Origin of the sequence: Couchioplanes azureus (assembly GCF_014648355.1) — a bacterium.
Lineage (GTDB): Bacteria > Actinomycetota > Actinomycetes > Mycobacteriales > Micromonosporaceae > Actinoplanes > Actinoplanes azureus.
In genome coordinates this window covers 1,547,753-1,591,226 of record NZ_BMQY01000001.1, presented here as the reverse complement: position 1 = coordinate 1,591,226, position 43,474 = coordinate 1,547,753, and the positions used below count along the sequence as shown (strand labels likewise).

The window sequence follows — 43,474 nt, the reverse complement described above, 5'->3', positions numbered from 1 at the left end:
CATTCTTGGCACTGGCTTATCAAGCACCCTGTTGAGTTCTCAAAGAACAACCACACACCGAGAAACTTGCCGCCTTGCTCGGCGACCCGCCCTCGGGGCACTCGTTCAACTTTACTAGGTCCTTCAGGCCCTGTCAACCGGTATCTCCCGGTTCGTGCCGTTCGTTCCTAGCGCACCCTTCGTCTCGGGCCCGGGGCGACCCTGCACAAGGCAGCACCGCTACGATCCCGAAGTTCGAAGGATTTGGCAGGACGGCCGGTAGCCGATCTTCCTGATCTCTCAGGTCGTTCCGCTTGCCTCGCCCGTTTCCCTGCCGGCTCGCAAAACATTACCCGGTCGTTCCCGCAGCGCCAAATCGGCCCCCCGTGTCGCCGGACACAGCGGGCCTGACCTGGGCAAATGAAGATCAGGGAGTGGCGATCGACAGAACGCCGCCGCTGATGCGGGTACGGAGCGTGGGCTGGTCCCCCGCCGCCGGCCCGTGCTGGACCACTCCGTCGGCGAGCCGGAAGGTGCTTCCGTGCCAGGGGCAGACGACGCAGGCGTCCGCGCCCGAGCCCTCGACCTTGCCCTCGCCCAGCGGCCCACCCTGGTGCCCGCACTGCTCCACCATCGCCGTCACGTCGTCGCCGACGCGGTACAGCAGGACCCGGACGCCGTCGATGGTCCGTACCGTCGGACGGCCCTCGGGAAGCGAGGCGACCTCACCCACCTCGGCCCAGTCCGCGGGCAGGCGCAGCTTGTCGGGTGAGGCCACGTTCATGCCGGCGCCCTGCTCGTACGAGAGGTGACCACCGAGATACGCCCCGCCGCCGGCCACGCTCAACCCGGCGTACGCGAGAAGGCGGCCCCATCCCCGCCGGCCGGCGAAACGGGCGGCGAGCGACCCGGCATAGAGACCGAGGGCGACGGCGTTGGCCGTCGCGTGGACGAGGCCGATCCGGCGCTGGTCCCGGGAGAGGGAGGACCAGTCGACCCAGCCGGCCGCGATGGCCGGAGCCGCGGCGGCGGTTCCCACGGCGATCAGCGTGGTCGCCGCCTTCCGCTGGCCGGGTAGCGCGTCCAGCACCGCGGCGCTCATGAACGCACCGACCGGCACCTGCACGAGGACGGGATGCAGCGGGTGACCGAGCCAGGTGCCGTGCAACAGGTCGCGGAGCCGCTGCGGCCTGGTCACGGCCTGGACGGCGCTCTGAAGGCGATCGCTGACCGCGTCCAGGGCGGTGGCCTTCTCGAGCCGGGAGATCATCTGCCGCACCATGCCAGGGTGTTACCCCGCGCGGGGCGCGGCCATTCCTCGATGCGCCACGCCGATCCGCACACCACCCCGACGAGGACCGGCCACGCCGATCCGCACATCACCCCGACGAGGACGGGACACAGCGATCCGCACACCGCCCGGCGAGCATGCGGGCCGGAGCTCCGGGTACGTAGGGAGTCCGAGATGGGAGGACACATGGCCCGCACGACACCGGTGGACCGGCTTCAGCCCGGCGACCATGCCTGCCTGACGTTCTCCGACCCCGAGGAGCGGCTCGACATCCTGGCCGCGTTCGTCGCCGCGGGCCAGGACCTGGGCGACCGCGTCATCTGCTTCACGACCGCGGTGAGCGCCGACGACCTCCGCGCCGACCTGCTGCACCGCGGCCTCGACGCGGGAGCGGACGTACGCGTGGCGCCCGGCGACCGGCTCTGGGGCGATGCCGCCGCGCCGGCCGCGACGAGCATGGTCGAGCTGCTCGCCCGCGAGCTCCGGCAGGCTCTGGCCGACGGCCGCCGGGGGCTGCGGATCACGGCGGACATGTGCTGGGCGGCGCGCCCGCAGGCGAACGCGGAGCAGCTGCTCGTGTTCGAGTCCGAGGTGGGACGGCTCTTCCAGGACGGCCGGCTCACGGCCATCTGCGAGTACGACCGCGAGAGCTTCGACCCGGTCACGCTGGGATACGCGTCCCGGGTCCATCCGCGTACGGTGGCGGCCACGGTCTATCACGAGGACCCGGTGCTGCGGATCTGCCGCCAGCACGTGCCGCCGGGCGTACGGGTGGCGGGCGAGCTCGACCACACCCGCGCGGACGCCCTCAGCGACGCCCTGGCCGAGGCCGTCCGGCTGGATCCGGACGTCCATCTCAACCTGAACCAGCTGCGCCTGCTCGACGCGGGCGCCGCCGCGGTCATCCTGCGGACGGCGGCCAGCCTGCCGAGCCGGCGCCGGATGGTGGTGGTGTGCACCGAGGCGGTCGAGCGGACGCTGACCCTGGCGGGCGCCGCCGACGTCCCGGCCCTGCGCATGCTGGTGCGGCATGGCGAGCACTGAACCGTCCGGCCCACCGGGTCCTAGAGCTGCCGCATCGCGTCGCCGATCGCCCGGTGGAACGTCGGGTAGGCCCAGATGGTGGCACGCAGGGCGGCGATCGGCACCGCCGCCGTGACCGCCACCGACAGCGCGCCCAGCACCTCGCCGCCGCACGGTCCGGCGCTGGTGGCACCGACGAGGACGCCGCGGGACCGGTCGGCGACGAGTTTGACGAACCCCGCGTTGCCCGGGCCGTGGATGAAGCCGCGCGACGACGACGGCAGGCTGGAGTGGCCGACCGCGACGTCGATGCCCGCCTCCCGCGCCTGCCTCTCGGTCAGCCCGACCGCACCGATCTCCGGATCGGTGAAGGTCACCCGCGGCCGGGCGCGGTAGTCCGCCGGCGGGCCGCCCTGGCCGAGGATGTCGCGGACGGCGACGTCCGCCTCGTACATCGCCATGTGGGTGAAGGCGCCGTTGCCGGTCACGTCGCCGACGGCCCAGATCTTGTCGCCCGCGCGCATCCACTCGTCGGTGGTGAGGAAGCGGGCCGACGGGTCGGCCCCCACGGTGTCCAGGCCCAGGCCGTCGAGTCGGGCGGCCCGGCCGGTGGCGACGAGCAGGCGCTCGCCGGTGACCGTCGACCCGTCGGAGAGGGTGAGCGAGAACAGGTCGCCGGAGTGGTCGACGTGCTGTGCTCGTACGCCGGTGCGGATCGTGATGTGGTCCTCGGCGAGGGCGGCGGCCACCGTCTCGGAGCTCTCCGGCTCCTCCATCGCCAGGAGGCGGTCGCTGCCCTCGATGATCGTGACGTGCACGCCGAACCGGGCCATGGCCTGCGCCAGCTCGACGCCGATCGCGCCGCCGCCGAGGACCGGCAGGGTGGTGGGCAGGGTCTCGGCCTCGACGGCCTCGCGGTTCGTCCAGAAGGGCGTGCCGGCCAGCCCGGCGATCGGTGGGATGACCGCCGCGGTGCCGGTCGCGACCACGATGCCCCGGCGGGCGTGGAACTCCTGGTCACCGACGCGGACCCGGCCGGGACCGGCGATCGCGGCGCGGCCGCGGACGAACCGCCCGCCCTTGCCGGTGAAGCGATCGACGGCGACCTTGTCGTCCCACGTGTCGGTCGCCTCCTCGCGGATCCGGCGGGCGACCGGCGCCCAGTCCGGCCGGACCTGCGCGGTGCCGGCGAGACCCGGGACCCGCCGGGCCTCGGCGAGCGCGTGGCCGGCGCGGGTCATCATCTTGGTCGGGATGCATCCCCAGTAGGGACACTCGCCGCCCACGAGTGTGTGCTCGATGCCGACCACCGAGAGCCCGGCCTCGGCGAGCCGGCCGGCGGCCTCCTCGCCGCCGACGCCGAGACCGATGACGACGATGTCGACCTGCTCCGCTTCACCCATGGGGCCAGCTTTCCACCGATCGCGGGTACGGTGCGCGACGTGCCTGAAGAGCTGTGGACAACGGGATGGGTGGCCCCCGGCTACGAGCCCGTACGGGAGGCGTTCGCCCAGCATGCGAGCGGCGGTTCGGCGTTGTGCGTGCTGCGCGGCGACACCGTGGTGGTGGACCTGCGGGAGGGCTGGCGCGATCCCGGGCGCACCCGGCGGTGGGATGCGCGGACGCTGGTCAACGTCTACTCGGTGGGCAAGCCCGTCATCGCCGCCGCGGTGCTCCTGCTGGCCGAGCGGGGGCTGCTCGATCTCGACGATCCGGTGGCGCGGCACTGGCCGCAGTTCCGGACCGGCGCTTCCGTACGGCAGGTGCTGACGCACACCTCCGGCCTGGCGGTCTTCCCGGTGCCGCGAGGACCGGGGGCGTGGAGCGACTGGGACCTGCTCTGCGGCGATCTGGCGGCCGCCAGCCCGGAGTGGCCCCCCGGCACCGTCGCGGCCGAGCACGCACTCACCTACGGGCACCTGCTGGGTGAGATCGTGCGGCGCATCACCGGCCGCGCACCGGGTGCCTTCGTCGCCGAGGAGATCGCCGGGCCGTGGCGGCTCGACCTCGCGTTCGGCGTGGCCGCCGCGGACCTCGACCGGTGCGCCGACCTGGAGTACGGCGGCCCCGGCTGGCCGGAGCGCATGGAGCCGGGCTCGGTGCGCGCCCGGGCGCTGGCGAACCCCGGTGGCTCGCGGGAACCGGCCGTGGTCAACGGCGAGGCGTGGCGCCGCGCGGTCGTGCCGGCGGTGAACCTGCACGCGACCGCCGAGGCGGTGGCCCGCTTCTACGCCGGGCTGCTGAACGGCGGTGAGCTCGACGGGCACCGGCTGCTCAGCCGCGCGTCGGTGGACGAGATGACCAGGGCCCAGTTCACCGGCTTCGACCACTTCATCGGCGCCGAGACCACATGGGGGCTGGGTGTGCAACGGGAGAGCGACGGCACCTGGGGCATGGGCGGCCTCGGCGGCAACGCCGGCTGGGCGGACCCGGCCCGGGGGCACGCCATCGCGTACGTCACGCGGCGGCTCGGCGACTTCGACCGGGTCACCGCGATCGACGCCGCGATCTCGTCGGTGGATTAGCTCAGCTGGCCCCGGCCGCGTCCGATTCTGAACCCCCGCGGAAGAGGAACACCGAGTAGGGGGCGGTCATGAGGGGGCGATGGCGGGCAGGGCTGGTGTCCGGCATCCTCGTGGCCGCCGCCTTGGCGCTGCCCGCGGCTTCGTCCGCGGGCAGCGCCGGGCTCACTCCCGCGCCGGCCGGCACCCGGGCCATGTGGCTCTGGGGCGACCCCCCGGCCGCCGAGGTCGTCGACTGGGCGTACCAGAAGAACGTCTCGGAGATCTTCGTCCACGTCTCGCCGGCCGTGCTGACCAACGGTGACCTGGCCCGGATCCAGGAGATGAAGGCTCGGGCCACGCCGCTGAACATCAAGCTGCGCGCGCTCGGCGGAGACCCCGCCTGGGTCGCCGACCACGCGGCCGCGCTCCGCTGGCAGCGTACGGTCGTCGCCACGGGCGTCTTCTCCGGAATCCACCTCGACGTCGAGCCGTACCTGCTCCCGGGGTGGACGACGAACCTGGTCGGCACGCAGACCGCCTTCCTCGACCTGCTGGACAAGCTCCGCGTCGGCAGCACGCTCCCCCTGGAAGCGGACGTGCCGTTCTGGTACGGCGAGTACCGGATCGGACGCAAGAACTTCGCCGACGAGGTGCTGCGGCGGGTCGGCGCCGTGACGGTCATGAGCTACCGCGACACCGGCACGGGCCCGAACTCCATCCTCGGGATCAGCCAGGACTGGCTGGCCCGCGGCAAGGCGGCGGGCAAGCGGGTGCGGCTCGGCGCGGAGACGGTGCCGCTGGCGGACTGCCCGCACTGCACCTTCGCCGAGGAGGGCGCGACCCGGCTGCAGGAGGAACTGGCCGAAGTGGACGCGGCGACGCGCACGACGGCGGCCTTCGCCGGCATCGCGGTGCACCGTTACGGCACGTGGCGGGCGCTGCCGGACTGAGGTTTCGCCGGCGCCCCGGTGGGCAGGTTGTCGCGGGTCCTGCCGGCTCTAACGGACGAACGCAACGGGTCGGCAGGACCCGCTTTCCGTCCGGCACGCCGGGCGGAAACCCTCATGGCCGCAACCAGACCGCCTCGTCGCGGTGCGACTCGAGCGGCTCCGGATAGTCGAGCCGTGCCCGCACCGTATCCGGCAGGCGCCAGGGCTGGTGTACGGCCTTGCCCGGAATCGAGGCTAACTCCGGCACGTAACGACGAACGTACACGCCGTCAGGGTCGAAGCGCTCGGCCTGCCGGACCGGGTTGAAGCGCCGATAGGGCTTCGTGTCGTTGCCGGTGCCGGCGACCCACTGCCAGTTGCCCGAGTTGCTGGCGACATCGCCGTCGTCGAGCCAGCGGAAGAACCACTTCACGCCGTCGCGCCAGTCGAGGCCGAGATGCTTGGTCAGGAACGAGGCGGTGATCAGCCGGGCCCGGTTGTGCATCCAACCCTCGGCCCGCAGCTGCCGCATGCCGGCGTCCACGACGGGAACGCCGGTGAGCCCGTCCTGCCAGTGCGCGAGGGCATCCTGATCGCCACGCCACTGCCCGTCGCCGGACTTGCGGTAGGCCTCCGTCGAGATCTTCGGGAAGGCGTGGGTGACCTGGTAGTAGAAGTCGCGCCAGCCGAGCTGGCGGACGAACGCCGCCGGTCCGGCACCGTCGGCGTCGCGCGCCGCGTGCGCCACGGCCAACGGCGAGAGACAACCGAAGCGAAGGTACGCGCTCAGCCGCGAAGTGCCGTCGGCCGCCAGATCGTCGTGCAGATCGTCGTACGGCCCCAGGTGCCGCAGCCAGGCCTTCAGCCGCCGCAGCCCCTCGGTCTCGCCGCCCGTCGACGCATCGGGCGACTCTCCATCGGGCAGGTCGGGCAGCTCGCCGGCGACGAGCCCGTCCGGGAGCAGGATCCGGGCCGGCGTGGCCACCTCGTCGCGCCACTTCGCCGACCCCCAGGCGCGGTAGTACGGCGAGAAGACCTTGTAGTGCCCCTCGCCCCCGGCCGGACGGATCTCGCCGGGCGGGACCACCGTGGTCCCCGGAAAGAGCCGCAGGGAGATGCGGTGCCGCTCGCATTCGCGCGCCAGCCCGCGTTCCCGGCGGCGGGCGTAGCCGCTGACATCCTGAGCGAGTGCGATGCCGTCCGCTCCCACCTGACGGGCGAGCCCGACAGTCTCGGCCACCGGGTCGCCCTCGCGGACGACCAGGTCGGCGCCGCGCGACCGCAGGCTCGCGCGCAGGTCGGCCAGGCACTGGTGCAGGAATCGGGCGCGGTTGGGCGAGACCGCTTGCAGCCGCGGGTCGAGCACGAAGAGCGGCACGACCCGTTCCGCGTTGGCGCAGGCCGCGGCGAGCGCCGGGTTGTCGTGCACCCGCAGGTCGCGGGTGAAGAGCACGATCGCCGTACGCATGTCAGGCCCGCGCCAGAGCGGGCATCGGGCTGCCCGGCCGGGTCAGCAGGGACCGCACCGCCACCCCGGCCCGGCGCCGGCCGGCCACCGTGGCCCGGCGGCGGAAGACGTCGTAGTCGGCGGCGACCACCTCGTCGAGGATGCCGGCGTAGAGCTGGAAGGCGGTTCTCATGCACGCCTGCGAGCCGGGGAGCAGCAGCGGGATGCCCGGCGCGGCCGCGGCGTAGTGCTCGTCGGCGCGGGCCACCTCCGCCCGTATCAGTGCCTTGATGGCCGGCGTCGCCCGGCCCGCGGCCCGCGCCGACCGCAGGTCGTCCCGGGTGACCCCGAACTCGGCCAGGTGGGCGTCCGGCAGGTAGGTGCGGCCGCGGTCGAGATCCTCGCCGACGTCGCGGATGAAGTTGGTCAGCTGGAACGCGAGCCCGAGCTGGCGGGCCGGTTCCCGGGCGGCGGCCGGATCGCTCGACCCGAGGATCGGCAACATCATCGTGCCGATGACCGCGGCCGAACCCTCCATGTACGCGAGGAGGTCGTCGTAGGTGGCGTACGAGGTGACGGTCAGGTCCATCGCCATGCTGCGGAGGAACGCGTCGAAATCGTCGACGCTCAGGTCGAAGACCGCGATCGTGTGCAGCACCGCCGGCAGCAGCGGGTCGTCGACCGGCTCGCCGCGCAGGCCGGCGACGAAGCCGTCCGACCACTCCCGCAGGCGGGCGGCGCGCTCGGCCGGCGGCAGCTCCCCGGTGCTGTCGACGATCTCGTCGGCGTAGCGGGTGAAGCCGTAGAGGGCGTGCACATGCCGGCGCTTCCAGGTGGGCAGCAGCCGAGTGGCGAGGTAATAGGTGCGGCCATGGCTCCGATGCAGCTCACGGCAGCGTTCGTAGGCCGCCGCCAGATCGGTGTCCACCGGACCTCCCCGAAATAATCGACTCAGCAATCGACGCAACACGTAGCCTACGGTACTGTCCTCGTCGTGGCCAACGACATCCTCGTGGGAAGCCGCCGAGGCGGGATCCCCTGTCAGCCGAGCACCCCGGACGCCGTGGTGACCGCCGTCGAGGGGACCCTGGCCGAGTTCCTGAGCAGCCAGATCGCCACCCTCGACGCCGTCGACCCGGCGCTCGGCCGGTTCGCCCGCACCAGCCGCGACCTGGTGCTCGCGGGCGGCAAGCGGCTCCGGCCGACGTTCGCGCACTGGGGGTGGCGCGGGGTCGTCGGCGTGCGCGAGCCGATCGACCCGGTGCTGCCGGCCCTGGCCGCGCTCGAGCTCATGCACACGTTCGCACTGGTGCACGACGACGTGATGGACGGCTCGGCCACCCGCCGCGGCCGCCCGACGGCACATCGCCTGTTCGCCGCCGAGCACCGCCAGGGCGGCCGGGTGGGCGACCCCGACCACTTCGGCGCCACCTCGGCGATCCTGGTCGGCGACCTCTGCCTCGTCTGGGCCGACCAGTTGCTGGCCCAGGCGGCGCTGACGACGGCCACCGTCTTCGCGGTGCGCGCATGTTACGACCGCATGCGCGTGGAGGCGGTCGCCGGCCAATACCTCGACGTGCTGGGCGAGACGCAGCCGCAGGAGTGGTCACTCGACCGGGCGCTGGTCGTCGCCCGGCACAAGACCGCGAGCTACACCGTGCAGCGCCCGCTGCTGTTCGGGCTCGCGCTCGCCGGACCGGCGCGGCCGGGGACGACCGCGGTCACCGAGGCGTACCAGCAGTACGGACTGGCGATCGGCGAGGCGTTCCAGCTCTGCGACGACCTGCTCGGCGTCTACGGCGATCCCGCCGTGACCGGCAAGCCCGCCGGGGACGACCTGCGCACCGGAAAGCCGACCGCGCTGCTGATGCTGGCCCGGCAGCTCGCCACCCCCGCCCAGCTCGCCGAGCTGGCCCATACTCCCGCCGGAGCCGTCAACCCCGCCGACGGCTCCGGCGGGTCCCACCCCGGTGGCGCCGCCCCGGCGGCGCATCACCTGACGGACCAGCAGATCGCCCGGCAGGCGGAGATCATCGCGGAGACCGGCGCCGTCGCCCGGGTCGAGGCGATGATCCGGCAACGGGTGAACCACGCCGTCCGGACCATCCGCGACGCGCCCGTCCACGACGACGCCCGCGCCGCCCTGACCGAGCTGGCCATCACCGCCACCCACCGGCCAGCATGATGGTCTGCGCTGCAACCACTTCCCCTCGACCGTTCGGGAGCTGCTGACGTGCGACGAGTGACAGGGCCGACCGACCGGGTGGTCGTCGTCGGGGCCGGGCTCGCAGGCCTGGCGTGCGCGCTGCACCTCGCCGGGGCCGGACGGCAGGTGACGGTCGTCGAGCGCGAGCCGCTGCCCGGTGGGCGGGCCGGCCGGCTCTCGGTCGACGGGTACGAGTTCGACACCGGTCCCACCGTGCTGACCATGCCGGAGCTGATCGCCGAGCCCCTGGGCGCCGTCGGTGAGCAGCTGTCCGACTGGCTCGAGCTGACTCCCCTCGATCCGGCCTACCGGGCGTACTACCCGGACGGGTCCACCCTGGACGTGCTCACCGACACCGTCCGGATGGCGGCCGAGATCTCCCGGGTGTGCGGGCCGCGCGAGGCCGACGGCTACCTGCGGTTCGTGGACTTCGCCCGCAAACTGTGGCGGCTCGAACGCGACGACTTCATCGACCGCAATCTCGACACACCGCTCGACCTGCTCAACCTCGGCCTCGTCAAGCTGATCGGGATGGGCGGCTTCCGCCGGCTCCAGCCGAAGATCGACCGGTACTTCCGCGATCCCCGTACCCGGCGGATCTTCTCCTTCCAGGCGATGTACGCGGGCCTGGCGCCGCACGACGCCCTCGCGATCTACGCGGTGATCGCGTATCTCGACGCGGTGGCCGGGGTCTACTTCCCCCGGGGCGGCATGCACGCCGTGCCCAGGGCACTGGCCGGGGCCGCGGAGAAGCACGGCGTCGAGTTCCGCTACGCGACCACGGTGACCCGCGTCGAGACGTCCGGCGGACGCGCCACGGGAGTCGTCACCGACACGGGCGAGCGCATCGCCGCCGATGTCGTCGTCCTCAATCCCGACCTGCCGGTGGCCCTGCGCGACCTGCTGCCGGCGTCCGCGCGGCCGCGCAAGCTGCGGTATTCCCCCTCGTGCGTCGTGCTCCACCTCGGCTCCGACCGGGCCTATTCCAAGATCGCGCACCACAACATCCACTTCGGCGCGGCCTGGAAGGGCACGTTCGACGAGGTCATCCGGCAGGGTCTGCTGATGAGCGACCCGTCGCTGCTGGTCACCAACCCCAGCCGCACGGACCCGGGCGTCGCCCCGGCCGGACGGCACAGCTACTACGTGCTCGCTCCGGCGCCCCACCTCGACCTGGCGCCCCTCGCCTGGCGGGACGGTCTCGGCCGGCGCTATGCGGACGAGTTGCTCCGCGTGCTGGAGCAGCGCGGATACGTCGGCTTCCGGGACGGCGTGGAGGTCGAACGGATCATCACGCCGGCCGACTGGGCGGAGCAGGGGATGGCCGCCGGCACGCCGTTCGCGGCCGCGCACACGTTCACCCAGACCGGTCCCTTCCGGCCCGGCAATCTGCATCCCGCGCTGCCCAACGTGGTGTTCACGGGTTCCGGGACGCAGCCGGGTGTCGGCGTGCCGATGGTGTTGATCTCCGGGAAGCTGGCGGCCTCGCGGATAACCGGCTCCACGCGGAGCCACGGGCAGATGGTGGGGAGGCCGGCATGAGGGAGCCGCGGACCGGGGAGATCGGCGGGGCGGGGTCACGCGAATCCCATCTCGTCGAGCTCGTCGACAAGGAAGGGTCGGCCACCGGCGAGATCACCGTCGAGGAGGCCCACCGCGCCCCCGGGCTGCTGCACCGCGCCTTCTCCGTGTTCCTGCGGGACGCCTCGGGCCGGGTGCTCCTGCAGCAGCGGGCGGCCACCAAGACCCGGTTCCCGCTGCGCTGGGCCAACACCTGCTGCGGGCATCCCGCACCCGGCGAATCGCTCGACGTCGCCGCCAAGCGCCGCCTCGTCGAGGAGGTGGGGGTCGAGGACGTCGACCTGACCGAGGTGGGGGTGTACTCGTACTACGCGGAGGACCCCGCCACCGGACGGGTCGAGTACGAGTACGACCACGTCCTGCTCGGCCGCCTGGACGACGACGCGCCGCTGCTCGTCGATCCCGGGGAGGTCGCCGGGGTGCGGTGGATGCCGCTCGACGAGCTGGAGCTGGCCCTCGCCCGCGAGCCGCGGGCGTACGCCCCCTGGCTGTCCGGCGTCACCGACCGGCTCCGGCGGCACCTCGACGACGACGCGGGGCGGTCGGGTGGCCGATGAGGCGCTGACGGCCGGGGCGGTGGCGCGCCGTCTGGGGGTCGCCGTCACGACGCTACGGACCTGGCACCAGCGGTACGGACTGGGGCCGAGCCAGCACACGCCCGGGCAGCACCGGCGGTACACCCCCGAGGACCTGGAACGGCTGCAGGTCATGCGGCGGCTCACCGGCCAGGGCGTGGCACCGGCCGAGGCGGCGGCATGGGCCCGGCGCGTGCCCGTCGACGGGGTCCGGCCCGGCACGGCCGGCGGGCTGCCCTGCACGACCCGCGACGGCGGCGGGCACACCATCCGTACGGGACGAGCCGGCCCCGCCGCCCGCGGCCTGGCCCGTGCCGCCATGCGTCTCGACGCGCCCGCCCTGCGCGACATCCTCGCGACGGCCGTGGCGGACCGAGGCGTCATCGGCGCATGGCAGGACGTGATCATGCCGGTCCTGATCGGCATCGGGGACCGCTACGCGGCCACCCGCCGCTTCATCGAGGTGGAACACCTGATCTCGCGCTCCGTCACCGAGGTCCTGAGCTCCGTGGCCCGGCCACCCAGCAGCCGGGCCCCCCGGGTCATGCTGGCCGCGGCGGACGAGGAGCAGCACACCCTCCCGCTGGAGGCCCTCGCCGCGGCGCTGGCCGAGGCGGGCGTCCCGAGCCGGCTGCTGGGCGCCCGCGTACCCCCGCAGGCGCTGGCCGACGCGGTCGCGCGCACCGGACCGGCGGCGATCGTGCTGTGGTCGCAGTTCGCCGAGACGGGCGACCCGGCCCAGTGGACCCGGCTGTTGTCGGCCGGTCACGGCCCGCTGCTGGCCGCGGCGGCCGGTCCGGGATGGCCGGCGGATCGCCTGCCGCCGGGCGTCGTGCGACTGGACAGCCTCGGCGAGGCGGTCCGGCGGGTGGCGGCAACCGTCCGCGAATGTCCCGCCCCCGGCTGACATCCGCCGACCCGATCACCGTCTGCCCTGGTCAGAGGGCCCGACGCGGCGAAGGGCATACCGGTTTGGATGATGGGCGGGCCATCACGTATGCTTTCCAAGCCTCAAGCGGGGCCGGTTGGGGCCCACACCGCAGGAATTGTGAATGTGCAATGATGGCGGAGTTGCCCTCATCGTCTAGTGGCCTAGGACGCCGCCCTTTCAAGGCGGTAGCACGGGTTCGAATCCCGTTGGGGGTACGGACCTGACTTAGGTCAGTGCAACGGCAAGTGGTAAGAATAAGCAACACCAGCAAGGTCCTGTGGAGCAGTTGGAGTGCTCGCCGCCCTGTCAAGGCGGAGGTCGCGGGTTCAAGTCCCGTCAGGACCGCCAGTGCCCAGCCGAGCGGATTCATCGCACGGCACGGCCAGGTAGCTCAGTTGGTACGAGCGTCCGACTGAAAATCGGAAGGTCGGCGGTTCGACCCCGCCCCTGGCCACCACAGCCCGACCCGGGCGCGATGCCCTCACCAGCGGAAACGCTCGTGAGGGCTTCTTCTTTCCCCGGCGCGGCCGCGGCGACCACCATTTCCAGGGGACCTCCAGGTGTGGTGGAGTGCCCTCATCCCAGAAGCCCGTGGCAGCTCCGGCCGGGATACCACGGGCTTCGTCGTGCGCCTTGCGGCCCGGCACCGACCGGGTCGCGCCCTGGTGCGCCGTTCGATGCCGGCCGCCAGCCGGGGGCCGCGAGCGCGCAAGGTGAGCCGCCCCAATGGCGCCTACAGCTCCGAGGACGTCGAGCTTGCCGTAGCCGTCGGATGCCGGGCCGGCCGCGAGCCGTATGTCCTGGCCGCCTTCCGAGGTCGAGGGCGCTTCGCGTCGCAGGCGACGGCGGCAAGCGGTCACCCTCGACCTCGCAGCCGCGGCGTCCAGGCGGTCAGGGGCTGAGCGGCAGGCCCGCACGGGAGCGCCCCGCCGGCCTATTACCCGCCGGCTTCGTCGCTATCAAGGAACGAACGTCCGGGCGATGTGGGTCCACCCCGGGGAGAAGAAGCCGGCCGAGAAGGAGTGGGTGGTCGTGTGCTGGTTGCTGTGCGGATCGATGGAACCGCTGGCTCCGGCGCCCGTGGCGGCGTTGTAGGAGAAGACTCCGCCGGAGCGGGGCACCACGTGGGTCCATCCTGTCGCGAGGGAGCCGGCCGGGTAGGAACGTTTGGTCTCGTGGTGCTTGCTGGTGGGATCGACGTAACCGATGGCTCCGGCACCCGTGGAGGAGTTGTAGAACCACAGCCGGCTGGAGGCGGACACGATGTGGGTCCACCCCGTCGCGAAGGAGCCGGCCGGGTACGACTGCGTGGTGGTGTGTTCGCCTTCCCAACCGACGATGCCGGTAGCGGCGGCACCCGTGGAGGAGTTGTAGTAGAACAGCCCTCCGGCGAAGGCGCCCGCGATGTGGGTCCAGCCCGTCGAGAAGAAGCCGGCCGGGTAATTCCGCACGACCGAGTGATTGCGGCCGTCGTCGACCTTGCCGATCATGACGGCGCCGGTGCGGGAGTTGTAGTACAGCAGCCGCTGGAAATCGAATTGCTCGATGTGGGTCCACCCCGTCGCGAAGGAGCCGGCCGGGTACGAACGCACGGCGATGTGATTGCTGGCCGAATCGAGGTAGCCGGTGGCGGCGGCGCCCGTGCGGGAGTTGTAGTACAGCAACCCGTCCCCCACGTTCACGATGTGGGTCCACCCCGTGGAGAAGGAGCCGGCTGAATAACTGCGCAGGGTCACGTGGTCGATGGAGTCGACATAGCCGATGGCGCCGGCGCCCGTCGACTGCACGTAGTACATCAACCGATCCCTGGTGCCGGCCTGGGCGGGACTTCCCGTCGAGGCCAGCAGGGCGAGCATGCAGAGCATGATGACGCCGATACGTCTGCGCAACACTCCGATCCTTCCTGATCTCATGCATCAACTTCGATCCATGTGATCACGACGATCGGCGCCCTGTCCGGCCGCAGTCGTGTCAGCGTTCCGACATCAACCATTCATGCTTTTCGCGCGGAAGAACGAACAGCGGAACGGCTACTCGTCGTCCGCGCTCGCGCGGCGCCGTTCGGCCAGTTGCCATTCGAGCAGATAGCGGCGGACCTGCTGGGCCTGGGATTCGGTCAGCATGTAGAGGATGACCACCTCGGCAGGCTCGTCGGGCTTCTCCGCCTCCCGGGTGAGGAGCACCGTTCCGCTGGCGTCGAAGTGCCGCTCGCCCAGGGTGACCCGCGCCTGGACCGGGTCGCCCTCGACGAACTGCAGGTCGGTGACGGCGCAGCGCAGCGCCGCCTCGCTGATGTCCTCGACCGTGGCGACCTGCCACTGGGTGTCCTCCTCGTGGCGGAGGAGCGCCGCTTCGCCGCCGCCGCCACGGAAGAAGGTGCGGCGGGTGACCGGCTCCGGCTCACCCACGATGCGCAGGCGCCACCGTTCCCCGACCCGGCCGAGCATCTGCGTCATGACGCGGTACCGGTGCGGGGGACGGTTCCAGGCGACCAGGATCTCGTCGCCCGCCTCCGGGGTGGCGACCTCCAGCTCCGGGGCCGGGGATGGCATCAGCATGATGTCGTCTTCCAGGTCGTCGACCCGGGATTCCCACTCGACGCCCCGCACCTCGGGGTTGATCACGGTCCCGATGGTGAGGTGTTTCGGGTTCCGCGGCACTCGTACACCTCGCCTTTCGAAGACCGTAGTTGCTGGTCATTATCGTCCGGGAAGGTCCGTTTATCAGGAAATATGACCTGCGGCATCGGAACGGGGGACGGGAACCGGACATCAAGGCATCCACGTACATGATCAGCATCCTTGGTGGGCATAAGATCGCATGGCCTTCATCAGCGCGCAGCACCCACCACGGATGACCGAGCTCCAGCGGTGGGTGCTGGACAGTCCCCCGCAGCTGAAGACCCTGCGAGCGTCCCTGCACAGAGCCATCACCGGGCAAGCCCTGGCGGACGGCGCCTCGCTCGACGAGGTGCCCGAGAAGGTCGTCCTGGTCGCCACCGAGCTGGCCACCAACGCTCTGCGGCACGGTCTGCCGCCGACGATCGTACGGCTCGGGCGGGCCGGGGACGGGTTCGTGCTGGACGTCGCGGACCATTCGCCCGAGGCACCGCCCGAGTACCGGGCGGACCGGCCGCTCGGGCACGGCGGGCTGGGACTTCAGCTCGCCAAGCGGTTCGCGCTCGAGATCGGCTGGTACGTCGAGGACGGCACCAAGCATGTCTGGGCGGAGTTCCCGGTACCCACCTGACTTATGATCACGAATGATGGACAGCGACGCCGGCTACGAGATCACCCGGGAGGCGGGCGCCGTCCGGCTGTCCGGTGAGTTCGACATCACCGCGCGGGACGAGCTGCGGTCCATGCTCCTTCAGGCCATCGCCGAGAACCGGGCCACCGACGACGACCAGGCCACCGACGAGGACGGCACTGCGGGGGTCGTGGTCGACTTCGCCGGCGTCACCTTCCTCGACAGCGAGGCCATGGGCGCGCTCATCGATGGGCTCAACGCCGGGCGGGCCGCCGGGGTGAAACTGTCGATCGTCAACGCCCACGGCATCGTCAACCGGGTGCTTGAGGTCTCGGGAGTCCTCGAGCTGTTCCAGTAACCCCAGCAGCACGCCGGGTCCCCGGCACCGCTCGCACCGTGATCACAACCCACGGCTACCGGGCGGAAATCGTGTGGGCGCCGTCACGGCCGATCTGTCGGGCGAGAGCCGCTGACGATCGGGGGATTCGCCGTGGGCATCTTGGGGCAGAGCTGGTCCGGCGTCCGCCGGATGGGCGTCATGGCCATGGCCGGCGTGCTGGCCGCGGGCCTGGCGACGAGTGCCGGATCGCCGCAGGTCGCCTCCGCCGAGCCGGTACCCCCCGCCGTCGTGGGCGGCGACCCGGTGCGGACGAACGCCGTCGAGGCGCTGCGGGTCATGCCGCTCGGCGACTCGATCACCATGGGCACCGGCTCGCCGTCGCGCAGCTCGTACCGGATGGAGCTGGCGAAGCGGCTGCTCAAGGGCGGACTGCAGATCAACTACGTGGGCTCGCAGCGCAACGGCATCGGCTCGGACATCAACCACGAGGGCCACGGCGGCTGGAACATCGACGAGCTGGCGACGAAGGTCGACGACTGGCTGGCCGCCGCCCGCCCCGACGTGGTGCTGCTGCACGTCGGCACGAACAACTTCAAGGAGGGCCACAGCGCGTACAAGACCGCTCGCAAGCTCTCCGCCCTGCTCGACAAGATCCGCGCGGCGCGGCCGGAGGTGCACATCTTCCTCGCGCAGATCACCATGTCGCGCCTGCCCGGGGAGGCCGCCGAGGCACGGGTCTACAACCGCCTGATCCCCCAGCTCGTGGCGGACCGGCGGGACGGCCGGATCACGGTCGTGGACCAGTCCTCGATCGCCGGTATCGACCTGCACGACCTGCGCCACCCCAACGACTTCGGCTACTCGAAGATGGCCTGGAACTGGTACCGGGCCATGGCGCCCGCCCTCGGCGCCTCGGGGTACACCGGGCCCAACCCGTACACGATGCAGAACACGGTCCGCTGCCTGCGCCAGAAGGTGACCGTCGGCGGCCGGACGCGCCACCGCACCGAGTGCCGCACCTGGCGGCTGCGCACCACCACCATGCAGGTCAACGGCGTCAACCGCCGGGTCCGTACCTGGCTGACGCTGCGCGTGGTCCCGCAGACCTACCGCGTACGGGTGAACGGCAAGCTCGAGGCCCGCACCCGGATGGTGCAGCGCTGGACCGGGCCGGGCGATCTGCTCGACGTCTGAGGCCCGGCGACATCGGGACACTTTGCCCTTTCTTGCAGGGACCTAGCGCGATCGGCACGTCTTCCGTAGTGCTAACCGGGAACCGAGTTCGCGGGAGGAAGCACGTGCCGAGATTCAGCAACGCGGAGGAGCAGGCCGCCTGGACGCTCGCCGAGGCTCTCAGTGAGAAGGCCATGGCGTGCATGCGGGAGGCCGAGCAGGCCGCGGAGAACTTCCGCGTCGGCAAGGTGCAGATGCGGCGCAACTTCAAGGCCCGCGGCCTGTCCGAAGTGGATGCCGACATCCGCTGGTCCGGGACCACTCGGGCGAAGAAGGCGCTCGCCGACAACGGCTGGTACATGTCCCAGGCATCGATGTACAACGAAGCGGCCGCCGCGCAGTACGCGAAGGCGCTCTACCTCAGGAATTGCGAAGGCCTCTAGCGCCGCCCAGGTCCGCGGAGTGGCCGGCGGCGTAGCCCTGCCGCCGGCCGGTCCCGGCCAGCCGGCGGGGACCCAGCCGGGCGAGCCTCGGGTACGTCTCGTCGCGGCGGCGTTCGACCAGCTCCGTGCGGTCGGCCAGGACGAGCTCCGCGCCCGGCGCCGCGGCGGCCGCCACCCGTTCCGCGGCGGTGAGCCGGGCCCGGATCGCCTCGGTGAAGCCCGCCAGCCAGGAACGCCGGAACGCGGCGGGATGGTCGTAGCCGGGCACCTCGGTCGCGGCCAGCCCGTGCGCCGCCTGGACCAGCAGCGACGTGAAGAGCAGCTCCACCCGTTCCAGGTCGGCGCCGTGCCCGAACAGGTGCACCCGGGCGGTGCCGCGCCGCTCCAGGTGGACGGCTTTGCAGCGCAGCGCGAGGGCGACGGCGCCGAGCAGCGCGGCCTTGTCCCGCGAGTACGGCGGCTCCACCGTCACCACCCGATCACCGACCGGGTCGAGGGCCGGATCTGCGCCGGCGAGCAGCGCCCGGTCGATGCCGTACTTGGCGATGAGCTCGGCGGCCTTCGCCGTGAACGCCTCGGCCTCCGGCGGCGTGCAGGCCGGGTCCTCGGCCTTCGCCAGCAGCTTGCGGACCCGGGAGAGAAGAGGGTCCTCGGTCATGCCGCGCGGTGGCGCAGCGTGGCCACCGTGGAACCCGCCAGTGCCAGCAGGCAGTCCGGGAGCTGGCCGTCGGCGATGGCCGCCCCGAAGAGCGCCTCGCCGGTCGGGACGTCGCCGTTGACGTACGCGCTGACGAACCGCGCCACCCACCGCTTGTCGTAGCGCGCGTCGTCGATTCCGGGGAAGTCGAGGGTCCAGGCGCCGCCCGTGGGCACGTTCCGTCCCACCATCGTCGCTGCGAGGCACCACGCCACGTCGTACGCGCCCACCACGCCCGAGCGGTCCACGACCGCGTCGAACGTGCCGACCACAGCGTCGCTGTCGCCGCTGAGCGCGCAGTGCAGCACCTGCGCCGCGTCGTCCAGTGCGTGCTGTGGTACGTCGGTCACGTCAAGAAAGGTACGCGGATTCGTCAACCAGCGCTTCTCAAGCGCCGCGCAGCAGGCAGGTGATCCGGGCGGTGCAGGCCCGGTCGCCGTCCTCGTCGGTGATGACGATCTCGTAGGTGACCATCGTGCGGCCGCGGTGCACCGGGGTGGCGACGCCGGTGACGACGCCGGAGCGCACCGCCTTGTGGTGCGTCGCGTTGATGTCGACCCCGACCGCGAACGGACGGTCGACGGTCGCGCCGTGCAGGACCGCTCCGACCGACCCGAGAGTTTCCGCCAGTACGCAGGAGGCGCCGCCGTGCAGCAGCCCGTACGGCTGGGTGTTGCCGTCGACCGGCATGGTGGCGACGACCCGCTCGGGGGTCGCCTCGGTGATCTGGATGCCCATCCGCTCGGCCAGGGCGCCGTGCATGTTCAGAGTTGAGGTCACGTCGGGCAACGCTACCGGCGGGTTCGTTTCCCGGGTCGCCAGGGTGGTGGCCTGGGCCTACGTTGGTACGAAGCCCGCACCCCCGAGCGAGGAGACCAGCCATGAGCGAGCCCCAGGAGATCGTGGAGACGCGCGGCGACGACCGCGTCGACCTGCTCGCCTCCGACACCAACGGCGACGGCCGGCCCGACGTGTGGGTCGCGGACACCGACGGCGACGGCAAGGCCGACCTGTTCCAGTTCGACACGAACAACGACGGCAAGGTCGACATCACCATGGTCGACCTCGACCAGGACGGCACCCCGGACATGGTCGTCGACGGCGACGGCGGCATCCCGCCGACGGCCTGACCCCGGCGGCGGCTCAGCCTCCGCCCAGGGTGCTGACGGCCGCCCACAGAACGGCGACGGCGACGGCGGCGGAGAAGGCGGCCGAGGCCGTACGCCGCCAGGGCCCCTTGCCGGCGGGCACGACCGCCTCGGCATGGCCGAGCTGCACGAGCGTGCGGCGGTGCCGGCGCACCTCCTGACAGCGGCGGCTCAGGTCCGGCGTGCCGCGGCTGATCTCGACCGCCAGCCGGGCCTGCGCGCGTTGCAGGCGGCGTACGGCGGCCCAGGCCCGGATGCCGGCACGGACCCGGGCGTGCCACCGCGCGCTGGCCCGCCGCGACCCCGACCGGAGCGCGTCGAGCTCGGCGGGCGTGACGAGCTCGGGATCGTCGAGCGTCGCGAGCTGCGCGGTGTAGTAGTCCGCCTCGCGGTCGTGCGCGGACCGCACGAGAAGCCAGGTCAGCAGCAACGGCGGCAGGCCCTTGAAGACGAGTACGGCCAGCAGCGCCACGGCGCCGTTGCCCAGCCCGTCACGCAGCAGCGGCGAGTTCCACAGCACGTGCGACGCCCAGGCGCCCAGCACGCCGAGCATGGCCGCGCCGATCCGGATCCGCGCGGGCCGGTCGGCGCGCACGACGAGATACCCGATGCCCGCCCCGGCCAGTGCGCCGAAGAGGGTGTGGCTCCACACCCCGGACACGAAGCCGCGCAGCAGGAATGTGGTGACCACCGGCTCGACGTGGTCGCCGCGGCCGGCCAGCGCGACGGCGCCCATCGCGTACACGATGTCCTCGGCGATCTGGAAGCCGAGCCCGACCATCGCGCCGTAGACGACGCCGTCCAGCACGCTGTTCACCTGCCAGCGGGCGACGAGCACGATGGCGACCACGCCGAGCGCCTTGGCGATCTCCTCGACCGTCGGGCCGGCCAGCGCGGCGCCCCAGTCCGCGGCGAGGTGCGGCGAGCCGAGCTTCGCCATCAGGTCGTCGAGCGCGGCACTGCCCGGGATGGAGACGGCCGTCGCCACGAGTGCGCCCCAGGCGAAGGCCAGAATCAGCAGGGCGGGCGGCTCCCGTTCGAGGAAGTCGAGCTCCGACACGACGAACCAGAACGGCACGGCGAGCAGGGCGAACAGTGCGGTCGCGGTGATCAGGGCAAGCGGGTACGCCTGGGCGAACCGCACCGCGATCATGGACATCCGCGCGGCGCCGGCCAGGACGACGGCGATCACGATCCAGAAGACGGGCCGGCGCAGGAGGCCGAGGCCCGGCTCGGCACCGGGCCGCACGGGGGCGGACCGGGCGCTGCGCAACCGGGGCGCGGCGGTCATGGGGTCCGCTCCGGGGCGTACCGGAGGGTGCCGGTGCTGGCGTCGATGGCGGGCAGAGTCCGGCCCAGGTCGAGGTCGTCCCCGCTGACCGTGACCTCGATGGTGCGTCCGTCGGCGACGAAGACCGCGTACCGGCCGCCGAGTCCGGGTCCGCTGTAGCCGCCCTGGACACCGGCCAGGCCGCTCGCGGTGGCGACGGTCAGCTCGGTGCCGGTGACCTGGTAGCCGGCCGTGCCGGTGATGCGCCGGCGCAGCCGCGCGGCCGCCGTGTCCAGGCTGCCGTCGAAGGGCTGGACGCTGACCAGGTAGCGGACCGGTCCGAGCCGGAACAGGACGGTGCCGGAGTCGTCGGCCGGACGGGTCTCGGTGACGTCGATGCGCGCGCCGGGCGGGGGCACGACGCTCACCCCACCCCCGATCTCGTACGGGCGGTCGGTCGGCACCGGGCGATCGGCGGGCAGCGCGTGGTTGAGGGCGGGAAGCCCGAAGGCGAGTCCACCGAGGGCGGCGACGAGGGTGAGAGCACCGAGGAGGTTCGCTCGCTGACTGCGCGTAACCCCTCCCATCCCCATACGCTAACGGTCCCCGCGTACAGGCTCCCGATGGAGAGTGTTTTGTCCGTTTATCCGGATCGTTCGCGGATAAAGCCGGCGGGCACGGCAGCGGTCAGCCAGACGCCGTTCTCGCTGCGGTGGAAGACGTGACCCTCCGTCGCCATCGCGGCGGCGTCCACCTCGAGGATCGCCACGTCCGCCGACCTGCGTCGCCCGACGAGGCGCGCGGTCGGCACGTCCGGCGAGAGATGGACGTGATGGCGGCTTCGTGGCCGCAGGCCGTCCTTCATGATCGACGGCAGGTTCTCCCGGGGCGTGCCGTGGAACAGGACCGCGGGCGGCTCCGCCGGCGGCAGCCCGAGGTCGACGCTCACCCGCCGGGAATGGCCCTGGTTCGCGCGGATCCGTTCGACCCCGTCGGCGCCGGTGACGACGGCGAAGCGGGACTTGTCGTTGCCGGCGACGACCACATCGAGGTCGGCGCGGGCGAGGGACAGCGCCGCCAGCAGATCGGCGACCGGCACCCAGCCGTTCGCGTCCAGGGTGAGGCCGGCCGCCTCGGGCCGGTGGCGCAGCAGCAGCGACAGGCGTTTGCTGAGGCGTACTTGTTCTCTGGTCAGTGGGGTCAAGTGGTCAACTCCATGACCGCAAGGTAGTAAGGCCGGTCCTGGGTGTCGACGGATTTCAGCCGCCAGGCCGTGCCGCGCAGCAGCTCCTCCAGCTCGTCGACGGAGCAGTTCAGATAGTCGAACCAAGGCGTGGTCAGCCGGCGGTAGCGCAGCCGGAGCCGCAGCTGGCCGCCGATGCGGCCCCGCTCCCGGTTGCGCCGGTGGTAGTCGGCGTGCACCGGATCGGTCGTTCCGTACGGGTCGGTGCCCTGCGCGACGATGCGGGCACCCGGCCGGGCCAGCGCGGCGAGCGCGGCGAGGAAGGCCGGGGCGCGGCCGGGCCCCTCGAGCAGGCCGAGATTGTTGCCCAGCAGCAGGAAGGTGTCGTAGCGGGCCGGGGCCCGGGCATAGTCGTCGACCGTGACGGTGACGGTGTCGCGCAGCCCTCTCCGCCGGGCGACCTCGATGGCACCCGGCGAGGTGTCCAGCCCGGTCACCGCCATGCCGCGGCGCTGCAGCTCCAGCGCCGTACGCCCGGCACCGCAGCCGACGTCCAGCACCGCACCGCGGCAGAGCCGCAGGGCCCGGACGTCGTGCGGCTGCCACTCGTCCGGCTCGGCGAGGTAGTGGTCGGCGGGCGCGCCGTTGATCAGCCCGTCGTCACGCTCGATGATCTCGATGACCGGCCGCGGCACCCGCCCGCCGGCCAGCGGCCGTGGCCCGATCCCGGTGCGCACCGCGTACGCGTCCCGGATCATCTCTCCGAACACGTCCCCGAGCGCCGGCTGATCCATTGTCACTACTCTTGACGCATGCCCACGCTGGAGCAACTCGCTTCCGAGAAGTACGTCCTCCTGACGACCTTCCGCCGCGACGGCCGGGCCGTGCCGACTCCGCTCTGGGTCGTCCCGGACGGCACCGGGCTGGCCTTCTGGACGCCGCAGGGCACCGGGAAGCTCAAGCGCATCCGCAACGACGGACGAGTCACGGTCGCCGCCTGCGACCTGCGCGGCAATCCCGCGGGCGAGGCGATCGAGGCGACCGCGCGGATCGGCGACGAGGCCGATCGGGTACGGGTGGGCGAGGCGCTCAAGCGCAAGTACGGCCTGATGGGCCGCCTGACCCTGGTGGGCAGCCGGCTGCGCCGCGGCCTGCACGGCACGACGACGATCCTGGTGTCCTGAGCCGCCGCGACGGTTTCCCTCGACCGTCGAGCAATCCTCGCCAGACGCAAAAGGGGCGATCGCCTTCCCCGGCGCTCGCCCCTTTTATCGATCCTTCGCCTCGACCGCGTTCAGTCGCCCTGGCGCTGCGTGGGGATCTGCCCCTGCAGCAAGGCTCGAACTTCCGACTCCCGGTAGCGACGGTGTCCGCCCAGAGTGCGAATTGCACTGAGCTTCCCCGCCTTGGCCCACCGGGTGACGGTCTTCGGGTCGACACGGAACATCGACGCCACCTCGGCCGGGGTTAGTAGCGGCTCAGGATCATGCGTACGCGATGCCATCGGTCACTCCTCCACAGGTACCTAAAGACATCGGCCGGGGTCCCGCCGGCCGGTGCGTCTCTCATGGTCCGGCTAGTCCCCGATGTCCGACATGGGCCGAACGGCCGAACGTCCCTAGATAGACGGTTGAAGCATGCCCGATTTATACCGGTTTTCTACGCCAGAAAGTGTCTTGTTTGGACCGAAAATCACGCTTCGCGGGACGGCGATTACGAAGAGTATTCGCCTAGAGAGCGCTCTCACGGCCGCCCTTCCGTGCATGTTCGTCCGCGTTTCGGCTGGTCATGGCGCTACCCCCAGGGCCTCAGTTGCAGCGCTCGAGCAACTGCACGGCGCGCCAGCGGGCGACGAGCTTCTCGTACGCCTCCGTGGCGGCGTCCGCGTCACCCCTCGAAAGTGCCGACAATCCCGCGGCCACCAGTCCGGGTGAATCGTCGTCGCGCAGATCGCCGTCCTGCAGCAGCCCGGTCAGGCCGCCGTAGTCCAGCTCGACGATCGACCGGGGATGGAACTCCTCCAGCCAGCGCGTGCCCTCCTCGACCGCCTCGGTGATCGGCGCGTCGCCCAGCGACTTGCGCAGCACCGACACGCCGCGGTGCGCGCGCCGCCGCGCCTTGGAGATCTCGGTGCGGTAGCGCAGCGAGCGCCGGCCGCCGTTCAGCTGGATCTCCCGCTCGTCCAGGTCGACGAAGACGAACCAGCGCAGCGGCACGCCCCACGTGGCGACCTGCTCGTGCACCCGGGGCACGCCGTGCTCGAGCACCTTGGCCCCGCTGCGCCAGTCCTCCACGACCGCCTTGGCCTGACCGGCCAGCACCGGGGGCACGAACGCGTCGGCGAGCACGCTCGGCACCCCGTCCCGGGCGTTCAGCGCGGCCTCGGCCACCCGCAGGCGCAGGTTCCAGGGACAGATCAGCAGCGTGTCGCCCCACTCCAGCACGTACGCTTCATCGGGGAGGTCGGGCAGCCGGGTCCAGCCGGCGCCGAGCGCCTCCAGCACGGCGGTGCGCTGCCGGACCGGCCCCTCGACCGGGCCCAACGCCCGGCCCTCCCGCGCGTACCGCCGCCAGAAAAGCTGGCGGTCCCGGTCGAAGGCGGTCAGTGGTTCATAAACGCGCAGGTACGACGCGAACAGTGACGGCACGGCGCGATCCTTTCACGAAATCGCCGCCGATTGACTTCTCGCGCGCAGCCAAATCGGGTGGCAGCATGCACGGCTAGGCTCGCGAATGTCCGGCAACACCCCGCCGGACCAGGCAGCGCGTCCCACGAGGGCGCACACCTCAACACACTCAGGAGAGAGCAGTCATGGGCGTGTTCGTCAGCAACGACGGCATCGATGCCGTCGGGCACGAGCAGGTCGTCTTCTGTCAGGACCGGCACACCGGCCTGAAGGCGATCATCGGTATCTACTCCACGGCCCTGGGGCCCGCGCTGGGCGGCACCCGGTTCTACCCGTACGAGAGCGAGGAGGCGGCCGTCACCGACGTGCTGAACCTCTCGCGCGGCATGGCGTACAAGAACGCCCTGGCCGGCCTCGACCTCGGCGGCGGCAAGGCGGTCATCTGGGGCGACCCGGCGCTGGACAAGTCGGAGGCGCTGCTGCGCGCGTACGGCCGCTTCGTCGAGACGCTGAAGGGCCGTTACTACACCGCCTGTGACGTCGGCACGTACGTGCCGGACATGGATGTCATCGCCCGCGAGACCCGCTACGTCACCGGCCGCAGCGTCGAGTACGGCGGCGCCGGCGACTCGTCGGTCCTCACCGCCTGGGGCGTCTTCCAGGGCATGCGCGCCGCCGCCGAGCACACCTGGGGCCGCCCGACCCTGGCCGGGCGCCGGGTGGGCATCGCCGGCCTCGGCAAGGTCGGCAAGTACCTGGCGGGTCACCTGATCGAGGACGGCGCCACCGTGGTCGCCACCGACGTCAACCCGGCCGCGCTCGAATGGGCTCGGGCCACCTACCCCCAGATCGATCTCGTCCCGGACACCCAGGCGCTGATCACCAGCGACATCGACGTGTACGCGCCCTGCGCGCTGGGCGGCGCCCTCAACGACGAGACGGTCCCGGTGCTGCGGGCCAAGATCGTGACCGGCGGCGCGAACAACCAGCTCGCCCACCCCGGCATCGAGAAGATGCTCGAAGAGCGGGGCATCCTCTACACGCCGGACTACGTGGTCAACGCCGGCGGCGTGATCCAGGTGGCCGACGAGATCGAGGGCTTCAACTTCGAGCGCGCGAAGCTCCGGGCCACCAAGATCTTCGACACCACCGGACAGATCCTGCGCCTCGCGGACGACGAGGGCGTGCCGCCGGCGGTGGCCGCGGACCGCCTCGCCGAGCGCCGGATGGCCGAAGTCGGACGGCTCCGCAGCATCTACCTGGGTTGAGAGATTTGTACGCCGTCGCGCGCCGCGTCCACGACAGGCCGCGACGCGCGACGGTGGTACACGTAACCCGAGGTGCCGAAGGCGGCATCGTCCATGTACCGTAAGACCCACGAGAGATGCCTGACGTCATCGGGGCCCGCCTTCGGGCTGCCCCGAATTCTGTGCGAGGGGGTCGAGCCATGGGGCGCGGCCGTGCTAAGGCCAAGCAGACAAAGGTGGCCCGGGAGTTGAAGTACCACTCCCCGAACACCGACCTCACCGCCTTGCAGCGCGAACTGGCGAGTGCTGGTAAGTCCGACCATCACTTCGACGACGACGACAACGACTTCGTCGACGACGATGACGATGACGACGCGGACGACGAGCACGACCGCTGGTCGCCTTCGAGGCGCTGACCCGTATTGCACAGAGCACGCGGCTTCCCGCGTGCTCCCGTGTGTCGCGGTCGTTCCGGCAGTCCATGATGCCCGCGCGGTCTGACCGCACGGGCATCATGCCCGCCAGATAGCCTCCTCACCGCCGCCACCCCGCCCACCGCACACCCCCGTGCACCCGGGCCCCGGCAGCGGTCCACCACGCCCACCACCGGCTCCCCCACGCCCACCACCGGCCAAACCCCGGCAACGGCCACACGGACCCGGCACGAACCGGTGAGGCCACGCGGACCGGTGACGGCCCAGGCGCGGACCGGTGACGGCCCAGGCGCGGACCGGTGACGGCCCAGGCGCGGCCCGGTGACGGCCACGACGCTCGCCAACGGCTCACTAGAGTCCAGCGCGCCCCCACGATGCCGGCAACGGCTCAGGGCTCCCGCAACGACTCCCTACGCCCGGCGGCCGCTCACAGGGCCCGGCTACGGCTTCGCCACGCCCGGCGACGCCCCACTCGCGCCGGGCAACAGCTCGCACTGCGGCCCGCCTGCCCAGCCCATGTGCGGAATCGGTCTACGCCGATGCCTCCGCACGCGGGCAAGACCAGCCGTCCCGCGATGGCCGCCGGCCCCCGCGCGCCGCGGCAGCAGGACGACCAACCCACCACGCCGACGGCCCGACCAATCCCGCGGGACCACGGCAACAGGCCCACCGTCCCGCCGTGCCGGCGCGAACCCACCCCCTCACCCGGCGGCGGCGTCACCACGCCGGGAACGGCACCACCGGGGCGGTGCGCCACAGAACTCCTCTGTGCCCGTACTCGTATAAAAAAGACCGCCCTACCTCGGCCTGTTGTTCCAGTTGTAAAAGGTCGGGATGTTCTCGAAGTGGTTCCAGGCGCACACCGCCGACCCGTCCGACTCCGCGCGCTGCAGCCGCGCCTCCTGGGCCTCCTCGATCAGGGCGGCCAGGCCCGTGCGGGTGTCACGCACCCGGGCCGTCACGGGATCCGTCTCCGCGCGGTCAGACGGCCGTGGGCTCGTGATCTCGGGCATGGTCCAGCACTCCCTCCAGTAGGCGAATCTTGCTGTTCCGGCAGTGGTCCGTCGTCGTCACGTCGAACCGGCCCTGCTCGAAGTAGCGGTTGGCCGCGTGCGCACCGCCGCAGAAGCCGAAGTAGGGGCACTGCGCGCGGCAGGCTTCGACCCCGTCGAGGAACTCGCGGATCCACGGCGTCGCGGTGGCGGCGGCGAGGATCTCGGGTAGTGGGGTGGTCAGCACGTTGCCGCTGCTGAAGTCGCCGTAGCGGGGGTCCGAGAAGCCGGCCAGCTCGGGTGAGAGCAGCACCACGCTGCCGTCGTGGGCGACGGTCGGGATGGGGTCGAGGCGCCGGGGCAGCACGTCGTCGGCGGTGCCGTCGAGTACCGCCGCCGCGTAGCGTAGCGACCATTCGATCTCGCGGAGGTGGATGCGGGGGTCGCGGCGCCAGGCGGCGACGAGCTCGGCCCAGAAGGCGGTGACGTCCCGCTCGGGGTGCCGGTTGGTGCGGACGTTGACGCCTTCGAGCTCTTCGACGTTGATGCCGAGGACGTCGCAGCCGAGCTCGAGGAAGTACTCGTACAGCTCGGTCGCCAGCCCGGGCGCGGGGCGGCCGACCACGCAGAGAGCGGAGAACGGGATGCCGTGCCGCTTCAGCGCATCGACGCCACGGACGATCCGGTCGTAGGCCGGCTTGCCACCGAGAGTGACGCGGTCGCGGTTACGCATCTCGGGTCCGTCGACGCTCACGCTGACCCGCATCCCGTGCTCGGCGAAGAACTCGCACCACGCGTCGTCGATCAGGGTGGCGTTGGTCTGGATGTGGTGCTCGACGCCCGCGGCGAACGGCCGCATCAGCTCGGCCAGGTGGTTCCGGCCCGCGGCGAGCGGCTCACCGCCGTGCCACACCACCGAGAATCTTCCGGTACGGGCCCACTCGTCCACACCCGCAGCAACGGCGCGGGCGACCTCGACGGGCATCTTCCGGTCCGCCCGCCGCAACGGCAGGTAGCAGTAGGAACAGTCGAGATTGCAGAGCGTGGTGGGCTGCATGACCACGTAGGTGGGAACCGTGGCGATCCCGCGCATGCCACTCCAGGGAACTCCCACGGCCACCTCCGTCCACGCCGTCGTCGACTCAGGCCAGGCTAGGTGCCGACGTCCACCCGAGTCTGCACCGCCCCTCCCATCCACGACCAAAGGTGCCGCGGGCATCACGACATCGACACGCGTGGATCATTGCACACGAAGCGCGAGAAACCTCCGATTCGAGACCTCTCTGTCACCGGCCCGGGCACACCCGGCGGGCCTGCGCTCCGGGCTTGACGGCACATGGTTGCGCCGGTGCCCAGCTGCGGGGACACCGGCGCGTTCGGGCGGTTCAGCCCCGGGTGTACTGGCCCATCATCTGCACCTGGCCGGTGCCCTCGATGACCTCGCCGACCTGCCAGGCCTCGACGCCCCGGCCGGTCAGGTAGGCCATGGCCCGGTCCGCGTCGTCGGAGGAGACGATCGCGAACATGCCCACGCCCATGTTGAAGGTGGCCTCCATCTCGACGTCCTCGATGCGGCCCTTCGCCTGGATCAGGTCGAAGATCGACTGCGGTCGCCAGGAGGAGCGGTCCACCACCGCGTCGACGTGCTCCGGCAGGATGCGGACCAGGTTGCCCGGGATGCCGCCGCCGGTGACGTGGGAGAACGCGCGGACGTCGGTTTCCTCGATGAGGCCGAGGCAGTCCTTGGCGTAGATCTTGGTGGGGGTGAGCAGCTCCTCGCCGAGGGTCCGCTGCTTGCCGAAGTCCTCCACGACCGTGTCGAGGCGCATGCGGCCCGCGCCGAGCAGCACGTGGCGCACCAGCGAGTAGCCGTTGGAGTGCAGGCCCGACGAGCGCATGGCGATGACCGCGTCGCCGATCTCGACGCGGTGGGCGCCGAGGATCTCGCTCTCCTCGACGACGCCGACGCCGGTCGCGGAGACGTCGTACTCGTCGGGGCGCAGGACGCCCGGGTGCTCGGCCGTCTCGCCGCCGAGCAGGGCGCAGCCGGCGTACCGGCAGCCGTCGGCGATGCCGGCGCCGATCTCGGCGACCTTGTCCGGCACGACCTGGCCGCAGGCGATGTAGTCGAGCAGGAAGAGCGGCTCGGCGCCGCAGGCGACCAGGTCGTCGACCACCATGGCGACGAGGTCGATGCCGATGGTGTCGTGGATGTCGAGCTGCTGCGCGATGACCAGCTTGGTGCCGACGCCGTCGGTCGACGAGGCGAGGATCGGGCTCTTGTACTTCTGCGTGTCGAGCTTGAACAGCCCGGCGAAGCCGCCCAGGTCACCCATCACCTCGGGGCGGGTGGTCTTCTTGACCTTCGACTTGAGCAGCTCGACCGCGCGCTCGCCGGCGTGGATCGAGACGCCGGCGTCCGCGTACGTCACCGTGCGCTTGCGGGCGCTGCGGGCGGACCCCGCCGACCACGGCTGACGGTCGCCGCCCTCGGCGCCGTTCGATCCGGCACTGCTGCGCTCGGACACGTGCGTCACGGTTCTCCCCTTTGGTGGTGGTGCTGCTCGGCTGGGCCGCTGGTTTCGACGTCTGACGGTGGTGCGATGGTTCCGTTCGGGCTCGGAAGCTTACGGGCGGTGCAGGGCGTCGACCCCGCCCGGGCTGCCGACCAGCGGTGGCGCCGGCTCTCGCTCGCTCTCGGCGTACTGCTCATCCTCGTACTCCTGCTCGAGTCCGGCCACCGCCGCGGAGGCCGCCTCCGGCGAGGCGTCAGGCATCGAGGCCCGCTTGCCGACGCTTTCCAGCAGGTGCTTGCCGATCAGGTGGCCGGCCGGGAGCTCGATCGGATACTGCCCATCGAAGCAGGCCATGCAGAGTCGTGTCTTCGGCTGCTCGGTCGACTGAACCAGACCGTCCAGCGAAACGTATCCCAGGCTGTCGGCGCCGATCGAGCGGCGGATGCCGTCGATCTCCAGGCCGTTGGCGATCAGCTCGGCGCGGGTGGCGAAGTCGATGCCGTAGAAGCACGGCCACTTGACCGGCGGGGAGGAGATGCGGACGTGGACCTCGAGGGCGCCGGCCTCGCGCAGCATGCGGATCTGGGCCCGCTGGGTGTTGCCGCGCACGATCGAGTCGTCGATGACCACGATGCGCTTGCCCCGGACGACCTCGCGCAGCGGGTTCAGCTTCAGCCGGATGCCGAGCTGGCGGATGGTCTGCGAGGGCTGGATGAAGGTGCGGCCCACGTACGCGTTCTTCATGAAGCCCGCGCTGTACGGAATGCCGGACTCCTCCGCATATCCGATGGCCGCCGGGATGCCGGACTCCGGCACGCCGATGACCAGATCGGCCTCGACCGGGTGCTCCTTCGCCAGGCGGCGGCCGACCTCGACGCGGGCGGCGTAGATGTTGCGGCCGGCGATCGTGGTGTCCGGGCGGGCGAGGTACACGTACTCGAAGAGGCAGCCCTTGGGCTCGGGCACCGCGAACCGGGTCGACCGCAGGCCGTGCTCGTCGATCGCGAGGATCTCGCCGGGCTCCACCTCGCGCACGAAGCTGGCGCCGACGATGTCGAGCGCGGCGGTCTCGCTGGCCACCGCCCAGCCCCGCTCCATCCGGCCGAGCACCAGCGGGCGCACGCCCTGGGGGTCGCGCGCCGCGTACAGCGTGCTCTCGTCCATGAAGACGAAGCTGAACGCGCCCCGCAGCCGCGGCAGCACCTCCATGGCCGCGGCCTCGACCGACAGGTCGGGGCGGCTGGCCAGCAGCGTCGTCACCAGGGCGGTGTCGGAGGTGGCGGCGGTGTCGGCCTCGAGCCCGCGCTCGGCGATCTCGCGGGCCAGCTCCGCGGTGTTGACCAGGTTGCCGTTGTGCGCGAGCGCGATCGTCGTGCCGGCCGTCGTGGCGCGGATCGTGGGCTGGGCGTTCTCCCAGTTGGAACCGCCGGTGGTGGAGTAACGCGTGTGACCGATGGCGAGATGGCCGCGCAGGCTCGCCAGGGTCGGCTCGTCGAAGACCTGGGAGACCAGGCCGAGATCCTTGTAGACCACGACACCCGAACCGTCACTGACGGCGATGCCGGCGGCCTCCTGGCCGCGGTGCTGCAGTGCGAAGAGGCCGAAATAGGTAAGTTTCGCGACCTCTTCCTCGGGGGCCCAGACGCCGAAGACGCCGCAGGCATCCTGGGGTCCGCGGTCCTGGGGGTCGAGATCGTCGGTCAACAGGCCGTCGCCTCGGGGCACGCGCTTGCTCCCTCATGCTGATCTGCTCGGACATGCTGGTCTGTTCCGACGGCCCAGTGTACGCGAGGTGACGAGGGTTCAGCTCGGGTGCACAGGGAGGTACGGCGCCAGATCGGTGCGTATTCCGCTGGCCCGTACCCGTCCGGAATCCACCGCATCGGCCCAGGCCAGACGGCCCGTTGCGACGAGTAGCCAGGTCAGCGGATCGGTCTCGACCACATTGGGCGGTGTGCCGCGGGTGTGCCGCGGGCCGGCGACACACTGAATAGCACCGAAAGGTGGAATACGGACCTCCACCGATCGGCCCGGGGCGGTTCGGGCCAGCTCGGACAGGAGCGCTCGCACAGCGTCACGGAGCACCGCACGGTCGGGTTCGCCGCCGCCGTCCAGCGCGTCCAACGCCGCGCCGACCGACTCGGATTTATTGTGCGCAGGAGACACGTCGGGACAATACGACCCGGCGAATGGACACAACCCGGCGGGCCTGGGTCGCGCAGACGACCTCCGACAGGGCATAGTGGCCGACGGTGTGTACTCGTCGCGGAATCCAGGGCACCTCCAAGACAGCCCGGGGACCGCGCGACCGGAAGGCGGTGGACGTGATAACGCACCTACGAGCCCGGGCTGTCCAGGCCGGTGCGTTCCTGGCCGTGGTCGGTGGCGTCCTCATCGCCGCACCTCCGGCGGCACTCGCGGCGGAGCCCCAGGTTTCGATCAGCAGCCTGTCGCCGGGAGAGATCCCCGCGGGCGGCACGACCACGCTGGTCTTCACCGTCGCCAACAACAACCTGGACACGCCCGGTGCCCCGGATGGCGTCAAGGTGGTCGTCCAGGCCGAGGGCATGACCTGCTCCGGGCAGTGCAACTTCGACGACAAGGTGCAGCCCGGAAAGAACAAGGAGTTCAAGGCCACCCTCACCGCGGGCGCTGTCGAGCCAGGACGGTCGAAGAGCGCCCAGGTGCAGGTCACCGCCACGATCGGCACCGAGACCGGCGGCGCCAGCCGGGCCGTCACCGTGCGCGGCCCGGAGAAGCCTCAGGCGGTCCGGCAGGTCAGCGGCAAGGTCAAGGACCAGGACGGCAAGGCCGTGCCGGGCGCCACCGTGGCGCTGCAGGACAGCCAGGGCCACAACTACACCGCCACGACCAACGGCGACGGCGGCTACTTCTTCACGTCCTCCGACAGCGCCCCCATCGCGCCCGGAAAGCTGATCGTCGGTGCGGCCAAGCCCGGCTACGTGGCCGCGACGGCCGAGGCGCAGGGCGCCGGCGGCAAGTCCGTCACCATTCCGCTGACCATCAAGCTCACCGCGGCGCCGACCAAGGCTTCCCCGACGGCCACGCCGACCCCCTCGGCCGCGCCCAGCACCGAGGCGGCCGACGAAGAGACCGCGGCCGCCACCGAGGAGACCGCCGCCACTCTGCAGGCGGAGAAGACGTCCGGCGACGACGAGGGCTCGGGATCGCTGCTGTTCATCATCGTCGGCGGCCTGCTCGTCGCGGCGGGCATCGGCGCCATCGTGCTCGTGGTCATGCGCCGCAAGAACAACCCGGACGAGACGGACGAGCCGGGCATCAAGGACAACGACCGCTCCGCGGCGCCGGGCCAGGCCCGATTCGGCGACCTCGACGAGACCCGCATGGCGTCGGCCGCGGGCGGCCGCGGCGGCGACGCGACGATGATCGCGCCGCGTTCCGGCGCGCCGTCCATGGTGGACGCCCCGACGATGATCCACCGGACGCCCCCGATCGAGCCGGTCGACGAGTTCCCGGATCCGTACGGCGCCCCCCTGCCGCAGAACGGCGCGTACAACGCCCCGGGCGGCTGGGGAGCCACCCCGGCGGCCGGCGCGGCCGGAGTGGCGGGCGCCGCCGGAGTGGCCGGAGCCGCCGGCACCTACGGCGCGGCAACCCAGTTCGGCGGCGCGCCCGTGCCCGCCCAGAGCGGCGGCTACGACGGATACGACGACCAGGGCGGCTACGGGCCGGGCGCCGGCGACCAGCAGCGCTACGACGAGCCCACCGGCATGTACCGCCCGGAGGCCGGCTTCGACGAGCGCGGCGGCCACGGCGACCAGGGCGGTTACGGCGCGGAGCAGGGCTACGACGACGGTTACCGCGGCGACTACGCGAGCCGGGGCCAGCAGGGCGGCGCGTACCAGGGCGGCGGCTACCAGGGCGACGGCTACGGCCAGCAGCCCGGTGACCAGGGCGGTTACGGCGCCTGGGACGGCACCGGCGGCGGCATCGACAGCGGCAACGCCTACGGCCCCCCGCCCGGCGGAGGCAACGCCTACGGCTCCCCCGCCGGCGCCGCGTACGGGTCTCCGGCCGCCGGCGGCAACGCCTACGGCTCCCCGGCGGGCGGCGGCAACGCCTACGGGCCGCGGGCCGGCGGTGGCACCTACGGCGGAGGCCAGGGCGCCTATGGCGATGGCCCGCAGGGCGGGACCTACGGCGGCGGCCCGCAGGGCGGGACCTACGGCGGCGGCCCGCAGGGCGGGACCTACGGCGAGGGCGGCACCTACGGCGGTGCACCCACCGGTGGCACCTACGGCGGCGGCCAGGGCGGCTACAACGGCGACGGCACCTACGGCGGAGGAACGTACGGCGGCGGCCAGGGCGGCTACGACGACGACCGCGGCGCCAACGTCTACAGCGGCGCCCCGCAGGCCGGCAACGCTTACGGTGGCGCACCGCAGGGCGGCACCTACGGCGGGAGTGGCCAGGGCGGCGGCACCTACGGTGGCGGCCAGGGTGGCTACGGTGACCAGGGCGGCTACGACCAGCGCGGCGGATCCTACGGCTCCTACGGCGGTGACCAGGGTCGCGGCGGCGCACCGCGGCAGCAGCCCCCGCAGGGTTCACACCCCGGGCAGCGCCGCTCGGGCGAATGGATGGACGACTGACAGCCCCGCTCCACGCCGGCTGAAACGACGCGGGCCGGTCCTGTCCGAATGACAGGACCGGCCTTCTTCATGGCTCTGCCGGCTTCGAGTCCCGCTGGCTCCGGGTTCGCTTCCGGGATACAGAAACGCCACGGCGATGGTCGCCGTGGCGTTTCGTGGTTGGCGCTCTGGATCGTCAGGCCTTGGCCTCCGGGCCGCCCGGCTCGGCGTCGGTGCCCCCGGCGTGCGGCGCGTCGGTGCCCTCGGCGCGCGGCGCGTCGGTGGACGTGATGTCCGGTGCCGGCGGGGCCTCCAGGTTCGAGGCCGCCGGCTCGGTCGCCTCGTCCGATGCCGTCCCGAGGTGGGTGCGGTCGGCGGCTGACTCCGTCGCTGTTGCCGGGCTCTTCGCGGCCTGGTCCTGCTCGGTCGGCGCGGGGATCTCCGCGACCTCACCCGCCGGGCCGGTCGGGACGTCCTCGGCTGCCGGCTCCGAAAGGGCGGTCGGGTGAGGTCCGGGCACGCCGGCGAGGTGCACGCCGTTGGCCGTTGCCGGGGTGGACAGCGGCTCGCTGATCTCCAGCGTCACCGAGCGGCCCTTCTCGGCCTCGGCGCCGGTCAGCGACTCGTCGCCGGTCCCCGGCGATGCCGGGTCGCCGGTGGCCAGCGATGCCTGATCGCCGGCGTCCGGGGATGCCGGATCGCCGACCACCGGGGATGCCGGCGCCGGACGCGGGCCGAGCTCGGCCGGGCCGCCGAAGAGGTTGCGCATCGTCGAGGTGAACGCCTCGCGCAGCTCGTCCAGGCCGATCGTGAACTGGTTCTGGATCTCGAGGGCCGGCTCGTTCGTGGTGACGCCGATCGGGGTGCACGGCACGCCGTGCTCCGCCGCGAGGGCTGCGAACGCCATGTCGTGACCCCTCGGCACCGCGACCAGCACCCGGCCCGCCGACTCGCTGAAGAGCCAGACGAACGGGGTCGTCGCCTCGTGGTCCGGGAGGGTGATGCGGGCGCCGACGTTGCGACGCAGGCAGGACTCGACCAGGACCTGCGAGAGGCCGCCGTCCGAGAGGTCGTGCGCGGCCACCACGTGCTCGCGCTCCGACGCCTGCGCCAGGAGCCGGCCGAGCCGCTGCTCGTGGGCCAGGTCGACCTTCGGCGGGCGGCCGCCGAGGTGACCGTGGGTGACCCACGCCCACTCGGAGCCGGACAGCTCGCATTCGGTGGTGCCGAGCAGGAACAGCAGGTCGCCGTCCGCGGACGGCGGCGGCGGGAAGCCCATCGGCACGCGCCGCGCCACGTCCTGCAGGACGCCGAGCACGCCGACCACCGGAGTCGGGTGGATGGCGGCGGCGCCGGTCTGGTTGTAGAAGCTGACGTTGCCGCCGGTCACCGGGATGCCGAGCTGCTGGCAGCCGTCGGCCAGGCCGCGTACGGCCTCGGCGAACTGCCACATCACGGACGGGTCCTCGGGGGAACCGAAGTTGAGGCAGTCGGTGACGGCGATGGGCTCGGCGCCGGTCACCGCGACGTTCCGGTAGGCCTCGGCGAGGCTCAGCTTGGCGCCCTCGTACGGGTCGAGGCGCGCGAACCGGCCGTTGCCGTCGACGGAGAGCGCGACACCGAGGCCGGTGCGCTCGTCGATGCGCAGCACGCCGGCGTCCTCGGGCTGGGCGAGCACGGTGTTGCCGAGCACGTACCGGTCGTACTGCTCGGTGACCCACGTCTTGTCGCACAGGTTCGGCGAGGCGACCATGCGCAGGACGGTCTCGCGCAGTTCCTCCGGAGTCGCCGGACGCGGCAACGTCTCGGCGCGGTCGGCCTGCAGCAGGATGAGGTCGGCGGGCTCCCTGATCGGGCGCGCGTAGACCGGGCCGTCGTCGGCGAGCGAGCCGGGCGGCACGTCGACGACGATGTGGTCGTTCCAGCTGATCACCAGGCGGCCGGGCTGGCCCGGGGCCTCGCTCGGGGTCACCTCGCCGATGGCGGTGGCCCAGACGCCCCACTTCTCGGCGACGGCGAGCACCTGATCGAGCTTCTCCGGCGCGACGATCAGCAGCATGCGCTCCTGCGACTCGCTGGCCAGGATCTCGGTGGGCGACATCGACGCCTCGCGCAGCGGCACGCGCTCCAGCCAGACCCGCATGCCGGTGCCGGCGGCGGCCGCGGTCTCGGTGAGCGCGCAGGTCAGGCCGGCGCCGCCGAGGTCCTGGATGCCGACCACCAGGCCGGCGTCGTACAGCTCGAGGCAGCTCTCGATGAGCAGCTTCTCCATGAACGGGTCGCCGACCTGCACCGACGGGCGGCGCTGCTCGGCGCCCTCGTCGAAGGTGGCGGAGGCGAGCACCGAGACGCCGCCGATGCCGTCGCGGCCGGTCCGCGCGCCGAGCAGCACGACGACGTTGCCGACGCCGGCCGCTTCCTTGCGCTGCAGCCGCTCGACCGGCAGTACGCCGATGGACAGGGCGTTGACCAGAGGATTGCCCTGGTAGCACGGGTCGAAGACGATCTCGCCGCCGATGTTGGGCAGGCCGAGGCAGTTGCCGTACCCGCCGATGCCGGCCACCACGCCGGGCAGCACGCGGGCCGTGTCGGGGTGGTCCGCGGCGCCGAAGCGTAGCGGGTCCATCACCGCGACCGGGCGCGCGCCCATGGCGAGGATGTCGCGCACGATGCCGCCGATGCCGGTCGCCGCGCCCTGGTACGGCTCGACGTAGCTGGGGTGGTTGTGCGACTCGACCTTGAAGGTGACGGCGAGGTCCTCGGAGATCTGCACCACGCCGGCGTTCTCGCCGATGCCGGCGAGCATCCGGGTGTTCTTCGGTGCCTTCTCGCCGAACTGGCGCAGGTGCACCTTGCTCGACTTGTACGAGCAGTGCTCGCTCCACATGATCGAGTACATCGCCAGCTCGGAGGCCGTCGGGCGGCGCCCGAGGATCTGCCGGATGCGGTCGTACTCGTCGTCCTTGAGGCCCAGCTCGGTGTGCGGCTGGAGGTCGTCCGGGGTGTCGAACGCCTGCTGGACGGTGTCCACCGAGCCGAACTCGTCGACCAGCACGTCGGTCGCGGCGAAGCCGCTGCGCGCGGGCGGCTGGGTCGGCACCCCGCTCGGCGCCGCGGCGCCGCTGGTGGCGGTGTCGGGCTGGGTGGTCATCGCTGGGCTCCCCCTGTGAGCTGCCCGCCCGCGGCCGTTCCGGCCAGGTGCCGCAGGGCGGAGGTGAAGAAGCCGAGGCCGTCGAGCGACGGGCCGGTCAGCGCCTCCACCGCGTGTTCCGGATGCGGCATGATGCCGACCACGTTGCCGGCCTCGTTGGTGATCGCGGCGATGTCCCGCTGCGACCCGTTCGGGTTACCGCGGATGTAGCGGGCGACGATCCGGCCCTCCGCCTCCAGCTCGTCGAGCGTCCGCTCGTCGGCCACGTAGCAGCCCTCGCCGTTCTTGACCGGGATGAGAATCTCCTGGCCGTCGGTGAAGCTGTTGGTCCACGCCGTCGGCGCGCCGGAGATGCGCAGATACTGGTCGCGGTTGCGGAAGTGCAGGTGCTGGTTGCGGGTGAGCGCGCCGGGCAGCAGGTGGGCCTCGCAGAGGATCTGGAAGCCGTTGCAGATGCCCAGCACGGGCAGTCCGCCGCGCGCCGCGTCGGCGATGGTCTCCATGACCGGGGCAAACCGGGCAATGGCGCCGCAGCGCAGCGCGTCGCCGTAGGAGAACCCGCCGGGCAGGACCACGGCGTCGACGCCGTGCAGGTCCGGGTCGCCGTGCCAGAGGCGCACGGCCTCGCCGCCGGCGATGCGGACGGCGCGGGCGGCATCGCCGTCGTCGAGCGAACCCGGGAAGGTGACGACTCCGATCCGCATGGTCACGCGCTCATCTGCGCGGCGTCACCGGCCGGCTCCTCGACCCGGATCGAGAAGTCCTCGATGACCGGGTTGGCCAGCAGCTTGTCGGCGATCTCCCGGGCGGTGTCGAGATCGGGTGCACCGGCGAATTCGATCTCGATGCGACGCCCGATGCGTACGGAGGAGACCTCGCTGACGCCGAGGCGCGGCAGCGCGTTGGCGACCGCCTGGCCCTGCGGATCGAGGATCTCCGGCTTGAGCATGACGTCGACGACGACGCGAGCCACGGGCACTCCTGACTGTATAGGCGCGCAGTTGGGTGGCCCTCTAAGGGGCGAGCGGCCAAAGCCTACCCTGTACGGCCGCCGATCGACCCATCGGCCGGTGTCGGCAGCCTGACGCTAACCGGGCTGAGCTGGGGATCTGGATGGTGATCTACACCACGTGATGATCACTGAGCGCGGCCGCTCGGCGACTTCTCGTCATACCCGTGCCATCACACGGTGATAGGTCTCAATTGAAATGTTGTTGCAAAACGACGGCCATCCTACGTTCATTCGATCAAGCTCGATGCCAGATCGCATCGACGGAATCGGAAGGGAGTCCGGCGTGCGCATCCGCATCGCTGTCGCCTCACTGGCCACCGCCCTCACCGGCGTCCTCGCCGTCCCCGCCGCCGCCACCGCCGCCGTGGACGACGGCCCGCAGCGCATCATCGGCGGCAGCACGGTCTCCTCGGCGCCGTGGGCCGCCGCCGTCTTCAGCGACGGCGAGTTCTTCTGCTCCGGCACGATCATCTCGCCCAACTACGTGCTCACCGCGGCCCACTGCATCGAAGGCTCGATGTCGGTGCGCATCGGCAGCGTGAACCGGACCTCGGGTGGTGTGACGCGCACGGTCACCTCCGTCAAGACCCGCTACGACCTCGCGCTGATGCGGCTGAGCAGCTCGGTGTCGACGAGCTACGTGTCGCTGTCCAGCTCCTACCCGCCGGTGGGGTCGACGACCTCGCTCTACGGCTGGGGCCGGACCTGCTACAGCGGCTGCGACGCGTCGACCATCCTCAAGACCGCGGACGTCGAGGTCACCACGACCCGCGAGACCGACGCGTACGGCGGGCGCGCGATCGCCAGCACCGGCATCGACGGCGCCGCGTGGCGTGGCGACTCGGGCGGTCCGCAGTTCTACAACGGCGTCCAGGTCGGCGTCGCCTCGCTGGCGGACGGCGTGAGCGATCAGTACTACGGCAGCGTGGCCTACAACCGGTCGTGGATCCGCTCCATCGCGGGCGTCTGACCAGCACGGCATCGACGGCGCGAGGCGGACTCCGCCGCTCCTGCGAACCGGCCCCGGTCCCGTCAGAGGATCGGGGCCGGTTTGTAGCCGGCGGCCTCCGGGTGCGCCTCGACGATCCGCGCGACCCGGTCGGCGACGGCCCGCACCTGTGCGGGCGCGGCGCCCACGAAGGCCGCGCGGTCCGCCACCAGGGCGTCGATCTCGGCGCGGGTCAGTTCCAGCCGGCCGTCCTCCGCGAGGCGGTCGAAGAGGTCGTTCTCGGCGACGCCCTTCTCCCGCATGGCGAGCGCCATGCCCACCGCGTGCTCCTTGATGACCTCGTGCGCGACCTCCCGGCCGACGCCCTTGCGCACCGCCGCGACCAAAATCTTCGTCGTCGCCAGGAAGGGCAGGAACCGGTCCAGCTCGCGGGCGACCACCGCCGGATATGCCCCGAACTCGTCGAGGACGGTCAGGAACGTCTGGAACAGGCCGTCGGTGGCGAAGAACGCGTCCGGCAGGGCCACCCGGCGCACGACCGAACAGGAGACGTCGCCCTCGTTCCACTGGTCGCCGGCCAGCTCGCCGACCATCGAGAGGTAGCCGCGGACGATCACGGCGAGCCCGTTGACCCGCTCCGACGAGCGGGTGTTCATCTTGTGCGGCATCGCCGAGGAGCCCACCTGGCCCGGCTTGAAGCCCTCGGTGACCAGCTCCTGGCCGACCATGAGCCGGATCGTGGTGGCCAGCGACGACGGCGCGGCGACGACCTGGGCCAGCGCGGACACCACGTCGAAGTCCAGCGAGCGCGGGTAGACCTGGCCGACGCTGGTCAGCACCCGCTCGAAGCCCAGGTGCCGGGAGACCTTGCGCTCCAGCTCCGCCAGCTTCTCCGCGTCGCCGTCGAGCAGGTCGAGCTGGTCGGCGGCCGTGCCGACCGGGCCCTTGATGCCGCGCAGCGGATAGCGGGCGATGAGATCGTCGAGCCGCTCGTACGCGATCAGCAGCTCCTCCGCCGCGCTCGCGAACCGCTTGCCCAGCGTGGTGGCCTGCGCGGCGACATTGTGCGAACGACCGGTCATCACCAGGTCGCTGTGCTCGAGCGCCCGCTCGGCGAGCCGCGCGAGGGTCGTGACGACGCGACCGCGGACCAGCTCCAGCGAGGCGCGGATCTGCAGCTGCTCGACGTTCTCCGTGAGATCGCGCGAGGTCATGCCTTTGTGGACATGCTCGTGCCCGGCGAGCGCGCTGAACTCCTCGATGCGGGCCTTCACGTCGTGGCGGGTGACCCGCTCACGCTCGGCGATGCGGCGCAGGTCGACGTCGTCCACCACCCGCTCGTACGCCTCGACGACCCCGTCGGGCACCGCGACGCCGAGGTCGCGCTGGGCGCGCAGGACGGCGAGCCACAGCCGGCGCTCCATCCGGATCTTCTCCTCGGGCGACCAGAGGGCGGCGAGATCGGCGGAGGCATAGCGGCTGGCGAGGACGTTCGGGATGCTCACGCGGCCAATTCTTCCATGGGCTCCGCCGCGCTCGGCGCGCCCTGTGGACAGCGGTGCCGCAGGCCGCGGACCTCGCGACTGCTCAGCATGCCGAGCACCGCGAGCGCAACGAGGCAGGCGGCGCCGACCAGCGTCGCCTGGACGCCGACGGCCTCCGCGACCGGCCCGGCGGCGACCTGACCCACCGGAATCGCCACGAACGACCCGACCATGTCGTACGAGTACACGCGCGCGAGCCGATCGGCGGGAACGTGTTCCTGCACGCTCGTCTCCCAGGCGACGACGAACTGCTCGATGGTGAACCCGGCGACGAACGCGGCGGCGACCAGCAGGCCCAGACGTGGGGCGAGCCCGAGCGTGAGCAGCGGCAGCACCTCGAAGCCGGTGCAGAGCACGCCGATGAGCAACAGCCGCCGTGCCCGGACCCGCATCGCCACGACCGCGCCGAGCACCATGCCGGCGGTCTGGGCGGCGAGCACGAAGCCCCAGGCCTGACGGCCCACGGTCTGGTCGGCCACCAGGGGCCCGAGCACGTTGATGCCGCCGCTGAGGCAGGCGTTGATCAGACAGAAGGCGGCCACGACGACCCACAGCCAGGTCCGCGACCGGAACTCGCTCCAGCCCTCCCGCAGATCCGTCACCATGCCGGTCTTCCCGGCCGGTCCCCCGCCGACGGGCGCGGGACCGGCCTGTCGCGCGTTCGGCTCCGCACCGGCCGGCGTGGGGCTGCAACTCCGCACGTCCGGCTTCTGATGTCCCGGGCGGGGGCCGATGCGCAGGAACGCGAAGCAGGCCGCGGACAACAGGAAGCTCAGCGCGTCGACCGCGATGCCCCAGCCGGGGCCGGTGGTGGCAACGAGGATGCCTCCGACCGGTGCGCCGACGATGTAGGCGCCGTTGAACACCAGGCGGTTGAGCCCGTTGGCCTGCTGGCGGTGCTCGGCGGGGACGAGCTGCGGAAGGATCGCCGAGGAGGCCGGCAGCGCCACGGCAGCGACCATGCCGTTGACCGCGGAGAGGGCGATCAACAGCGGCACTGTCGCCGTACCCGTCAGCACCAGAGCCGCCACCGCGCCCTGGGTGACCGCCGCCGCGAGGCCCGACCCGACCATGAGCAGGCTCTTCGGCAGCCGGTCGGCGAGCGCGCCCGCGACGAGCAGGACGAGCACGTGCGCGAGCATCCGGGAGCCCAGGACGAGGCCCAGGTCGCCGGCCGAGCCGGTCAGGTCCAGTACGGCGAAGGCGAGCGCGACCGGGGCGATCGCGTTGCCGAGCGCGGTGATGGTGCGGCCGGCGAGCAGCCGGCGGAACCCGGCATGACGCAGGGGCGCGAGGGTGCTCACGATTCGTCCATCCGGAACATCGCGATCGTGGTGCTCGTACGGATGGTGCCGGGGCTGCGGGGAGCGCGGGCCGCATCGTGCAGGTCGCGGCTCGCCTGGCCGATGCGGTCGCGGATCTCGCGGAACACCTCGGGCTCGACCCACAGCTCGGCATCGGTCATGGCACCGCCGAAGGACCAGTCGGCCTCGGCGGTACGCCGGATCAGCTCGTTGGCCACGGCGGCGAACAGCGCGCGCTGGGTGTCCGCGCCGGTGGCCTGGTAGCTGTCGTGGTCCCGTTCGCGGTCGCGCAGCGCGTCGTAGCGGTAACGCTTGGCAACTCCGCCCCGGATCCGCTCCTCCCCGTCCGGCACGATCAGCCCGCCGGCCAGCAGGGTGCGCAGGTGGTAGCTGGCGTTCGCGTGGGTGAGGCCGAGTTCGCGGGCCACGTCGGAAGCGGTGAGCGCCGAGCCGGTGAGCAGAGACAGGATGCGCAGCCGCACGGGATGGGCCAGGGCCCGGAGCGCGGCCTGCTCGTCACCCACGGACATGGCGGGAAGACTAGAAGAGACGGGGCTCACTGTCCAACGGTTATTGGGGGGTTGAGAGACTGCACTTCGACGCAGGTAGTCGCTAAGGTTACTCGTGAGTAGGTCTGGCGCTCATCCCGAAAGGTCCACCGATGACTGAATTCAACCCCGAGTCGCTCGCCTCGATCGGTCCGAAGGAGTTCGCCGCCCTGGTGAAGTCCACCCCGGACTCGAAGATCGCTGAGGTCATGGGCTCGGACAACCGTGGCAAGGTTCTCGACGAGGTCTTCAACCGGATGCCCGCGCTGTTCCGCGCGGACCGGGCCGGTGCGACCCAGGCGGTCATCCACTGGAACATCACCGGCGGCCCCGGCGGTGGCACCGACACCTACGAGACGGTGATCGAGAACGGCGCCTGCACCGTGACCAACCAGCCCGTCCGCGAGCCCAAGCTCGCCATGACGATGGACCCGGTGACCTTCCTGAAGGTCGTCACGGGCGACGGCAACCCGATGATGATGTTCATGACCGGCAAGATCAAGGCGAAGGGCGACCTCGCCCTGGCCGCCCAGGTGGCCAAGCTCTTCGACATCCCGAAGGGCTGAGA

44 protein-coding genes and 3 tRNA genes are annotated in these 43,474 nt (G+C 71.8%); 21 read left to right on the top strand and 26 right to left on the bottom strand.

What is annotated here, in order from left to right:
- Positions 1-406 precede the first annotated feature (406 nt).
- A complete protein-coding gene (locus IEY99_RS07325) occupies positions 407-1,249 on the bottom strand; it encodes a Rieske (2Fe-2S) protein (RefSeq protein WP_229798194.1) in 843 nt (280 codons plus the stop codon).
- A 195-nt stretch (positions 1,250-1,444) separates the two neighbouring features.
- Between IEY99_RS07325 and IEY99_RS07320 the strand changes: the two genes are divergently transcribed.
- The gene (locus tag IEY99_RS07320; RefSeq protein WP_194505960.1) at positions 1,445-2,314 is read left to right on the top strand and encodes an MEDS and STAS domain-containing protein; all 870 of its coding nucleotides are present in this window, start codon (positions 1,445-1,447) and stop codon (positions 2,312-2,314) included.
- A 20-nt stretch (positions 2,315-2,334) separates the two neighbouring features.
- Here the strand turns inward: IEY99_RS07320 and IEY99_RS07315 are convergent, their stop codons facing one another.
- Positions 2,335-3,696, bottom strand: coding sequence for a dihydrolipoyl dehydrogenase family protein (locus tag IEY99_RS07315; RefSeq protein ID WP_189200429.1), 1,362 nt, complete (start codon positions 3,694-3,696; stop codon positions 2,335-2,337).
- A gap of 39 nt (positions 3,697-3,735) precedes the next feature.
- On the opposite strand from IEY99_RS07315, the gene IEY99_RS07310 reads away from it, so the two are divergent.
- Together IEY99_RS07310 and IEY99_RS07305 are read left to right on the top strand one after the other, a co-directional pair.
- A complete protein-coding gene (locus tag IEY99_RS07310; RefSeq protein ID WP_229798192.1) occupies positions 3,736-4,818 on the top strand; it encodes a serine hydrolase domain-containing protein in 1,083 nt (360 codons plus the stop codon).
- Positions 4,819-4,886: 68 nt separating this feature from the next.
- Complete coding sequence (locus IEY99_RS07305; protein WP_189200427.1) at positions 4,887-5,747, top strand: hypothetical protein; 861 nt, start codon at positions 4,887-4,889, stop codon at positions 5,745-5,747.
- Positions 5,748-5,859: 112 nt separating this feature from the next.
- On the opposite strand, the gene IEY99_RS07300 is transcribed toward IEY99_RS07305, so the two are convergent.
- Together IEY99_RS07300 and IEY99_RS07295 are read right to left on the bottom strand one after the other, a co-directional pair.
- Complete coding sequence (locus tag IEY99_RS07300) at positions 5,860-7,194, bottom strand: cryptochrome/photolyase family protein (RefSeq protein ID WP_189200425.1); 1,335 nt, start codon at positions 7,192-7,194, stop codon at positions 5,860-5,862.
- A 1-nt stretch (position 7,195) separates the two neighbouring features.
- On the bottom strand, positions 7,196-8,101 hold the full coding sequence (locus tag IEY99_RS07295) for a phytoene/squalene synthase family protein (RefSeq protein ID WP_189200423.1): 906 nt from the start codon (positions 8,099-8,101) through the stop codon (positions 7,196-7,198).
- Between the two features lie 66 nt (positions 8,102-8,167).
- Between IEY99_RS07295 and IEY99_RS07290 the strand changes: the two genes are divergently transcribed.
- The 7 genes from IEY99_RS07290 (at position 8,168) to IEY99_RS07260 (ending at position 12,923) form a co-directional block, all read left to right on the top strand.
- Entirely contained in the window at positions 8,168-9,358 is a 1,191-nt protein-coding gene (locus IEY99_RS07290; protein ID WP_189200421.1) for a polyprenyl synthetase family protein, read from the top strand.
- Between the two features lie 48 nt (positions 9,359-9,406).
- Entirely contained in the window at positions 9,407-10,921 is a 1,515-nt protein-coding gene (gene crtI, locus IEY99_RS07285) for a phytoene desaturase family protein (protein WP_189200419.1), read from the top strand.
- Positions 10,918-11,517: an isopentenyl-diphosphate Delta-isomerase gene (gene idi / locus IEY99_RS07280; RefSeq protein WP_189200417.1), complete on the top strand. Its 600-nt coding sequence runs from the start codon at positions 10,918-10,920 to the stop codon at positions 11,515-11,517. The genes crtI and idi overlap by 4 nt, the downstream gene beginning before the upstream one ends.
- Entirely contained in the window at positions 11,507-12,442 is a 936-nt protein-coding gene (locus IEY99_RS07275) for a MerR family transcriptional regulator (RefSeq protein ID WP_189200415.1), read from the top strand. Before idi ends, IEY99_RS07275 begins: the two co-directional genes overlap by 11 nt.
- A 166-nt stretch (positions 12,443-12,608) precedes the next feature.
- Positions 12,609-12,681: transfer RNA gene (locus IEY99_RS07270), tRNA-Glu, on the top strand.
- A 56-nt stretch (positions 12,682-12,737) separates the two neighbouring features.
- Positions 12,738-12,814, top strand: a tRNA-Asp gene (locus tag IEY99_RS07265).
- A 32-nt stretch (positions 12,815-12,846) separates the two neighbouring features.
- A tRNA-Phe gene (locus IEY99_RS07260) sits at positions 12,847-12,923 on the top strand.
- 502 nt (positions 12,924-13,425) lie between these two features.
- Here IEY99_RS07260 and IEY99_RS07255 read toward each other — a convergent pair.
- Both IEY99_RS07255 and IEY99_RS07250 read right to left on the bottom strand, forming a co-directional pair.
- Complete coding sequence (locus IEY99_RS07255) at positions 13,426-14,355, bottom strand: PspC-like choline-binding domain-containing protein (RefSeq protein WP_189200413.1); 930 nt, start codon at positions 14,353-14,355, stop codon at positions 13,426-13,428.
- Between the two features lie 141 nt (positions 14,356-14,496).
- A complete protein-coding gene (locus IEY99_RS07250; protein WP_189200411.1) occupies positions 14,497-15,090 on the bottom strand; it encodes a PilZ domain-containing protein in 594 nt (197 codons plus the stop codon).
- A gap of 196 nt (positions 15,091-15,286) precedes the next feature.
- On the opposite strand from IEY99_RS07250, the gene IEY99_RS07245 reads away from it, so the two are divergent.
- The 4 genes from IEY99_RS07245 to IEY99_RS07230 all read left to right on the top strand — a co-directional run bounded on the left by IEY99_RS07245 (position 15,287) and on the right by IEY99_RS07230 (position 17,671).
- Positions 15,287-15,715, top strand: a complete 429-nt coding sequence (locus tag IEY99_RS07245; RefSeq protein ID WP_189200409.1) for an ATP-binding protein — start codon at positions 15,287-15,289, stop codon at positions 15,713-15,715.
- A 16-nt stretch (positions 15,716-15,731) separates the two neighbouring features.
- Positions 15,732-16,073, top strand: coding sequence for an STAS domain-containing protein (locus IEY99_RS07240; protein ID WP_189200407.1), 342 nt, complete (start codon positions 15,732-15,734; stop codon positions 16,071-16,073).
- 132 nt (positions 16,074-16,205) lie between these two features.
- On the top strand, positions 16,206-17,249 hold the full coding sequence (locus tag IEY99_RS07235) for an SGNH/GDSL hydrolase family protein (protein WP_189200405.1): 1,044 nt from the start codon (positions 16,206-16,208) through the stop codon (positions 17,247-17,249).
- A 104-nt stretch (positions 17,250-17,353) separates the two neighbouring features.
- A complete protein-coding gene (locus tag IEY99_RS07230; protein WP_189200403.1) occupies positions 17,354-17,671 on the top strand; it encodes a hypothetical protein in 318 nt (105 codons plus the stop codon).
- Here IEY99_RS07230 and IEY99_RS07225 read toward each other — a convergent pair.
- Genes IEY99_RS07225 through IEY99_RS07215 form a run of 3 tightly spaced genes read right to left on the bottom strand, consistent with a single transcriptional unit; the run spans position 17,649 to position 19,130 of the window.
- Entirely contained in the window at positions 17,649-18,329 is a 681-nt protein-coding gene (locus IEY99_RS07225; protein ID WP_189200401.1) for a DUF2786 domain-containing protein, read from the bottom strand. The genes IEY99_RS07230 and IEY99_RS07225 overlap by 23 nt on opposite strands.
- On the bottom strand, positions 18,326-18,718 hold the full coding sequence (locus IEY99_RS07220) for a hypothetical protein (RefSeq protein WP_189200400.1): 393 nt from the start codon (positions 18,716-18,718) through the stop codon (positions 18,326-18,328). The genes IEY99_RS07225 and IEY99_RS07220 overlap by 4 nt, the downstream gene beginning before the upstream one ends.
- A gap of 37 nt (positions 18,719-18,755) precedes the next feature.
- Positions 18,756-19,130: a hotdog fold thioesterase gene (locus tag IEY99_RS07215; RefSeq protein ID WP_189200751.1), complete on the bottom strand. Its 375-nt coding sequence runs from the start codon at positions 19,128-19,130 to the stop codon at positions 18,756-18,758.
- 119 nt (positions 19,131-19,249) lie between these two features.
- On the opposite strand from IEY99_RS07215, the gene IEY99_RS07210 reads away from it, so the two are divergent.
- Positions 19,250-19,498 carry a hypothetical protein gene (locus IEY99_RS07210; RefSeq protein ID WP_189200398.1) on the top strand — a complete coding sequence of 83 codons (249 nt, stop codon included), beginning with the start codon at positions 19,250-19,252 and terminating at the stop codon, positions 19,496-19,498.
- Positions 19,499-19,511: 13 nt separating this feature from the next.
- On the opposite strand, the gene IEY99_RS07205 is transcribed toward IEY99_RS07210, so the two are convergent.
- Genes IEY99_RS07205 through IEY99_RS07190 form a run of 4 tightly spaced genes read right to left on the bottom strand, consistent with a single transcriptional unit; the run spans position 19,512 to position 22,763 of the window.
- Positions 19,512-20,807, bottom strand: a complete 1,296-nt coding sequence (locus IEY99_RS07205) for a PrsW family intramembrane metalloprotease (protein ID WP_189200396.1) — start codon at positions 20,805-20,807, stop codon at positions 19,512-19,514.
- The gene (locus IEY99_RS07200; protein ID WP_189200394.1) at positions 20,804-21,373 is read right to left on the bottom strand and encodes a hypothetical protein; all 570 of its coding nucleotides are present in this window, start codon (positions 21,371-21,373) and stop codon (positions 20,804-20,806) included. Before IEY99_RS07200 ends, IEY99_RS07205 begins: the two co-directional genes overlap by 4 nt.
- Positions 21,374-21,429: 56 nt before the next feature.
- Positions 21,430-21,990: an RNA 2'-phosphotransferase gene (locus IEY99_RS07195; protein WP_189200392.1), complete on the bottom strand. Its 561-nt coding sequence runs from the start codon at positions 21,988-21,990 to the stop codon at positions 21,430-21,432.
- Positions 21,987-22,763 carry a class I SAM-dependent methyltransferase gene (locus IEY99_RS07190; RefSeq protein ID WP_189200390.1) on the bottom strand — a complete coding sequence of 259 codons (777 nt, stop codon included), beginning with the start codon at positions 22,761-22,763 and terminating at the stop codon, positions 21,987-21,989. The genes IEY99_RS07195 and IEY99_RS07190 overlap by 4 nt, the downstream gene beginning before the upstream one ends.
- Positions 22,764-22,781: 18 nt before the next feature.
- On the opposite strand from IEY99_RS07190, the gene IEY99_RS07185 reads away from it, so the two are divergent.
- A complete protein-coding gene (locus IEY99_RS07185) occupies positions 22,782-23,153 on the top strand; it encodes a PPOX class F420-dependent oxidoreductase (RefSeq protein ID WP_189200388.1) in 372 nt (123 codons plus the stop codon).
- Between the two features lie 110 nt (positions 23,154-23,263).
- Here the strand turns inward: IEY99_RS07185 and IEY99_RS07180 are convergent, their stop codons facing one another.
- Positions 23,264-23,473 carry a BldC family transcriptional regulator gene (locus tag IEY99_RS07180; RefSeq protein WP_014687221.1) on the bottom strand — a complete coding sequence of 70 codons (210 nt, stop codon included), beginning with the start codon at positions 23,471-23,473 and terminating at the stop codon, positions 23,264-23,266.
- Positions 23,474-23,777: 304 nt separating this feature from the next.
- A complete protein-coding gene (locus tag IEY99_RS07175) occupies positions 23,778-24,617 on the bottom strand; it encodes a DUF8083 family protein (protein ID WP_189200386.1) in 840 nt (279 codons plus the stop codon).
- 164 nt (positions 24,618-24,781) lie between these two features.
- Here IEY99_RS07175 and IEY99_RS07170 point away from each other — a divergent pair, with 164 nt between their 5' ends.
- Entirely contained in the window at positions 24,782-25,864 is a 1,083-nt protein-coding gene (locus IEY99_RS07170) for a Glu/Leu/Phe/Val family dehydrogenase (RefSeq protein WP_189200384.1), read from the top strand.
- A gap of 179 nt (positions 25,865-26,043) precedes the next feature.
- Entirely contained in the window at positions 26,044-26,259 is a 216-nt protein-coding gene (locus IEY99_RS07165) for a DUF3073 domain-containing protein (RefSeq protein WP_189200382.1), read from the top strand.
- 815 nt (positions 26,260-27,074) lie between these two features.
- Here the strand turns inward: IEY99_RS07165 and amcA are convergent.
- From amcA to IEY99_RS07140, 5 genes are all read right to left on the bottom strand, one after another.
- Positions 27,075-27,290: a multiple cyclophane-containing RiPP AmcA gene (gene amcA / locus IEY99_RS07160; protein ID WP_189200380.1), complete on the bottom strand. Its 216-nt coding sequence runs from the start codon at positions 27,288-27,290 to the stop codon at positions 27,075-27,077.
- A complete protein-coding gene (gene amcB / locus IEY99_RS07155; RefSeq protein WP_189200749.1) occupies positions 27,259-28,362 on the bottom strand; it encodes a cyclophane-forming radical SAM peptide maturase AmcB in 1,104 nt (367 codons plus the stop codon). The genes amcA and amcB overlap by 32 nt, the downstream gene beginning before the upstream one ends.
- A gap of 292 nt (positions 28,363-28,654) precedes the next feature.
- Positions 28,655-29,806 (bottom strand): phosphoribosylformylglycinamidine cyclo-ligase, encoded by a 1,152-nt coding sequence (purM, locus tag IEY99_RS07150; protein ID WP_189200378.1) that lies wholly within the window; start codon positions 29,804-29,806, stop codon positions 28,655-28,657.
- Positions 29,807-29,896: 90 nt separating this feature from the next.
- A complete protein-coding gene (purF, locus tag IEY99_RS07145; protein WP_189200376.1) occupies positions 29,897-31,510 on the bottom strand; it encodes an amidophosphoribosyltransferase in 1,614 nt (537 codons plus the stop codon).
- 78 nt (positions 31,511-31,588) lie between these two features.
- Positions 31,589-31,951, bottom strand: coding sequence for a sterol carrier family protein (locus IEY99_RS07140; protein ID WP_189200374.1), 363 nt, complete (start codon positions 31,949-31,951; stop codon positions 31,589-31,591).
- A 158-nt stretch (positions 31,952-32,109) separates the two neighbouring features.
- On the opposite strand from IEY99_RS07140, the gene IEY99_RS07135 reads away from it, so the two are divergent.
- Positions 32,110-34,419 carry a carboxypeptidase-like regulatory domain-containing protein gene (locus tag IEY99_RS07135; RefSeq protein ID WP_189200372.1) on the top strand — a complete coding sequence of 770 codons (2,310 nt, stop codon included), beginning with the start codon at positions 32,110-32,112 and terminating at the stop codon, positions 34,417-34,419.
- Between the two features lie 175 nt (positions 34,420-34,594).
- On the opposite strand, the gene purL is transcribed toward IEY99_RS07135, so the two are convergent.
- The 3 genes from purL to purS are packed head-to-tail and all read right to left on the bottom strand — an operon-like array spanning position 34,595 to position 38,522.
- Complete coding sequence (gene purL / locus IEY99_RS07130) at positions 34,595-37,549, bottom strand: phosphoribosylformylglycinamidine synthase subunit PurL (protein WP_373293293.1); 2,955 nt, start codon at positions 37,547-37,549, stop codon at positions 34,595-34,597.
- Positions 37,546-38,259 (bottom strand): phosphoribosylformylglycinamidine synthase subunit PurQ, encoded by a 714-nt coding sequence (gene purQ / locus IEY99_RS07125; RefSeq protein WP_189200370.1) that lies wholly within the window; start codon positions 38,257-38,259, stop codon positions 37,546-37,548. The genes purL and purQ overlap by 4 nt, the downstream gene beginning before the upstream one ends.
- Positions 38,256-38,522 (bottom strand): phosphoribosylformylglycinamidine synthase subunit PurS, encoded by a 267-nt coding sequence (purS, locus tag IEY99_RS07120; protein WP_189200368.1) that lies wholly within the window; start codon positions 38,520-38,522, stop codon positions 38,256-38,258. Before purS ends, purQ begins: the two co-directional genes overlap by 4 nt.
- A 322-nt stretch (positions 38,523-38,844) precedes the next feature.
- Here purS and IEY99_RS07115 point away from each other — a divergent pair, with 322 nt between their 5' ends.
- Positions 38,845-39,531, top strand: a complete 687-nt coding sequence (locus IEY99_RS07115) for a S1 family peptidase (RefSeq protein WP_189200366.1) — start codon at positions 38,845-38,847, stop codon at positions 39,529-39,531.
- Positions 39,532-39,593: 62 nt separating this feature from the next.
- Here IEY99_RS07115 and purB read toward each other — a convergent pair whose 3' ends face one another.
- Genes purB through IEY99_RS07100 form a run of 3 tightly spaced genes read right to left on the bottom strand, consistent with a single transcriptional unit; the run spans position 39,594 to position 42,888 of the window.
- Positions 39,594-41,015: an adenylosuccinate lyase gene (gene purB / locus IEY99_RS07110; protein WP_189200364.1), complete on the bottom strand. Its 1,422-nt coding sequence runs from the start codon at positions 41,013-41,015 to the stop codon at positions 39,594-39,596.
- Positions 41,012-42,358 (bottom strand): MFS transporter, encoded by a 1,347-nt coding sequence (locus IEY99_RS07105; RefSeq protein WP_189200362.1) that lies wholly within the window; start codon positions 42,356-42,358, stop codon positions 41,012-41,014. The genes purB and IEY99_RS07105 overlap by 4 nt, the downstream gene beginning before the upstream one ends.
- Positions 42,355-42,888 (bottom strand): ArsR/SmtB family transcription factor, encoded by a 534-nt coding sequence (locus IEY99_RS07100; RefSeq protein WP_189200360.1) that lies wholly within the window; start codon positions 42,886-42,888, stop codon positions 42,355-42,357. Before IEY99_RS07100 ends, IEY99_RS07105 begins: the two co-directional genes overlap by 4 nt.
- 131 nt (positions 42,889-43,019) lie before the next feature.
- Here IEY99_RS07100 and IEY99_RS07095 point away from each other — a divergent pair, with 131 nt between their 5' ends.
- On the top strand, positions 43,020-43,472 hold the full coding sequence (locus IEY99_RS07095) for an SCP2 sterol-binding domain-containing protein (RefSeq protein WP_189200359.1): 453 nt from the start codon (positions 43,020-43,022) through the stop codon (positions 43,470-43,472).
- The last annotated feature ends 2 nt before the right edge of the window (positions 43,473-43,474 follow it).

Coding starts and splice junctions, on each gene's coding strand:
- IEY99_RS07095 (WP_189200359.1), top strand. CDS start 43,020: ATGACTGAATTCAACCCCGAGTCGCTCGCCTCGATCGGTCCGAAGGAG.
- IEY99_RS07100 (WP_189200360.1), bottom strand. CDS start 42,888: ATGTCCGTGGGTGACGAGCAGGCCGCGCTCCGGGCCCTGGCCCATCCC.
- IEY99_RS07200 (WP_189200394.1), bottom strand. CDS start 21,373: ATGGGAGGGGTTACGCGCAGTCAGCGAGCGAACCTCCTCGGTGCTCTC.
- idi (WP_189200417.1), top strand. CDS start 10,918: ATGAGGGAGCCGCGGACCGGGGAGATCGGCGGGGCGGGGTCACGCGAA.
- IEY99_RS07165 (WP_189200382.1), top strand. CDS start 26,044: ATGGGGCGCGGCCGTGCTAAGGCCAAGCAGACAAAGGTGGCCCGGGAG.
- IEY99_RS07245 (WP_189200409.1), top strand. CDS start 15,287: ATGGCCTTCATCAGCGCGCAGCACCCACCACGGATGACCGAGCTCCAG.
- IEY99_RS07170 (WP_189200384.1), top strand. CDS start 24,782: ATGGGCGTGTTCGTCAGCAACGACGGCATCGATGCCGTCGGGCACGAG.
- IEY99_RS07320 (WP_194505960.1), top strand. CDS start 1,445: ATGGGAGGACACATGGCCCGCACGACACCGGTGGACCGGCTTCAGCCC.
- purL (WP_373293293.1), bottom strand. CDS start 37,549: ATGACCACCCAGCCCGACACCGCCACCAGCGGCGCCGCGGCGCCGAGC.
- IEY99_RS07180 (WP_014687221.1), bottom strand. CDS start 23,473: ATGGCATCGCGTACGCATGATCCTGAGCCGCTACTAACCCCGGCCGAG.
- amcA (WP_189200380.1), bottom strand. CDS start 27,290: ATGCCCGAGATCACGAGCCCACGGCCGTCTGACCGCGCGGAGACGGAT.
- IEY99_RS07305 (WP_189200427.1), top strand. CDS start 4,887: ATGAGGGGGCGATGGCGGGCAGGGCTGGTGTCCGGCATCCTCGTGGCC.
- IEY99_RS07225 (WP_189200401.1), bottom strand. CDS start 18,329: ATGACCGAGGACCCTCTTCTCTCCCGGGTCCGCAAGCTGCTGGCGAAG.
- IEY99_RS07185 (WP_189200388.1), top strand. CDS start 22,782: ATGCCCACGCTGGAGCAACTCGCTTCCGAGAAGTACGTCCTCCTGACG.
- IEY99_RS07215 (WP_189200751.1), bottom strand. CDS start 19,130: ATGCACGGCGCCCTGGCCGAGCGGATGGGCATCCAGATCACCGAGGCG.
- IEY99_RS07205 (WP_189200396.1), bottom strand. CDS start 20,807: ATGACCGCCGCGCCCCGGTTGCGCAGCGCCCGGTCCGCCCCCGTGCGG.
- IEY99_RS07190 (WP_189200390.1), bottom strand. CDS start 22,763: ATGGATCAGCCGGCGCTCGGGGACGTGTTCGGAGAGATGATCCGGGAC.
- amcB (WP_189200749.1), bottom strand. CDS start 28,362: ATGCGCGGGATCGCCACGGTTCCCACCTACGTGGTCATGCAGCCCACC.
- IEY99_RS07240 (WP_189200407.1), top strand. CDS start 15,732: ATGGACAGCGACGCCGGCTACGAGATCACCCGGGAGGCGGGCGCCGTC.
- IEY99_RS07210 (WP_189200398.1), top strand. CDS start 19,250: ATGAGCGAGCCCCAGGAGATCGTGGAGACGCGCGGCGACGACCGCGTC.
- IEY99_RS07325 (WP_229798194.1), bottom strand. CDS start 1,249: ATGATCTCCCGGCTCGAGAAGGCCACCGCCCTGGACGCGGTCAGCGAT.
- IEY99_RS07315 (WP_189200429.1), bottom strand. CDS start 3,696: ATGGGTGAAGCGGAGCAGGTCGACATCGTCGTCATCGGTCTCGGCGTC.
- IEY99_RS07300 (WP_189200425.1), bottom strand. CDS start 7,194: ATGCGTACGGCGATCGTGCTCTTCACCCGCGACCTGCGGGTGCACGAC.